The following is a 57,385-nucleotide window of genomic DNA, read 5'->3' as shown; positions in this document are numbered from 1 at the left end:
CCCCTCCCCAACCCTCCCCCACAAGGGGGGAGGGAGCGCTCTGCCGATGTTGCTGCAGCCTCATCCAAGTTCATCACTTTGCAGGAGCCATTGATGCTCGCAATCTCCGATCTCCATGTCGCCTACGGCCAGAGCGAGGTGCTGCATGGCCTGAACGTCAAGGTCGCGCCCAACGAGATCGTGGCGATCATGGGCCGCAACGGCATGGGCAAGACCACGCTGATGAAGTCGCTGATGGGCATCCTGCCGTCCAAGAGCGGCTCCATCGATATGAACGGCACCGAGCTGTCCGGCCTCAAGAGCTATGAGCGTGTCGCCAAGGGCCTCGCTTACGTGCCGCAGGGCCGCATGATCTTCTCCACCATGACGGTGAAGGAGAACATCGAGACCGGCCTCGTCGTCTCCGGCGAGTCCGAGGTGCCCGGCGACATCTACGAGCTGTTTCCGGTGCTGCTGGAGATGAAGGGCCGCCGCGGCGGCAACCTCTCCGGCGGTCAGCAGCAGCAGCTCGCGATTGCACGCGCGCTCGCCACCAAGCCCAAGGTGCTGCTGCTCGACGAGCCGACCGAGGGCATCCAGCCGTCGATCATCAAGGACATGGCGCGCACCCTCAAGCGCATCCGCGACGAGAAGGGGCTGTCGATCGTCGTCTCCGAGCAGGTGCTGAGCTTCGCCCTCGACATCGCCGACCGCGTGCTGGTGATCGAGAACGGCGAGATCGTCCGCGACGATCCGCGCGACTCCGTCGATGCCGCCCAGGTCTCCAAATATCTGTCCGTCTAACCACTCCGTCCAAGCAAGGAACAAGGGGAGCTTCTGATGCCAGACACACTGATCAAGGTCGATCTGACCAAATCGGCCTACGAGAACGACAAGGTGCACAACCGCTGGCACCCGGATATCCCGATGGTGGAGTGGGTCAATCCCGGCGACGACTTCATCATCGAGACCTATGACTGGACCGGCGGCTTCATCAAGAACAACGACTCCGCTGACGACGTGCGCGACATCGACCTGTCGATCGTTCACTTCCTGTCCGGTCCCATCGGCGTCAAGGGCGCCGAGCCCGGCGATCTGCTCGTCGTCGACCTGCTCGACGTCGGACCGTTGAAGGAGAGCCTGTGGGGCTTCAACGGTTTCTTCTCCAAGCAGAATGGCGGCGGCTTCCTCACGGATCACTTCCCGCTGGCGCAGAAGTCGATCTGGGACATCAAGGGCCTCTACACCTCGTCGCGCCACGTCCCCGGCGTGAACTTCGCCGGTCTGATCCATCCCGGCCTGATCGGCTGTCTGCCCGATCCGAAGCTGCTCGCGACCTGGAACGAGCGCGAGACCGCGCTGATCGCGACCAACCCGACCCGCGTGCCCGGCCTCGCCAACCCGCCGTTCGCGCCGACCGCCCACGCCGGCCAGGCCAAGGGCGACGCCAAGGCCAAGATCGGTGCCGAAGGCGCCCGCACCGTGCCGCCGCGCGAGCATGGCGGCAATTGCGACATCAAGGACCTGTCGCGCGGCTCGAAGATCTATTTCCCGGTCTACGTGCCCGGCGGCGGCCTCTCGATGGGCGATTTGCACTTCAGCCAGGGCGACGGCGAGATCACGTTCTGCGGCGCCATCGAGATGGCGGGCTGGCTGCACATCAAGGTCGACGTTATCAAGGACGGCGTCGCGAAATACGGCATCAAGAACCCGATCTTCAAGCCGTCGCCGATCACGCCGAACTATCGCGACTACCTGATCTTCGAAGGCATCTCGGTCGACGAGGCCGGCAAGCAGCATTATCTCGACGTCCATATCGCCTACCGCCAGGCTTGCCTCAACGCCATCGAGTACCTGAAGAAGTTCGGCTATTCCGGCGCCCAGGCCTATTCGATCCTCGGCACCGCGCCGGTGCAGGGCCACATCTCCGGTGTCGTCGACGTGCCCAACGCCTGCGCCACCTTGTGGCTGCCGACCGAGATCTTCGACTTCGACGTGATGCCGTCGTCGGCGGGGCCGATCAAGCACATCACGGGCGATATCCAGATGCCGATCTCGCCGGACAAATAGCGGTCTCCCTGCGCGATGGGTGCGGGACGGCAGCGTATCGGCCGCCCCGCATCCGCCGCGTGAGATGGAGATGATTGTTGCGCAGGAGACGAAACGATGCCGGTCTATGAATATCTCTGTGATACATGCGGACCATTCACCGACATGCGCCCGATGGCTGAATGTGATGAGCCGCAGACCTGTCCGCAATGCCGGGACATGGCGCCGCGCGTGATCCTCACCGCGCCCGCCTTCGCCTGCATGCCGGCGGAGCGGCGCACGGCGCATGCCACCAATGAGCGCAGCCGCCACGCGCCGCAGACGGTCGCGGAATACAAGGCGAAGCACGGGCCGGGCTGCGGCTGCTGCTCGCCGAAGAAGTCGCCGCGGTTGATGACCAAGACCAGGAGCGGCGCCAAGGGCTTTCCGACGGCGCGGCCGTGGATGATCAGCCATTGAGCGCGAGGGGCGGCGCTCCCGCCCCTCAGCGTGACGCCGGCACGCGGCGCGGACCCGGACCCGCCGGCTGGCCGCCGAACTTGACGGTCATCGCATTGGCGCCGTCGCTGATGTCGAGCAGCGTCTTGCGGCTCTCGTCGATGACCTTGGCCGATTTGCGCTTGAAGCTGTCGACGAGCTCGCGCATCGACTTGATCTGATCGAACAGCTGTCCGGGATTGCCGTCCGCGAAGCCGGGAATGGCGCCGTCGATCCTGGTCACGAGCGTGTCGAAGCCCTTGAACACGTCCTCGGCCTTGTCGATCGCGGCGTCGATCGCTGCCGTCTTCTCCTGCAGCGAGGCGGTCTCGGATTCGAAGGTCTGCAGCGCCTCCTTGATGGCCGGTGCATTGCTGACGATGAATTTGTCGACGTTGTGCACCGTCTCGACCATCGTCTCCTGGTCCTTGAGGTCGGCCGTCAGTACCGGCACCCCGTCGCGATCGAACGGCACCGGCGGCGCCGTCGGCGCGCCGCCGACCAGCGAGATCGCGGCGATGCCGGTCAGGCCCTGAAATTCGATGCCGGCCGTTGTGTCCTTGCGGATCGGTGCGGAATTGTCGAGCGTGATCATGGCAACGATCTTGCGCGGGCTTTCGAGGTTGATCGAGAGGATCTGCCCCGCCTGCACGCCGTCGAAATTCACCGGGCCGCCCTTGCGTAGGCCCGCCGCCGAGCCGCCGTCGAACACGACGCGCATGATGCTGCGCTGTTGGGCGATCCGCGCCTTCTGCTTGATCAGGACGCCGCTGATCCCGGCCGCAACGGCCGCGATCGTCAGGGTTCCGACGATGAGATTGATCGCGCGCATTCCGTGTCCGTCGCTGCCTCTGCTCGATTTTAGCCGTTAAGTCTCCCGGTTGGAAGCTCAGCGCGCGAGCCCAGGCCGGGACGGGGCGGCGAGGCCCGCGAGCAGCACCGCGAGAATCCCGGTCAGGAAGATACCGTCGAAGGTTCCGGCGCCGCCGATCGAGGCGACGGGCGCGCCGAGGCTGCCGATCTTGTCGAGGTTCATCAGGTCGGCGCCGACCAGCGTGCCCATCGAGCCGCCGATATAGGCCAGCGGCGCGGCATATTCGCGCGACAGCAGGAACGCCAGGATCGCGGTCACGACGACCGGCGCAAACACAGGCACGGCGATGCCGACACCCTGCACCGGCGTCGCCATCGCGTGGATGATCACCGCGATCACCAGCACCGCGATCGCAGCGCGCAGCCAGAGCTGGTAGCGCAACATGAGATAGGTCGACATGATCGTCGGGATCACGGCGCCGCCGACATTTACGGCGAGGAGGGTGCCGGGCCATTGATGCACCAGCGGCACGACATACTGCATGCCGAAGAAGTCGATGATCTCGCCGGATCGCGCGACCTGCCCGGGCAGCATGGTGATCGGAATGTTGAAATAGCTGCCGATCAGCGATCCGAACAGCAGCAGCATCGCGGTGCCCGAGCTGACGCCGAGCTTCATGTAGGCGTAGCGCAGGATGCCGAACTGGATCAGGACGATCAGGACGCCGAACGCCAGCACCAGGATGGCGAAGAAGGCCGGCGTGATCGGCAGATATTGGACCTGGGAATGCATGTCGAAAGCGCTTGAGATGTGGGCCTTGCGTCCCCGCCGGATCATCCCATGCGGGCGGCACGGTGACAAATGGTCATTCGGTGCCTGGTTCCCAAGACCAGCCATCATTCACCCGCCGCGACCAGCGTCGCATGCAGCACGTAGCGCTCCGGGCCCTGTGTCAGGGCGTCGAATGGCCAGCAGGTCGACAGCACCAGTTCGGCGCTGTCGGTCCCTGGATCGATGCCCGAGGCATCGAAGCGGACGACATGGGCGGCGTCGGCGCGGTAGCGGAAGGTGTTGCCGTCGCGGCTGACGATGTCGATCTCGTCGCCGATCCTGATGTCGCGCAGGAAGCGGAAATGCGTGTCGCGGTGCGCGGAGTACACCGCGATGCCCGGCTGGCCCGGCTCGGCGCTGCCTTCGACATGGCCGGCGCCGAAGGCGAGCGCCTGGCCGCTGGAGCCGGCCAGCGCGATGGTGGAGACGCCGAGGCGCTTCACCTCGATCCGCGCCACCGGGACCGTGTCGGCCCAGGACCACGGCTTGACCGGATGTCCCGTCGCGATGGTCCTAGTGAAGGCGCGGTCGAGCAGTACTTGTGCGACGATCGCCTTGGCGTGGATGAGGGCGCCGTGGCCGAACAGGGCGAGGCCAGCCAGGGCGATCGCGAGTGGGATGAGGAAGCGGGGCATCATCTCTCCATCTGTCATTGCGAGCGAAGCGAAGCAATCCAGAGCCGTCGTGTCGCCCCTGGATTGCGTCGTCGCTTTGCTCCTCGCAATGACGCCGTTAGTTGGTTGGCAGCCCGCCGCCGAAGGGCGGCGAGCCAGATCAGTTCGAGCATCAGGATCCCCAGCCCGAGCAGCATGCTGAGCTCGGCATCGGTTGCCGTCTTCGGCAGCGTGATCGTGGCGGGCGCCGCCGGCACCACCGGCCGCTTCAGCGCGGCGAGCTGGATGTCGCCGTCGGCTTCGGCGCGGCGGTCCTTCCGCATCGCCGGCATCCCACCGCGCTCGCCGAACACCTTCTCATAGTCCCAGCCCGCCGGCAGGTTGATCGGCAGCTCGGCGAGCCTCAGCGGCTCGCCATCGGTCCGCCGCGGCGTCTTGTCGACGGCGACGAGGCTGGTCAGGCGCGTCACCAGCTGATGCTCCAGCGCGAGCTTCAGAATCGCGCCGTCGGCTTCCTCTGATGTCATCTGCCGCATCGTCTGTGCCACCTCGGCATCGCCGATCTTGCGCCGGGCCCACAGCTTGGAGAGACCCTTGCCTTCGGCGGCGCCGGACAGCGGCAGCGTGATGGTCCAGGGCTGGTCGCCGATGCGGCCCTTGAGCTGCAGCGATCCAGCGAGACGGTCGATCTTCGCGGCGAGCACCAGCGGCTCGTCGCGATAGACGTCCGGCAGCACCGCGGGCGTGAGATCCGCTGAGGCTTCCGAAAACGTCGCGGTCAGAGCGGTCACGGCCGGGTTCTCGAGTTTGGCGAACAGGCCGCGCATGCGCTCCTCGACCTGCTCGACCGAGCCGATATGCGTGAAGGCGCCGCGGCCGAGCTCGGCGGCGCGCGTCATCAGATAGGTGTTCGGTGCCGAGCCGATACCGACCATGAAGATGCGCGAGCGGCCGCGCATTGCGGTGATGGTCTCGAATAGCTGCTGCTCGTTGCCGATGGCGCCGTCGGTGAGGAATACCACCTGCCGCACGCGCGCGCTGTCGCTGCCGTCGTCGGTCAGCGCCGCGCGCATCGCAGGGACCATCTCGGTGCCGCCGCGCGCATCCAGCGAACTCACGTAGCTGGTGGCGCTGCCGACATGCTCGGCATCGGCCGGCACCGAGGACGGAAACAGCACGGTCATCGTGTCGTCGAAGCGGATCACGTTGAAGCGGTCGCCCGGCTGTAGCCGGCCCAGCGCGTAGAGCAGGCTGGCCTTGGCCTGGCGGATCGAGGTGCCGCCCATCGAGCCGGAATTGTCGATCACGAAGATGACGTCGCGCGGCTGCGGCCGCTGCGCCGGCGCTGCCACGGCAGGCGGCGTGACGAAGGCGAGCAGATAATCGGCGTCGCCGACCTGCTCGTGAAACAGCCCGACCGACGGCATCGCCGCAGCGGCCGGCTTCCAGGTCAGCTCGAAGTCGCGGTCGGCCGGCACCACGCCCTCGGCCAGGGTGACGACTCGCGTCTTCGCATCGGGGCTGTCGATCGTCACTTGGTGATGGTGGCTCTTGACCTCGCCGAGCGCGAAGCCGGCCTGCAGCCGCACCGCGATCCTGGTTGGATTGACCGGGTCATTCTTGGCGGGGTCGAGCACCTCCGGCGAGATGCGGTCGCGATCAGGGACGGGATCGCTGCTCGCCGCGCCCCAGCCGTTGCTATCAGGGCGCAAATCGACGCTCTGCACGATCGGCGCCGGATTGTAGCGCGGCGCGACGACCAGCGGCACCCGCAGCGAGAACTCGCCGGCCGCCTGCGCCACCGGCTGCTGATACTCGATCTGCACCAGCACGGTCTCGCCGGGGCCGATATTGGCGAGCGAGTTGGTGAAGATGTTCGGCCGCTCCTGCTCGGTCAGCGCCGCGCTTTTGCCGTCGCGCTTGGCCTGCTCGTAGATCACCTTGGCCTGTTGGCGCGGCTTGATGTCGCCGACCACGACGCGGTCGCCGACGATCATCTTCAGCGTGTCCACCGCGCTGTCGGGCGGCAGCGGATAGACATAGACCGCCTCCATCCATTGCGAGCTCGTGTTCTTGAACAGCTGCGTCACGCGCGCCCGCGCCGTCGGGCCTGAAACGACGATGTCGACGTCGATGCCGAGCCGCGGCGCCTCGGCATAGCTGCCGTCGGATTTGAACAGCAGCGCGCCGGAGCGGGCATCGCCCGGCCTGGTCAGCGGCGCCAGCGGCCCTTCGGCGGACCAGCCAGGGGTGACGCTGAGAAACAGCGCCGTGAAGCCGACCAGCAGCACGGCGGCGGCCTGCAGCAGCAGGAATAGCAGCATGGTCACGATCCACGACCGGACCGGATGGGTGCTGCTTCTGATATCGTGGTCGATCGTCTCGCTCATCATTGGCTCCGCAACGAACAATTTCGGCATGCCGACACTGAGCGCAGCGCGCCGGCGCCGCGAGCGGAATGGTCGGTCTTGTTCGGCCGCCGCCCGCCCGCGCATGTCCGGTGGAGGTCGAGAGCGCGACTGATCTGTCCGGGTTTGTGCTGATTTGTCCGTCTGCTAAAAGGACGCGCGCCACATGGCAGGGGACAGGATGTCGATACCGGACAACGAGCTTTCCGACGAGCAGAGCCGGCAGGTTGCGGAGACGATCCGCGAGGAGATCGCGCGGCGCCGGATGTCGCGGCAGGCCCTCGCCGAGCAGGCCAAGCTGAGCCTGTCGACCCTCGAGAAGGCGCTCGGCGGCCGCCGCCCATTCACGCTCGCGACCATCGTCCGGCTGGAGCAGGCGCTCGGGATGTCCCTGCGCAAGGCGCCGAACGCGCCTCTCGCCGCGCCTGCCACCAGCGGCGGCATCGCGCCGGACAGTCTCGGCTCCTATTCGCGGCGGGCGGTGGAATGGATCGAGGGCACCTACGTCACCTTGCGGCCGTCATTCGGCGACAAGGACGCGATCTACGCCTACCGCACCGACATCGCCTGGGACGATGCGGCGTCGTCGCTGGTGTTTCGCGAGGGCGCGCGGCTCGATGCGGCGTTCACGCAATTCGGCGAGGTCGCCGTGCCCAACCAGTCCGGCTTCGTCTACCTCGTCACCAACCGCCACGGTCAGCACCGCCTGATCACCGTGTCGCGGCCGACCATCACCGGCGAGATGTACGGCATCATCACGACGCTCTTGGCGGGCCGCGGCTCGCTGCTGACGCCGATCGCCGCGCCGATCGCGCTGCTGCCGTTGCGCAATGTGGAGGAACCGAGCTTCGGCCGGCTCGGCACGGATGATCGACACTATGGGGCGTACCGCGAGCATCTGCGCAAGACGGTCGAGGAGCCGTTCGCACTGTTCGTGCAAGGCGTGCCGTGAGTTGTTAGGTGTAGGGTGGGCAAAGGCGCGCCCCGGTGCGTGTTGCATGCTGCGCTCCACCGCGCGCCGTGCCCACCATTCGCTCCGAATGCGCCGACGGACGGTGGGCACGCAACCGCCCTGCGGGCGCCCGCTTTGCCCACCCTACGGCAGCTGACTCCGTCGCCGCGTTCGCTAGGACGGTGCGTGTGGGAGACGCGGTGCTCCCACAAATACGCTGTCGTCCCGGCGAACGCCGGGACCCATCCCCCAGGGAGGGGTTTGAGGCTGGCTGGTCATTGGCATTTTGCCCAACACAACCGCCGCGGAGTATGGGTCCCGGCGTTCGCCGGAACGACAGCGGTGGGTGGGCGGATTCACGGCTCAAACAGCAGAAGGCCTAAACAGCAGAACGGATCGAACAGCAGACGACGGACATGTCGACGCATTCCCGCGGCACATCATGCCCGAGGTCTGCGATCAGTTCGTCCCTCCTCAAATGCAGAGGGCGCAGGGAATGCCGGGTGAAGGCCTCACCCATGGCCCGCCTGCGAAAAAAATGCAGGCGGCAGGTACCACAGGCAAAGCCGAGCACGCCGGCATTCCCTGCGCGATGGGTTTAACGCTTATACGCAGTCTCCCTGGTGCGCCGGGCTTGTTGGCCACCATTCGCGACAATGCTTACGCATTGCGCGGGACACCAGCATCGGGGTGTCAGGACGCTGCGACTTCACGTCCGCAAGCGATCGTTCGTCCGCATCCTCGTTGAGGAGAATGCTGCGATCTCTCGCGGCCATCGCATCCCCACCTCGCGTGTCGTGACGATCGCGCGCAACGCCCCTCTGCGGTGAGGCGGGATGCAGGGATACAATCATGAATTCCGAAAAATCGCAAGTAAATTATTTTTATCAGAATCCGGGGGCAGGCCGAACATCGGTTTTCTTCGTGAACAGCAGGCTCTTGCCGCGATGTCGGTCAGCTCCCCTCCCCCTTGCGGGGAGGGGGTGGGGGTCCAACGAGTCGTGCTCGATGTGATGAGCGGGGATCTCTGAGAGACGCGAGCACAGCTTCGCGGCAGGGCAAGGGAGGCTGAGGTCCAGAGCAGCTGATATCGAGCGACGACGTCGATAGGCGCGGGGGCCTTCATGCGGGTCGGTGCGCGGGGACCCCCACCCCCAACCCCCCCGCAAGGGGGAGGGGAGCACACTGCCGTCGTTGCGAGAGCGAGGCCAATGCCAAGCCCGTGTGCTCAGACCAGCGAAACGGGTTGGCTGAAGCACACGGGACGATCTTGTCCGCCTATCCCCCCACGTCCGCGCTGATGATGTCGCCGAACAGGTCCCATTTGCCGCCCTTGAACTGCATCATCTTGAGCTGCTCGATCGGGGCGAAATCATTGGGGCCGGTATTGACCTTGATGCCGGGGATCAGGGTGTCGGGCGCAAAATCCTTCAGGCTGGCGGCCTGCTTCATGACGTTGTCGCGGGTGAGAGTGTCGCCGCACTGCTTCAGGGTCTGCACCATGGTCTGGGCCGCGGCATAGCCATAGGCGAGGTTGGCGTCGGAGATGTTGGCGCCCGGCATGTACTTGTCGATGAAGGCCATGAACTTCTTCATGCCCTCGTCGTCCTTCCACTGGGGGTCCGACGGATCCTTGAGATAGCCGGCGGACAGCACGCCTTCGGACGCCTCGAGGCCGGCCGGCTTCATCACCGCGCCGATCGAGATCGAGACGTCGGTCATCAGATGCATCGGCTTCCATTCCAGCTCGGCGATCTTCTTGATCGCCTGCGCGGCGAATTTCGGCGTGGAGATGTTGACGAACACGTCGGCGCCGGTGCCCTTTAGCTTGACGATGTGGGAGTCGATCGACGGCTCGGTCGTCTCGTAGCTCTCCTCGGCGACGATCATGGTCTTGGCCTTGTCGCCGAGCATCTCCTTGATGCCGAGGACGTAGTCCTTGCCGAAATCGTCATTGGCATAGAAGATCGCGATCTTCGCGTTCGGCTTCTCCTTGAGGATGTACTTGGCGAAGATCCGCGCCTCGACGCGGTAGCTCGGCTGGAAGCCCATGGTCCAGGGGAATTCCTTCGGGTCGTTCCATTTGCTGGCGCCGGTGGCCAGGAACAGCTGCGGCACCTTCTTGGCGTTGTGATATTTCTGCACGGCGGTCTGGGTCGGCGTGCCCAGCGCATTGAACACCAGGAACACCTCGTCGCTCTCGATCAGCTTGCGCACCTGCTCGACCGTCTTCGGCGGGCTGTAGCCGTCGTCATAGGAAATGAAGTTGATCCGGCGGCCGTTGACGCCGCCCTGATCGTTGATCATCTTGAAGTAGGCTTCCTCGGTCTTGCCGATGATGCCGTAGGCCGAGGCCGGGCCGCTATAGGCCTCGACGTTGCCGATCCTGATTTCGGTGTCGGTGGCGCCGGTGTCGTATTTCTTCTGCGCAAGCGCGCTTTGGCTCGCCAGTACGGAAAAGGCGGCCGCGGCCGCGAATGTGAGCAGAGTCCTGGTCGTCATCGGCAACATCCCTGGGCTTCCTCGATTGAATTTTCGTGATTGTCGTTTTTGCTCTTGGCCTGCGGCGATGGTGGCCATGGGAGGCCGCTCACCGCAATCGAGTGGGCAGATGTGTGCAATGCACTGTCTTGCGTCCAGGCGCTGGCCTTGGGAACCTGGCGGGGGCCGATCGGGCGCGCCGCAGGTGATTTTGCCGGCCAGCCACTCCACGCAAGTTGATACGGGCGTTTCCGGCGCATCTTCTCCCGCGCACGAAGCAGGATCCTCCCGGCGCCGCCATGACGAAAAGCCCGTTCTACACGGCCGAGCACGAGGCCTTCCGCGACGTCATCAGGCGCTTCGTCGACAAGGAGATCGCGCCGTTCGCGAGCGTGTGGGACGAGGCCGGCGAATTTCCGCGCGCGCTGTATCTGAAGGCGGCGGAGATCGGCCTGCTTGGGCTCGGCTTCCCGGAGGAATTCGGCGGCGTGCCGGCCGACCAGTTCATGAAGATCGTGACGTCGCAGGAATTGGCGCGTGCGGGTGCCGGCGGCATCAGCGCCAGCCTGATGAGCCATACGATCGGCGCGCCGCCGATCGCGCGCGCCGCGCAGCCGCAGGTGAGGGCGCGCGTGCTGCCGGAGATTCTTGCCGGGCGCAAGATCTCGGCGCTGGCGATCACCGAGCCGAGCGGCGGCTCCGACGTTGCCAATCTCAGGACCAGGGCCGTCCGCGACGGCGATCACTATGTCGTCAGCGGCGAGAAGACATTCATCACCTCCGGGATGCGGGCTGACTACATCACGGTCGCGGTGCGCACCGGCGGACCGGGACCGGCGGGCGTCAGTCTGCTGCTCGTGCCCGGCGACACGCCGGGGCTGACGCGCACCAGGCTCGACAAGATGGGCTGGTGGGCGTCGGACACCGCGTCCTTGCATTTCGATGGCTGCCGCGTGCCCGTCGAGAACCTGATCGGCGAGGAGGGGCAGGGCTTCAAGCTGATCATGCACAATTTCAACAGCGAGCGGATGGGCATGGCGGCGAGCTGCACGGCCTTCGCCCGTGTCTGCCTCGACGATGCGATCGCCTACGCCAAGGAGCGCCAGACCTTCGGCAAGCCGCTCGCGCAGCACCAGGTGATCAGGCACAAGCTGGTCGACATGGCGCAGCGCGTCGCGGCGTCGCAGGCGATGCTGGAAATGCTGGCGTGGCGGCTCGAACAGGGCGACAATCCGGTCGCCGAGATCTGCATGATGAAGAACCAGGCGACGCAGACGATGGCTTACTGCGCCTCCGAAGCGGTGCAGATCTTCGGCGGCGCCGGCTTCATGCGCGGCATCCGCGTCGAGCGGATCTATCGCGAGGTGAAGGTCAACGCCATCGGCGGCGGCACCGAGGAGATCATGAAGGATCTGGCCAGCCGGCAGATGGGATTGTGACGCGCACTCTGTCCGCTCGTCATGCCCGGGCTTGACCCGGGCATCCATGCTGTACGCCATACAAGAACAACGACGTGGATGGCCGGGACAAGCCCGGCCATGACGTCAAGACAAGAGACGACAGGAGCTCGATCAAGAATGCTCTTCACCGCCGACCACGACGAACCGCGCCGCATCCTGCAGAAGTTCATCGCTGCCGAGATCAATCCCCATGTCGACGAATGGGAGGAGGCCGGCATCTTTCCGGCGCATGAGCTGTTCAAGAAGCTCGGTGACCTCGGCTTTCTCGGCCTCAACAAGCCGGTCGAGTTCGGCGGCCAGGGGCTGGATTATTCCTACGCGCTGATGATGGCGGAAGAGCTCGGCGCCATCAATTGTGGCGCCATCCCGATGGCGATCGGCGTGCAGACCGACATGGCGACGCCAGCGCTGGCGCGGTTCGGCTCCGACGAGGTGCGCAAGGAGTTCCTGGCGCCCGCGATCTCAGGCGACTACGTCGCCTGCATCGGCGTCTCCGAGCCCGGCGCGGGCTCCGACGTCGCCTCGATCAAGACCCAGGCGCGCGGCGATGGCGACGACTACGTCATCAATGGCGGCAAGATGTGGATCACCAACGGCACCCAGGCCGACTTCATCTGCCTGCTCGCCAACACCAGCGACGGCCCGGTCCATCGCAACAAGTCGCTGATCTGCGTGCCGATGAAGAGCAAGGGCGTGCAGGTCGCGCGCAAGCTCGACAAGATGGGCATGCGCTCGTCGGATACGGCGCAGATCTTCTTCGACAACGTTCGCGTCCCCAAGCGCAACCGCATCGGCGAGGAGGGGCAGGGTTTTACCTATCAGATGATGCAGTTCCAGGAGGAGCGGCTGTGGGCCGGCGCCGCCTGCCTGAAGGCGCATGAAGCGATCATCAATGCGACCATCGAGTACACGCGCAACCGCAAGGCGTTCGGCCGCTCGATCCTCGACAACCAGGTCGTCCACTTCAAGCTCGCGGAAATGCAGACCGAGGTCGAGCTGCTGCGCGCGCTGACCTATCAGGCCGCAGAGGCGCTGATCGCCGGCGAGGACGTGACGCGGCTCGCGACCATGGTGAAGCTCAAGACCGGCCGGTTGGGGCGCGAACTCACCGACGCCTGCCTGCAATATTGGGGCGGCATGGGCTTCATGAACGAGACACCGGTCAGCCGCGCCTACCGCGATTCGCGCCTGAGCTCGATCGGCGGCGGCGCCGACGAGGTGATGCTGACCATCCTGTGCAAGATGATGGGGACCTTGCCAGGCAGCGGCAAAGCGGGGAACGCCTGATGATCACGCTGTATCATTGCGACGGCGCCCGCTCGTTTCGCCCGTTGTGGATGCTGGAAGAGCTTCGATTTAACTACGAGTTGAAGATGCTGCCGTTCCCGCCGCGGGTGCTGGCGAAGGAGTATCTGGCGATCAATCCGCTCGGCACGATCCCGTTTCTGATCGACGGCGAGACGAAGATGACGGAGTCCTCGGGCATCTGCCATTACCTCGGCGTCAAGCACGGACCCACGCCGCTGATGGTCGGGCCTGAGGAAAAGGACTACGGCGCGTTCCTGAACTGGATGTATTTCTCCGACGCCACGCTGACGTTCCCGCAGACGCTGGTATTGCGATACACTCAGCTCGAGCCGGAGGAGCGGCGCTCGCCGCAGGTCGCCACCGATTATGCCAAGTGGTTCCTGGGACGGCTGCGCGCCGTGGAGGCAGCGACGGCGAATGCCGAGTTCTTGTGCGCGGGTCGTTTCACCGCGGCCGACATCGTGATCGGCTATGCATTGCGTCTCGCAGACACGCTTGGGCTCGCCAAGGATTTTGGGCCGAATGTGGCTGCTTACTGGGCGCGCCTGCAGCAGCGTGAAGGCTACAGCCGCGCGCGTGCGGCCGAGCAGCGCGCCGGGATCGAGCAGGGCATCAAGCCGCGGGTCAGGCCGTAGCTTTGGGCACGTCATTCCGGGTTCGCGCTCGCGCGCGCCCCGGAACGACGATCATCTCGAATCGGTGAGTTAACCGCGACAAAAATCGGCAGTCGTCGCCGATGACAGCGACGCGAATTGCGCTATGGTTCTCCTCCAAAGAAGCGGCCGCCAGAGCCGCGCCTCAGGAGGAAGACCATGGATGTGACCCGCCGGGACTCCGGCCATCTCATGCTGATCACGCCCGAGCGCGTCTTCTACGCCGGGCTGCTCGGTCGTCCGCGCCAGCGCTGCTCGGGCGCGTGCCATATCTACGTCGCGCTCACCGGCAGCCTGCGGCTGCTGGCCGAAGGAGCCGAAGAGCGCAGCGGCGAGCTGCTGGTCGTGCCGCCGAACCGGCCGCACACCATCGAGAGCGATTATCGCACCGTCATCGTCGTCACCATCGAGCCGGAGAGCGTGCCGATCGGCACGCTGGACCGCTTCACCAGCCGCGTCGCCCGCGAGGCCGAGGCGTTCGCCTGCCGCATTCGCGCCGCCTATGAGGAGCTGGTGCAGCGGCCGCTGAGCGGCGACGTCACCAGCGCCGTGTTCGACCGGCTGTGCTTCGGCGAGGTGCTGCCGCAGCGGACGCTCGATCCGCGCGTGGTCAAGGCGATCGGTCTGATCGGCCGCTTCTCCGGCGAGCCGGCCACGGCCGAGAGCTGCGCCGCCGCCGTGGGGCTGTCGACGTCGCGCTTCCTGCATCTGTTCAAGGAGGAGACCGACATCTCCTTCCGTTCGTTCCGGGCCTGGAAGCGCGCGCGGCATCTGCTCAACTACGCCAACCAGGACCTCAACCTCGCGCATCTCGCGCAGGACATCGGCTATCCCGACTCGACGCATTTCAGCCATTCGATCCGCCGCTTCTACGGGCTGAAGCCGCGCGCGATCTTCTCCGGCTCGCGCGATCTCGCGATCTACCGCGCGGGCGAGGTCGCCTTGACCTGATCTTTCCTGGCTGCGTGCCGCGCGAGCGCGGCGCGCAGCGGAAACTTCGACAGTTCGAGCATGATCAGCGTGGTCAGCGCGGCTGCCGCGGTCAGCGCGAGATCGTCGGCGTGCAGCGGTCCGAACCGGAACAGCGCCGCGGCGGCGGGCAGCGTCAGGCTGGTGGCGAGCACGGCGACGACGAAGCCGATCACCAGCAGCAGCATGCGGTTCGGCCGCAGCAGCGCCTCGCGCAGCGAGCTCGAGAACGAGCGGTTGACGAAGATCAGGCTGACGATCACCGACACCAGGGTGAAGAACACCAGCGCGCGGAGCTCGTCGTCCGGCATGCCGTTGCGGTGTGCCAGCAGCAGGACGCCGCCCGTGGTGAGCATCGCCAGGATGCCCTGCAGCGCCCCCCACAGCACCAGCGGCCGCGGCAGCAATGGCTCCTGCGGATCGCGCGGCGGCCGCCGCATGATGTCGCTCTCCTCGGTCTCGGCCTCGAACACCAGCGAACAGACGGGATCGATGATCATCTCGAGAAAGGCGATGTGCACGGGCCCGAGCAGCAGCGGCAGACCGGTGACGAGCGGCAGCAGCGCCAGCCCGGCGATCGGAAAGTGCACGGCAAGGATGAAGCTCATCGCCTTGCGCAGATTGTCGTAGATGCGCCGGCCGAGCCGGATCGCCTTGACGATCGAGCCGAAATCATCGTCGAGCAGCACGATCGCCGAGGCCTCGCGCGCGACGTCGGTGCCGCGGCCGCCCATCGCGATGCCGATATGCGCCGCCTTGAGCGACGGCGCATCGTTGACGCCGTCGCCGGTCATCGCGACGATCTCGCCGTCGGCCTTGAGCGCGGTGACGATGCGCAGCTTCTGCTCCGGCATGATGCGCGCGAACGCCGTCGGCGCGCGCGCCGCAAGCGCCAGGGCGTCGTCGTCGAGATCGGCAAGCTCGGGGCCCGCGATGACGCGCTCGGGATCGATCCCGGCCTGCCGCGCAATGGCGGTGGCCGTCGCGGGATAGTCGCCGGTGATCATGATGACGCGGACGCCGGCGGAGCGGCACTCGGCGACGGCATCCTTCACCTCCGGACGCAGCGGGTCGGCGAAGCCGACGAGACCGCGGAATGAGAACGCGAAGTCCTGCTGTATGTCGGGGAGCGCCTCGCCGCTCCAGCTCGCGTGGGCGACGCCGAGCACGCGCAGGCCCTCGGCGGCGAGCGTCTCGACGCGCGCCTGCAGCGCCGCCAGCTCGCCGCCGTCGACGCCGCAGAGCGATGCGATCGCTTCCGGCGCGCCCTTGGCCGCCACGACGCCGGCGCCGTCGCGCGACCAGACGTTGGTCATCGCCAGCAGGTCGGGGCGCAAGCCGTAGCGTCGCTGCAACGTGGCGCCTGCGGTGGCGTCGGCGCCGAGCACGTGCAGCGCCTTCTCCATCGGATCATGCGACTGCGGGTCGCAGGCCAGCACGGCGGTGGCGACGAGATCGCGGAAGGGCGGCGCGACGGCATCCGGCGTCGCCGTCGCCGTCGCAGGCTGCAGCACGCTGCCGTCCGGCAGCACCAGCCGGGCCACCATCATGCGGTTCTGCGTCAGGGTGCCGGTCTTGTCGGTGCACAGCACGGTGGCGGCGCCGAGCGATTCGATCGCCGAAGCGCGCCGCGTCAGCACGCGCGCCTGCGAGATGCGCCAGGCGCCCATCGCCAGGAACACGGTCAGCACCACCGGGAATTCCTCGGGGAGCATCGACATGCCCAGCGCGATGCCGGCGAGGATTCCCTCCAGCCATCCGCCGCGGTACACCGCATAGAGCACGACCGTGATCGCAACCACGATGCCGCCGCCGATGGCGAACGCCAGCACCAGGCGCCGGGTCTGCTGCCGCAACCGCGGCGTCTCGGTCTCCAGGGCGGTCACCGACTGGCCGATCCTGCCGATCGCTGTGTGCGGCCCGGTCGCCGTCACCTCGGCAATGCCGCCGCCGCGGACGACGAGACTGCTGGAGAACACGAATGGCTGGTCGTCGCCGCCGGCCGCCGCAGCGGGCGTGTCGATCGGCTCGGCCGGGGCGGGGCGCTTGCGCACCGGCACGGATTCGCCTGTCAGCAGCGATTCATCCGTCAGCAGATCGTCGCACTCCCGCAGCACCGCATCGGCCGCGACGCGATCGCCCTCGGCGAGCACGATGAGGTCGCCGCGCACCACCTCGCGGCCGGCGATGCGGATGCGCTCGCTGTCGCGGATCACCAGGGCGCGCGGGCTGGAGAGATCGCGCAGCGATTCCAGCACGCGCTCGGTCCGTGCCTCCTGCACGATGGTGATGAAGACGGAGGCCGAGGCGAACACGCCGAGCAGCATCGCTTCCGCCGCGTCGCCCAGCGCGAGATAGATGCCCGCGCCGGCGAGCAGCAGAAGCAGCATCGGCTCCTTCAGCACGTCGGCGACGAGGCGCAGGATCGAGCGTTTGCCGGTCTGCGGCAGCTCGTTGAATCCCTCCGCCGTCAGACGCCGTGCCGCCTCGGCCGCGCTCAGGCCGTTCGGAAATGTCGGCGCCGGTTGTGTGTCGATCGGCATTGCACGCCCCGTGACGAGAAACATGGGAACCAGTTAGCGCCGATCCCGTCCGGGCGCTTGATGCAGAGCAATAGCGGGTTGCGCGGCCTCCAACCAGCGAGTCAACGCAAGCAGATCAGGCGGAGACGCCGTCATATACGGGCCGGATCAGCACAGCGCCGCTTGCGCGAAGCCATCGAACGAGTGCCATGAGCGACAAAGCCGTCATCACCTGCGCGCTGAACGGCGTGCTCACCGATCCCAGGCAGCATCATGTGCCGGTCACGCCCGAGGAGATGGCGCGCGAGGCGCGGCGCGCCTATGACGCTGGTGCTGCGATCATGCACATCCATCTGCGCCAGCAGGCGCCGGGCAAGGGGCATCTGCCGTCCTGGGACGTCGACGTCTCCCGCGAGATCCAGCAGGCGATCCGCGAGGCCTGTCCCGGCGTGATCATCAATCACACCTCGGGCGTGTCGGGACCGAACTATCAAGGTGCGCTCGACTGCATCCGGCAGACCCGGCCGGAGATCGCGGCCTGCAATGCCGGCTCGCTGAACTATCTCAAGGTCAAGGCCGACAACAACTGGGCCTGGCCGCCGATGATGTTCGACAACTCGGTCGAGAAGATCCAGGACTATCTCGCCGCGATGAAGGACGCGCACACGATCCCGGAATTCGAATGCTTCGACGTCGGCATCGTGCGCTGTGTCGCGATGTATCGCCAGACCGGCATGTATGGCGGTCCGCTGGAGTACAATTTCGTGATGGGCGTTGCCTCCGGCATGCCGGCTGATCCCGAGCTGCTGCCGATCCTGCTCAAGCTGAAGCTGCCGGAAGCGCACTGGCAGGTCACGGCAATCGGCCGCGCCGAGATCTGGCCGCTGCACCAGCGCTGCGCCGAACTCGGCGGCCATCTCCGCACCGGGCTGGAGGACACGTTCTACCTCGGCGACGGCACCAAGGTGACCTCGAACGGCCAACTGATCGAGGCGATCGCGGCGTGCGCGCGGCGCGCGGGCCGCGAGATCGCAAGTCCCGCCGAGGCCCGGCAGATGTTTGGCACGGTGAATTGACGCGGCATACGCCGTCATTGCGAGCGCAGCGACGCAATCCAGAGTTCTGCACGACGCCCTGGATCGCTTCGTCGCCTTCGGCTCGTCGCAATGACGTGGATGGGGAGGGAACAGACCAATGACCAATCTCGATGCCACCGGCGGCGTGTCCGGTCCCGGCCGCATCGGCCGGGTCGCGATCGGCGATCTCCTGAAGCGCGCGGCGCGGCGCTTTCCCGAGCGGGTGGCGATCACCGATGGCGCCCGTCAGGTGACGTTCACCGAGCTGGAGCGCGATGCCAACCGGTTTGCGAACTATCTCGTCGCCAAGGGGCTGAAGCCGGGCGAAAAGATCTCGACCGTCTGCAACAACTCGATCGAGTTCGTCAAAGCGCTGTTCGGCATCCATCGCGCGGGTCTCGTCTGGGTGCCGATCAATACGATGCTCGGGCCCGCCGACATGGATTACATCCTCGGCCATGCCGAGGTTCGCTTCGCGCTCATCGATGACAATCTGTTTGCTCAGGCGGACCGCCGCGCCGCGCTGGAAAAGCGGGGCGTCGAGCTGATCGCCGTCGATCTCACCGGGACGGCGAAGGCCGCGGGGCTCGCCGGCTTCAACGACCTCATCAAGGGGCATTCGGACGTCGAGCCCGAGATCGAGATCAACGATCGCGATCTCGCGATGATCATCTACACCTCGGGCACGACGTCGCGGCCGAAGGGCGCGATGCATTGTCACCTCGCCGTGGTGATGGCCGTGATGAGCAACTGCATCGAGATGCAGCTCTCGCGCGACGACGGCATCACCGGGCAATTTCCGCTGTTCCACTGCGCCGGCCATGTGCTGCTGCTCAGCTATCTCTCGGTCGGCGGCCGCATGGCGCTGATGCGCGGCTTCGACCCGGTCGCCTGCATGGAGGCGATCGTGCGCGACCGCCTCACCGTGTTCGTCGGCCTGCCGCTGATGTACCAGGCGATCCTGGATCATCCGCGCCGCAAGGAGTTCGACCTCTCCCACTTGCGGACTTGCCTCTACACGATGGCGCCGATGGGCCGGCCGCTGCTGGAGCGCGCCATCAGGGAGCTGTGCCCGAACTTCGTGCTGACCAGCGGCCAGACCGAGATGTATCCGGCGACGACGATGTCGCGTCCCGAGGTGCAGCTCAATCGGTTCGGCAATTACTGGGGCGAGTCGCTGTTCGTCAACGAGACCGCGATCATGGATGATGCCGGCAACCTGCTGCCGCCCGGCGAGATCGGCGAGCTCGTGCATCGCGGGCCCAACGTGATGCTGGGCTACTACAAGGATCCCAAATCGACCGAGGACGCCCGCAAGTTCGGCTGGCACCATACCGGCGATCTCGCGGTCATCGACAAGGGCGAGGTGCTGTTCCTCGATCGCAAGAAGGACATGATCAAATCCGGCGGCGAGAACGTCGCCTCGGTCAAGATCGAGGAGACCCTGCTGGCGCATCCGGCGGTGCAGAATGCCGCCGTCGTCGGCCTGCCGCATCCGCAATGGGGCGAGGCCGTCTCGGCCTTCGTCAAGCTCAAGCCCGGCGCACAGGCCAGTGAGACCGAGCTGCTCGAGCACTGCCGCAAGTCGCTTGGCGGCTTCCAGGTGCCGAAGCTGGTGCGGGTGCTCGAGGAGATGCCGATGACCGCCACCGGCAAGCTGCGCAAGGTCGAGCTGCGCCAGGCCTATGGCGATCATTTCGTGGCGAAGAGCGCGTGAGGGGTGATCCTCGAGATTCCGGGTTCGCTCCCGCGCAGCAAGATGGCCCGTCCATCTCGCTGCGCACTCGCGCCCCGGAATGACGAAAGCATGAACTGATGGCCACCATCGACAACACCATCTCTCCCTCCGGCGCCGCCTTCCAGGCCAATCGTGATGGCATGCTCGGCCTGATCGCGCGGATGCGCGATCTCGAGGCGCGCACGCGCAATGCCTCTGCGGCGGCAAAGGAGCGCTTCCATCAGCGCGGCCAGTTGTTGCCGCGCGAGCGCGTCGCCTTGGTGCTCGATCCCGGTGCGCCGTTCCTGGAGCTGTCGACGCTTGCCGGCTACATGTTCGATACGCCGGACCCGGCCAAGAGCGTGCCGGGCGGCGGCGTCGTCGCCGGCATCGGCTTCGTGTCCGGCGTGCGCTGCATGGTCTCGGCGAATGACGCGGGCATCGATGCCGGAGCGCTGCAGCCTTACGGCCTCGACAAGACCCTGCGCGTGCAGGAGCTGGCGCTGGAGAACAAGCTGCCCTACGTGCAACTGGTCGAGAGTGCCGGCGCCAATTTGCTGCGCTACCGCGTCGAGGACTTCGTGCGGGGCGGCAACATCTTTCGCAACCTGGCGCGGCTGTCGGCGGCGGGCCTTCCGGTCGTCACCGTGACGCATGGGTCGTCGACCGCGGGCGGCGCCTATCAGACCGGATTGTCCGACTACATCGTGATGGTGCGCGGCCGCACCCGCGCCTTCCTCGCCGGGCCGCCGCTCTTGAAGGCCGCGACCGGCGAGATCGCCACCGAGGAAGAGCTCGGCGGCGCCGAGATGCACACCGCGATCTCGGGTCTCGGCGACTATCTCGCCGAGGACGACCGCGATGCCCTGCGTATCGCGCGCGAGATCATGGGCAAGCTGAACTGGGATCGGCCATCGCACGAGTCGTCACCGGTGAAGCCGCCGCGCTACGACCAGGAGGAGCTGCTCGGCATCATGCCGCTCGACCACAAGCGCCCCGTCGACATGCGGCAGGTCATCGCGCGGATCGTCGACGACAGCGACTTCGTCGAAATGGCACCAAACTACGGGCCTGCGACGGTGTGCGGCCATGCCCGCATCGAGGGCCAGGCGATCGGCATCGTCACCAACAACGGCCCGCTCGATCCGGCCGGCGCCAACAAGGCGACGCACTTCATCCAGTCCTGCTGCCAGACCCGAACGCCGATTCTCTATCTCAACAACACCACCGGCTACATGGTCGGCCGCGCCTATGAGGAGGCCGGCATGATCAAGCACGGCTCCAAGATGATCCAGGCGGTGACCTCGGCCAGCGTGCCGCAGATCACGATCTATTGCGGGGCCTCGTTCGGGGCGGGCAATTACGGCATGTGCGGCCGTGGATTCCACCCGCGCTTCTGCTTCTCCTGGCCCAACGCCAAGACCGCCGTGATGGGTGGCGAGCAGGCGGCGGAGACGATGGCGATCGTGACTGAAGCGGCGGCGGCGCGCCGCGGCAAGCCGGTGGAGCGCGAGAAGCTCGATGCCATGAAGGCGCAGATCATCGGCGTGTTCGACAGCCAGATGGACGTGTTTGCGACTTCGGCGCGCGTGCTCGACGACGGCGTGATCGATCCGCGCGACACCCGCGCGGTGCTGTCGGAGGTGCTGGCGATCTGCCGCGAGGCGGAGGCGCGGCAGCCGCAGCGCATGCAGTTCTCGGTGTCCAGGCCATGAGCGGAGAGATGCCGGGAATGCAACGCAGGCCGTTCCACAAGGTGCTGATCGCCAACCGCGGTGAGATCGGCTTGCGGATCATGCGCACCGCGCGCCGGCTGGGCCACGGCGTGGTCGCGGTCTATTCGGACGCCGATTCCGATGCGCCGCATGTGCGGCTCGCCGATCTGGCCGTCCGCATCGGCGCGCCGCCGCCCGCACAGTCCTATCTCAACATCGCAGCGATCATCGCCGCCGCAAAGGCGACTGGCGCGGATGCCGTGCATCCCGGTTATGGCTTTCTCGCCGAGAACGAGGATTTTGCGCAAGCGTGCAAGGAGGCCGGTCTGGTGTTCATCGGGCCATCGCCCGAGGCGATCAAGGCGATGGGCAACAAGGCCGGCGCCAAGGTGATCATGAGTTGCGCCGGCGTGCCCTGCGTTCCCGGCTATCAGGGCGAGGACCAGGGCGACGACGCGATGCTGCGCGAGGCGCGCCGCATCGGTTTCCCGGTAATGATCAAGGCCGTCGCCGGTGGTGGCGGCCGCGGCATGCGGCTTGTGACGGATGCGGACGCCTTTCCCGACCTGCTGCGCAGCGCCCGCTCGGAAGCGGCGACGGCGTTCGGCGACGGCACCGTCATCCTCGAGAAGGCGATCGCCAATCCGCGCCACATCGAGATCCAGGTATTCGGCGATAGCCACGGCAATGCCGTCCATCTCGGCGAGCGCGACTGCTCGGTGCAGCGGCGGCATCAGAAGCTGATCGAGGAGGCGCCGTCGCCGGCGGTCGGGCCGGAGCTGCGCGCGCGCATGGGCGCCGTGGCGGTGCAGGCGGTGAAGGCGCTCGGCTATGAGGGCGCCGGCACGCTGGAGTTCCTGCTCGATGCCGACGGCCAGTTCTACTTCATGGAGATGAACACGCGGCTGCAGGTCGAGCATCCCGTGACGGAGGCGCTGACCGGTCTCGATCTCGTCGAATGGCAATTGCGCGTCGCCGCCGGCGAGCCTCTGCCGTTGCGCCAGGACCAGATCAGCTTCTCGGGTCATGCGATCGAGGTGCGGCTGTGCTCCGAGGATGCCGCGCACGACTTCATGCCGCAATCGGGGCGGATGGCGCTGTGGCAGATGCCGGGGATGATCCGGGTCGAGCATGCGCTGGAGTCCGGCGCGGAGATCCCGCCCCACTACGATTCGATGATCGCCAAGCTGATCAGCCATGCTGCGACTCGTGAGGAGGCGCGCGCAAGGCTGATCGCCGGATTGGAGCAGGCCGTTGCTTTGGGCGTCCCGACCAACCGGGCCTTCCTGATTTCATGCCTGCGGCATCCGGCCTTCGCCGCGGGCAAGGCAACCACCGCATTCATCGCGGCGCATCGTGACGAGTTGCGTGCGCCGGCCGTCGAAGCGGCAGACCTCGCGCTGGTCGCGCTGCTGCTCCCCGTCAGCCATCCGCTCGCACATCCCGTCCGCCGCGGTCGCTCGCTCGCGGCCGCCTTCGCGACGCCGCTCCGGTTCGAGATCGCCGGCGAGGTGGCCGAGTGCGAGCTACTGCGCGAGCGTGACGGAAGCTATCGCGTGAGGCGTGGCGATGCAGAGCATCGCTTCGAGATCGTGTCGCTCACGGATGATGCGATCCGCGTTCATCACGCCGAGATCGTCGAGAGCGCGCGCTTCGTCCGTGACGACGATCGGCTGTTCGTCCAGCATCGCGGTCAGACGCTGGCAGTGCGCGATCTGACGTTGGCGAGGCCGCAATCCTCGGCCGCCACCGGAGGTGATGGCAAGGTCCGTGCGGCCCTGAACGGTCGCGTGGTCGCGGTGCTGGTGAAGCCGGGCGACAGCGTGGCTGTGGGACAGCCGGTGGTGACGCTCGAGGCGATGAAGATGGAGCACGTTCATACTGCTGGCATCGCAGGAACGGTGACCGCGATCGAGGTCGCCGAGGGCGACCAGGTGACGACGGGTCGGATCGTGGTGGAGATTGCGGGCTGATCGTCGCGCAAGTGGGCGTGAGTTAGCTCGAGGCATGCTGCACCTCCCTCCCGCTTGCGGGGCGGGGGGGCCGCGCGCGCTGAACGCTGTTGTATGCGACTTCGATATTCTCACGGAGTCGTCGCTTCGCGACATGCAGCGTCCCGCCGCTGCATTCTGCAACACTCAAAGTAGGCGGTTCGCCGGTTGCGCAGGTCATCGTCGACATCGTCCACGGTGGGAGCGCAGATCACGTGGAGCGCGACACGTGGACCCCCACCCGCGACCCCTCCTCGCAAGGGGGAGGGGAGTGCATTGCTGTCGAGGCGAGGGGGCAATTCTGCCATCAAAGACGTGAAATCAACTGCGCTGTTTCAAGGGCGCGGTGCCGACCCCTAATCCTTCAAACGGCAACAATGCCGATCGTGGCTCTGTTGCGCGGCCGACGCGCGCCTCACGGATGCAATTGCCGCCTCAGCGCCGCGACCAGCCGTGACGTCTGGAACGGCTTCGACAGCAGCGGTGCCGTGGCGAATTCTTCCGGGCATTGATCGACGGAATAGCCGGTGACGGCGACGAAGGGCACGCCGGCCGCGGCCAAAGCGCGCGCGATCGGCGCCGATGTTTCCCGCCCGAGATTGACGTCGAGCACGGCAAGATCGCAATGATTCCGCTCGAGCAGATGGAGGGCTTTGTGCACGGTCGGCGCCACGCCGACCACCGTGAATCCTGCGGCTTCGAGCTCGACCGCGAGGTCGAAGCCGATCAGGGGATCGTCCTCGACGATCAGGAGGTGAGTCTTCTCACTGGCGCGCATGATGATGGTCGCGGCTGAGGCGTTGCAGGGGGCACCTCAGGTGCCAGCGCAGTCCGGCCGGCAGGAACTGGACCTCGACCGATCCATCCAGGCCAGCGCGCACCAGGTCGGAAATCACCCGGCTGCCGAAGCCGGTGTGCTCGGGCGGCGCCACCTCAGGTCCGCCGCTTTCGACCCAGGTCATGTCGAAGCTGTCGTCGATGCGTGTCCAGCGGACCGCGATCCGTCCGTCGTGGTTCGACAGCGCACCATATTTGGCGGCGTTGGTGGCGAGCTCGTGGACCGCCATGCCGATCGACTGCGCTGCCTCTGGCGTCAGCTCGATCGGCGGTCCGTCGATCGCGATGCGGTCGCCGATCAAGTCGCTGAACGCCCCGAGCTGCGAGCGGACCAGGCCGCCGAGTGGAATGAAACGCCAATCGTTCTGAATCAGGAGATCCTGATTGCTCGCGATCGCCTGCAGGCGCTCCAGAAAGCGGTTGAGGTCGAGCTGGCGGCCGTGACGGGTCATCTGCCGGGCGATCGCCTGCACCAGCGACAGCAGGTTCTTGCTGCGGTGGTTCACCTCGGCCAGCAAGGTGCGCAACTGCTCCCTTGTCTGGCGCTTGTCGGTGATGTCACGCACGATCTTGGAGGCGCCGATGATCCGGCCGCTCGAATCCCGGACCGGCGAGACCGTGACCGACACGTCGATGAGCGCACCATCCTTGCGCAGGCGGATGGTCTCGAAATTGTCGATGATCGCGCCGGATAGGACGGTGGCGAGGATCCGGTCCTCCTCGGCCTGGCGCTCCTGCGGGATGATCGTGCGGATCGAGCGGTTGATCATCTCGCCTTCCGAGAAGCCGAAGATCCGTTCGGCGCTCTTGTTCCAGCTGGTGATCGTGCCGTCCAGCGTCTTGCTGACGACGCCGTCCGAGGACGAGGCGACGATGGCCGCGAGCATCGCCGCCGCACGCTCGGCCTTCTTCGACAGCGTGACGTCGCGGATGATTCCGGAGATGCCGACGATCACGCCGGTGCTGCTGCGGATCGGTGACAACGTGATGGAGACCTCGATCGGGCGTCCCTGCTTGGTCAGCCGGACGGTCTCGAAGCTCTCGACCGCTTCGCCCGCGTTGACCCTGGCGCGCAAGGCGTTCGCCTCTTCCGCCAGCTCGGGGGGAACGATCTCGGAGACGGATCTGCCGATCATTTCAGCCGCGGTGAACCCCAGCATCCGCTCGCTGGCCGCGTTCCAACTGCGGATGACGCCGTCGGCGGTGGTGCTGACAATGGCGTCGGCCGAGGACTCTACGATCGCCGCCAGATAGGCCGTGTCGTCGTCGGTCGCGCGTGGGGCGGGGGAGGCGCCGGGCATTCCGTGCACGTCGCAGGCTCCTTGCTAACAGGTCGGTAGAGAAGACGCCGTGCACCAGATTACCAACTTGTTTGTGTGCAAATGCAAGGGCTATCTCGATCGCTGCTTGTTGTTGGTCTTCCCGGCAACGAGGACAGGGCGATTTGCCGTCAGCAGACCCGTTTGGGGCCATGCGACGTGCTCCAGCTCACGACGGCGAACACACAGAACGCAGGCTTGAGCGTTTCGTTCCGGAGGATCTTGCTAAATTGCCGGCGAGGTGCCGTATCATCGGGCGCCAGGGCCCACTCTTGCGTCCGGACGCCGCCGATCACGGGGCGGCGGCGCAATCCAAAGGCGAATTTGGCCGCAACTACTTCCTAAGGCTGAGGATATAGCCCGCCAGATCGGTCGCATCGTTCGCACTGAGCGGATTGTTGGCCATCGTCGCGTGGGGAAGCAGGAGGAACTTGACCAGCATGTCCTTCGTCACTCCGTCCCTGGCCGCGATGGCGACGAACGGCCGGGCGCGGCGGAACTTGGTCGGCTCGGTGGCCACCGCATGGCAGGCGGCGCACCAGCGCTCGGCGAGCTGGCGGCCGTGGTCGAGATCCTCGGCGGCCGCCGAGGCGGAGAGCAGGACCAGCAGCAGCAGTGATGGTACGGAGGCACGTCGCACGCCCGGCTCTCCTCACAGCGGTTGGTCGTCGTCGGTCGACGGCTGGTCCTGCAGCGAGACGATGTCACCGCCGCCGAACTCGTCCTCCGGCGGCGGATAGACCCACATGTGGTCGCGCACGTTCCTGACGCCCTGGACGCTCTTGGCCGCCACGATCGCCGTGGCCCGCTCCTTCTCGTTGCGAACCGCGCCCGTGAGATGCGCGATGCCGTTGCGGACGACGACGTTGAAGCGGCAATGCTTGCAGGCGGCCTGGTCGAGCGAATCGAGAATGGCGCTGCGGATCCCGTCATCGTCGGAGGTAGGGCCCGGAACGGCAGTGGCGAGGTCGGCCACGGTTTGCAGGAAATCCGTGTGTGTCACCACGCCGGCCAGCCGGTCGCCACTCATCACAGGGAGACGCTTGATGTTGCGCTTCTCCATGATCTCGGCGATCTCCGCCAGGCTGGCATCGGCGCTGACCGTGACCGGAGGCTGGCTCATGATGTCGCCGACCGTACGGCCGTGGGAATGGACGAAGTCGGCGCCGATGCGGCCGCGGCCGACCAGGAGGTCGAGCCAGCGGCCTTGCCTGCGTTCGGTGCCGAGCTCGGCGCGGCGCAGGAAATCACCGTCCGTGACCATGCCGACGAGCGTGCCGGACGCGTCGACCACCGGCAGCCCGCCGATGTGGTTGCGCAGCATGATCCGCGCCGCCTCGGCCACCGGGGTTCCGGGCGTCACCGCGATCACGGATCTGGTCATGATTTGATGAGCGCGCATGTCGTCGTCTCGTGCTGCGATCGCAATCGGCGGAGAATAGCTGCGCGGCATCGCGCGCGCTTGACCAGGATCAATCCGAGGTCGTGCCGCCCTACACGATCCTAGAAGTCTTGTTGCCCCAATAGCGGTCGCGCAGCAGGCGCTTGTAGAGCTTGCCTGTCGGCAGCCGCGGCAGCTCCTTCTCGAAATCGATCGAGCGCGGCACCTTCTGTCGCGACAGCGATTGCCGGCAGAACGCGATCAGCTCCTCTTCCAGCTCAGGCCCCGGCATGATGCCCGACATCGGCTGGACCACCGCCTTCACCTCCTCGCCGAGATCGGGATTGGGCACGCCGAACACGGCGGCATCGGCGACCTTCGGATGCGTGATCAGCAGGTTCTCGCATTCCTGCGGATAGATGTTCACGCCGCCGGAGATGATCATGAAGGTGGCGCGATCGGTGAGATAGAGATAGCCGTCGGCATCGACATAGCCGACGTCGCCGACCGTGCTCATCGTGCCGTCGGCCGAGCGTGCCTCCTTGGTGCGCTCGGGGTCGTTGAAATACTCGAACGGCGATCCGGTCTTGAACCACACCGTGCCGGCCGTTCCGGTCGGGCACGGCTGCATGGTCTCATCGAGGATGTGCAGGTCGCCGAATAGCACCTTGCCGACGGTGCCGCGATGCGCGAGCCATTCCGCGCTGTCGCAGGCGGTGAAGCCGAGGCCTTCGGTGGCGCCGTAATATTCGTGGATGATCGGCCCCCACCATTTGATCATGTCCTCCTTGACCTGTGCCGGGCACGGCGCGGCGGCATGGATCGCGACTTCGAGCGAGGAGAGGTCATAGCGCGTGCGGATCTGTTCCGGCAGTTTCAGCATGCGCGAGAACATCGTCGGTACCAATTGCGTATGCGTGATGCCCCATTGCTCGATCAGTTGCAGGTAGCGTTCGGGATCGAACGTCTCCATGATGATGGCGGTGCCGCCGACGCGGATGGTGAGGTTGACCGCGGCCTGCGGCGCGGAGTGATAGAGCGGCGCCGGCGACAGATAGATCATGCCCTCGCGGTAGCGCCACAGCTTCTCCAGGAAATCGAAGATCGGCAGCTGCTGCACTGGCGGCTGCTCGGGCAGCGGCCGCAGGATGCCCTTCGGCCGGCCCGTGGTGCCGGAGGAATACAGCATCGCGGTGCCGACGCATTCGTCGGCAATCGGCGTCGCCGGCAGGCCGGCGGTGGCCTCCGCGAGGCCGACGATCCGCTCGCTCTCGCCGGGGCCGTCGGCGACGATGCAGAGCTCGATGTCGGGCGCCTCCTTCAGCGCCTCGCGCGCGACCTCGAGCTTGGCGAGGGAGGTGATCAGAAGCCGCGACCGGCTGTTGTTGAGGATGTAGGCCAGCTCGCCGGGCGTGAGGTAGGAGTTCACGCAGGTGAAATACAGCCCGGAGCGCTCGCCTGCGCCGCACGCTTCCAGATAGCGGCTGTTGTTCTCCATGAAGATCGAATAGTGGTCGAGCCGCTTCAGGCCGCGCTGGCGGAACAGATGCGCCAGCCGGTTGCTGCGCGCCTCCAGCTCGCGGTAGGTCACGGCCTCGCCGGTCGAGGCCATGATGAAGGCGGGCTGCAATGGGCGCAGCCGGGCGTGCTTGCCGGTGTACATGTGTCCTCCCTTCCGACGCCGGCCGGAGGTACGGTGGTGGAGGGCCATAGGGCAAACGTCACGCCGACGATGTTCTCGTCGCGCCCTCGGGCCGTTTCCTTCCGCGCGTACCATCCTTACGGGACGGCATGTCGTTGTTTGCGGCCAATCTAGCGGACAGGTTCCGGGCTCTCAACAGGCCTCTCAGCCCTTTGGCTGAGGAGGGAAGGGATGGGCGCGGCCGGGGTTCTGGCATAACATGGTCAGGCATTCCAACGAATGACATGTCAAAGCCAAGAAACTCCGGGAGAGATCATATGAAATCGGGCTTGCTGGCTGTTGCTGCCGTCGGTGCGCTGCTCGTGGCGGCGCCGGCGTCGGCACAGGTCAAGATCGGCATCCTCAACGACCAGTCCGGCGTCTACGCGGACTACGGCGGCAAGTACTCCGTCGAGGCCGCCAGGATGGCGATCGAGGATTTCGGCGGCGAGGTGCTGGGGCAGAAGGTCGAGCTGGTCACCGCCGACCACCAGAACAAGCCGGACCTCGCTTCGTCGATCGCGCGGCGCTGGTACGATACCGAGGGGGTCGACATGATCACGGAGCTGACGACCTCGTCGGTCGCGCTCGCCATCCAGGATCTGTCGAAGGAAAAGAAGAAGATCGACATTGTCGTCGGCGCCGCGACCTCGCGCATATCAGGCGATGCCTGCACGCCCTACGGCTTCCACTGGGCCTATGATACCCGCGCGCTCGCGGTCGGCACCGGCGGGGCGCTGGTCGAGTCCGGCGGCGATACCTGGTTCTTCATGACCGCGGACTACGCCTTCGGCTATGCGCTGGAGAAGGACACCAGCGACATCGTGACGTCGAAGGGCGGCAAGGTGCTGGGCTCGGTGCGCATCCCGCTCAACTCGTCGGACTTCTCGTCCTTCCTGCTGCAGGCGCAGAGCTCGAAGGCGAAGATCATCGGGCTCGCCAATGCCGGCCTCGACACCACCAACTCGATCAAGCAGGCGGCCGAGTTCGGCATCGTCAAGGGCGGCCAGAAGCTCGCCGGCCTGCTGATGACCTTGTCGGAGGTGCATGGCCTCGGGCTGGAGGCGGCGCAGGGCCTGATCCTCACCGAAGGCTTCTACTGGGATCGCGACGACAAGTCCCGCGCCTTCAGCGAGCGCTTCATGAAGCGGACCGGCCGGATGCCGAGCATGATCCACGCCGGCACCTATTCCGCGACAATGTCCTATCTGAAGGCGGTGAAGGCCGCCGGAACCAAGGACTCCGATGCGGTCGCGGCCAAGCTGAAGGAGCTGCCGGTCGACGACGCCTTCGCGCAAGGCAAGGTGCTCGCCAACGGCCGCATGGTCCACGACATGTACCTGTTCGAGGTCAAGAAGCCGTCGGAGTCGAAGAAGCCGTGGGACTACTACAAGCAGCTCGCCACGGTGCCCGGCGACAAGGCGTTCTTCACCGCCAAGGAGAGCGGCTGTCCGCTGACGAAGTGATCGCGCGCCAGAACATTGGTGTCGCCCCGGCGAAAGCCGGGGCCCATACCGCGTGATCTCTGAACAGGGTAGGCTGCACGTCGACCCGCCGCGCAACAAACATCCGTCGGTGGCTATGGGTCCCTGCGTTCGCAGGGACGACAGCGGGGGACTGGGCGGTCAGCCGTGCAGCATGCGCCAGAGGACGGCGATGAGCGAACCGACCAGCAGGATCGAGCCTGCCAGGGCCTGCACGCCAAAACCGGGGCCGCGCTTCTCGGCGGCCCTTGCGTAGGACACCATGTACATCCCGCGCCCGGCGATCCAGACCAGGCCGATCAGTGCGGCGATGACATCGCTGACATAGATGGCGAACAGCCACAGTGCCGGCAGGAAGATCGGCAGCCATTCCAGCGTATTCATCTGCACGCGGAAGGTGCGCTCGAAATCGGCATTGCCGGTGGTCGCGGGCGCCTTCACGCCGAACGTGGCGCGCGCCTGCGCGACGCGGACGGCCATGTAGAAATACAGCATGAGCGCGAGCACGGTGACGAGTGCGGTGAAGTGATACATGCGCGGTTCCCCCTGATGACGGCTTCTTAATATCCGGTCAGTTCGAGATAGCCCACCCCGGTGTGGCTGCCCTTGAAGCTGATCGGCCCTTCCCAATAGGGCACGCGCGTGCCCATCCAGGCGTTTGGATTGCGCGCTGCGGTGTCGATGGCGATGCCGAGCGCTGATATCTCGACACGCCAGCCGACCGGAAGCCTGCGCTCGCCGATCGCAACCGTCTCTGTCGGCGTCATGACGATGCCCCCGGGGCCGAGCGCATGCGAGGCGCCGTCAGCCGTGATCCAGGTTCCCGACGTGTAGTCGCCATTGCCCTGCCGCATCCGGTACAGCATCAGCTTCTCGCCGCCGGCAAAATGCAGCGCGAACCAGTCCCAGCCGCTCTGGTCGGAGGCCAGCGGCTGGCTGCTCCATTCGCGATCGAGCCAGGCCAGCCCTGAGACCTCGACTGGTTGATCGTCGAAGCTGATGCGGCCTCGGGCGCGGTAGAACGGCTGGCTGTAGTAGTACGACGCCTGGCCGCGCTCGGATTTGCGGCTGTAGCCGCCGATGCCCTGCAGCACCACCGGCCGGTCCGCCTCCAGATGCAGCGCATACGAGAAGTCCGGTCCGACGGCGCTCATGTCCAGAGGCGCCAGCGCTCGATCGTCGGTCGCGGCGGTGCCGCGCAATTGCCAGTCGTCGATCCACGCCTGGAACGGCTTGGCCTCGACGCCGGCCTGGCCGACGCCGCCGCGCGCGAATTTTTCGGACGAGCGGTGACTGTCGGCACGCGTCACCGCGGCATGCGCCATCCAGAGCTGCTGATTGTCGAAGCCTTCGCCCTGCGGCCCCGGCCGGGCCGCCGAGCGGAACAGGGTCCATTGCAGGCCATAGGCCTTGCCGCTGGAATCGGCGAGGTTGGCGGTGACGTACCACCATTCGATGCGGAAATCGTCGTGCGGCCCGTGATCCGCAGGGAAGCTGAACTCTCGTCCGGGCGTCACCGGCACAAAGCCGTCGGCGCTATCGCTCAGTCCCGCAAAGCCCTGCGCGCGCGCGAGGCGGGGCAGCGCCAGCAGGCCGAGCCCGCCGATCAGCATGCGTCGCGAAATGGTCGCTCTAGCGCTCAATGGTGAAGGTCCTGACGAGATCGGCCGGCTGCATCCGCGCCAGCCGCAGCACCGGCAGCAGCGAGGCGATCAGCGCCGCGATGAGCGTGACGAGCAAGAGCCGGATGAGCTGCAGCGGAAACACGTCGAACGGCAGCCGCCAGCCGAATGCCTTGACGTTGACTATCGCGATCAGGCACCACGCCACCACAAGCCCGAGCGGCAGCGCCAGCAGCGCGGTGAGGCCGGCAAGCGACAGCGTCTTCAACAGCTCGACCTCGGCGAGCCGCCGCCGCGTCAGCCCGATTGCCCATAAGGGTGCGAGCTGCGGCAGCCGCGAGTTCGCCAAGGTCAGCAGGCTGGTCAGCAGCGCGATCGCGGCGACGCCGAGCGTGAAGGTGTTGAGCGCGCCGGTGACCGCAAAGGTGCGGTTGAAGATCTGTTTCGATTCCTGCTTCACGGTGGCCTGGTCGACGACGTTGCGACCATCGAGGCCGAACTTGTTGGTGAGCCCCGTGATCAGCCCCGGCACGTCGGCGGCCGCCGCGCGCACGGCCATGCGCGTCATGGGCGTCGCCGGGAAGCGGCGTGTCAGCGCGGCGACGTTGACCGTGATCTGGCCCTTGGGATTGCCGTAGTCGGCATAGATGCCGGCGACGGTGATGCGCCAATCGCCGCCGGGCGCGGGAAGGTCCAGGCTGTCGCCAACGGATAGATTGAGCCGCCGCGCCAGCTGCTCACTGACGAAGCCGGCGTCGCCACGCACCAACTGCTTCCACGCGTTGTCGACGGCCTGCAGCAGTGGCCAGTGGTCGCGATAGGTGTCGTGATCGGGCAGGCCGAGAATGTCGACCGGCGCGCCTGAAAGCTGCGTTTCGGCGCGTCCGCCCGGCAGCACGGCCTGGACATCGGGCCGCGCGCGCAGCCAGGTCTGGATGTCGCGCGCCTGCGCTTCATCCGCGGCGCTGATGTAGACATCGGCGGCGAGCCGGCCGTCGAGCCAGACCAGGAAGGTGCGGCTGAAGGTTTCCACCATCGTCGCCACGCCGACATTGACGGCGAGCGCCATCAGCAGCGCCATCAGCGCGAGCGACAGGCCCGAGATCTGCTGGCGGCTGTCGGCCCAGAACCATTGTGCCAGCGCCCCCCGCGCGCCGCGCTCGCCGAGCCGCAGCACCAGCTCGAGGATCGCCGGCAGCACTAGCGCGGCGCCGAGCATCATGGCTGCGAGCACGCCGAAGCCGGCGAGCAGCGACTGCCCGAGCCACAGCAGCAGGCCGGCGGTAACGAAGAAGGCGAGCGCGACCGCGCTCTGCAATCGCAGCCAGCGCCGCTGCGCCTCCTGCCACGCATAGGGTTGTGCGGTGGAGAGGATCGGCAGCCGCATCGATTTGATCAGGCTCGTCGTCGCGGCTGCGAGCGCGCCGGCGATGCTGATGACGAGGCCCGCAAACCACCATTCGGGTTGCAGGCTCAGCTCGCCCGGCACCTGCGCGCCATACAGCCCGCGCAGCGACGCTGCCACGTTCGGCAACAGCGCCGCAGCTATGAAATAGCCACACACCAGCCCGATCAGGCCGGCCGCCAATGCGAATGCGATGAGCTCGCCGATCAGCACGCCATTGAGCTGGCGCGCCGACACGCCGCAGGCGCGCAGGGTGCGCAGCACCGGCAGGCGCTGCTCGAAGGCAAGCCCGATGGCGGAGTTGACGATGAACAGGCCGACGACGAAGGACAGCAGGCCGAACGCGGTGAGGTTGAGGTGGAAGCTGTCGGTCAGCCGCTCCAGGTCGGTCTCGGCCTCCGGCTGCACGAGCTGCAGCCGGCCGTCCGCCAACGACTGCAACGGCTGTCGCTGGCCTTGCGTCTTGCCGACCAGCAGCCGCGAAATCTGGCCGGGCTTGCCGAGCAGCCGCTGCGCGTCGCTGATATCGACCACGAGCACGCCGGGTGCGAGCTGCTGCTGCGCCATCAAAGGCGGCAGCATGGCGTCGTTGCTGAGTCGCGGCATCGCGCCATCTTTGAGTCCGAGATCGGCCAGTGTCTCCGGCGAGATCAGCGTGCGATGCGGCGGTGTCAGAAACGCCTCGAGCTCGCTGCGGCCGACCATCGGCGCTTCGCCGACCTCCCTGGGAATGCTGAACGGCTCGATGCCGAGCAGTCTGATCGAGCGGCCGTCGATCTGCACGCGGCCTTCGAGCACCGGCGACACCGGCCAGGCGGCGCGGCGCAATTCCGCGAACACGCTCTGCGGCAGCATCTTGCCGTCGGTCGCGACCAGCATCGGCGTGCGCGCGCCGCCGAAGATCGCGGCGGCGCGGTCATAGGAGCTGCGCGCCTGCTGGTTCAGCGCCTGCACGCCGCTCCACAGCGCTGTCGCCGAGATCAGCCCGATCAGCAGGGTCGCGAGCTGCATCGGATGCCGCCGCCAGTGGCTGAGCAGCACCGCCAGAATCCAGAGCGCGCGTCTCATGCGACGCGTCCGGCATGCAGATGCACATGGCGGTCGAGCATCGCGGCGAGCCTGGTGCTGTGCGTCACCATCAGGAAGCCGCAGCCGGTGCGCGCGACGAGGTCGCGCGTCAGCGCCATCACCTCGTCGGCGGTGTCCTCGTCGAGATTGCCGGTCGGCTCGTCCGCGAGCAGCAGGACCGGCTTGACGGCTAGCGCGCGGCCGATCGCGACGCGCTGCTGCTGTCCGCCCGACAATTGCTCCGGATAGCGCTTGAGCAGCGACTTCAGCCCGAGCCGCTCGACAAGCTCGGTGTGCCACGCCGGATCATGCCGACCGGCCAGCCGCGCCTGGAAACTGAGATTGTCCTGAACCGACAGGCTCGGCACCAGATTGAACTGCTGGAACACGAGGCCGAGCCGCTCGCGCCGGACCGCCGCGCGTCCAGCATCGTCGAGCGTGCCGACCGAAGCGCCGTCGAGCAGGATGTCGCCGCCGTCGGCGGCATCGAGCCCGGCGATGAGATGCAGCAGCGTGCTCTTGCCGGAGCCGGATTCACCGGTCAGCGCGACGCGCTCGCCGGAGGAGACGTCGAGGTCGACGCCACGCAGGACGTGGATCGGCTCGCCGCCGGATCGATAGGACTTGGTGAGATGACGGACGCTGAGCACGAGCATGATCGGGGTTGTTGCGTCACAACATAACAAGGGCCAACGCGAACATCACGCGCTCGTTCTTCATGACGCCCCCGATGTGATGCCGGCCGCGTGCATCAGGTTGCGAGGGTATCGCGATGCAGCCCAAGGGGGGCGGATTCCCGCGTTGCAGCAATAACTTAGCTCGCCAGCCGGTTGCCTGCAAAGCCGCTTCGTGGGTAGCATCGTCAAAACGCCCGGACGACAGGGGCGGATCATGACAGAATGGGGAAGGACCATGGCCGCGCCAACGACGCTGAAGGGCACATCCCGCGCAAGCGCGACGCCGAAAGGCGCCTGGAAGATCACCTTCCTGCTGTTCCTGTTCATGCTGGTGAACTTCGCCGACAAGATCGTGGTCGGGCTCGCCGGCGTGCCGATCATGACCGAGCTTAATCTGAACGCCGAGCAGTTCGGCCTGCTGGGCTCGTCCTTCTTCTTCCTGTTCTCGATCTCGGCCATCGTCGTCGGCTTCGTCGTCAACCGGGTTCCGACGCGCTGGGTGCTGCTGGTGCTGGCGCTGATCTGGGCGCTGGCGCAATTCCCGATGGTCGGCACCGTCGGCTTCACCACGCTGCTGATCTGCCGCATCATTCTCGGCGCCGGCGAAGGTCCCGCGGCGTCGGTCGCCGTGCACGCCGTCTACAAATGGTTCCCCGACGAGAAACGTGCGATGCCCACGGCGATCCTGTCGCAAGGCTCGGCCTTCGGCGTCATTCTCGCGGTGCCGGCGCTGAACTGGATCATCGTGAATCACGGCTGGCACTATGCCTTCGGCGCACTCGGCGTGGTCGGGCTGATGTGGAGCGTGGCGTGGCTGTGGCTGGGCAAGGAAGGACCGCTGGCGGAGGTCGAGCTCGCCGGATTGCGCGAGCGGCGCGTTCCCTATCTGCAACTGCTGACGTCGCGGACCTTCGTCGGCTGCGTCGCCGCGACCTTCGGCGCCTATTGGGCGCTGTCGCTCGGGCTGACCTGGTTCACGCCGTTCCTGGTGAAAGGCCTCGGCTTCTCGCAGCAGCAGGCCGGCTTCATCTCGATCCTGCCCTGGATCTTCGGCGCGTGCGTGGTGCTGACCACCGGCTTTGTGTCGCAGACGCTGATGGCGCGTGGCGTCTCCACGCGCATGGCCCGTGGCGTGCTCGGCGCGACGCCGCTCGTGATCGGCGGCGGGCTGATGGCGATGATGCCGCATGTCGACGCCGCTTCGGCAAAGATCGCACTGCTCGTGGTCGGATCGGGATTGTGCGGCTCGATCTACGTCGTCTGCCCGCCGATGATCGGCGAATTCACCCCGGTCACGCAGCGCGGCGCCGCCATGGCGATCTACGGCGCGCTCTATACGCTCGCCGGCATCGTTGCGCCCCTCGTGATGGGCAAGATGATCCAGGCCTCCGGCAGCCTGCTCGAAGGCTACATGTCCGGCTTCACCATCAACGCGGTGATCATGGTGATCTCCGGCCTCCTCGGCCTGGCCCTGCTCTGGCCGAACAGCGAACGCGCCCGCCTGCAGGCGCATCAGGCTGTCGCGCCGGAATTTGCGTGAGCGCTGGTTTAGAACTCGGCCTTGGGCAACGCAGGTTGCCATGATCACGACCGTCGTCCCCCGGCTTGACCCGGGGGACCCAGTATTCCAGAGGCGGTTGTGCATGGGCCGACAAGCCGCCGTATAGCGGATACCCGCGCCTGCGCGGGGCATGACGACGACGAGCGTAGCGCCGCCATGCCGCAATGTGGGCCTCACACTCGGTGTCGTCCCGGGCAAGTCCGGCAACGCACAGCGTTGGCGGACGCCGACCCGGGATCCATACGCCGCGGCGGATGTGGCTGGGCGAGATGGGGCGGCCATCGTGCCCCGAACTTTTCCCGGGGGTTATGGGTCCCAGATCGGCGCGCGCGTACCGCGCGCTTGTCCGGGACGACACTGAGGATTTCGCGGGCGGCCAGGAGCGTGACAGCCGAGAGCCTTATTGCACCCCGCTTCGCGCACCCCTGACCAGTCGACCCGGCCGCGCGCCCGTCGCCTCGCCGTGGCGGCGCGTCACCACGCCCGACACGATCGTCGCCTCATAGCCGTCGACATCCTGCATCAGGCGGCGACCGCCGACCGGCAGGTCGTAATGCACCTTGGGCGGATGCAGGTGCAGCCGGTCGTAGTCGATGACGTTGATATCCGCCTTGTAGCCTGGCGCGAGCAGGCCGCGATCGTCGAGGCCGACCGAGAGCGCGGTCTTGCGCGACTGCGCGGCGACGACGAAGGGAATCGACAGTCTGTCGCCGCGCTTGCGGTCGCGGGTCCAGTGCGTCAGCAGATAGGTCGGGAAGCTGGCATCGCAGATGATGCCGCAATGCGCGCCGCCATCGCTCAGGCCCGGCACGCTGCGCGGATCGCGCAGCATCTCATAGGTGGCATCGAGATTGCCGTCGGAATAGTTCAGGAACGGCACGTAGAGCATGCCCCGTCCGTTGTCCGTCAGCATCGCGTCATAGGCCAGCTCCTCGGGACGACAGCCGCGCGTGCGGGCCTGGGCGCCAAGCGACCGTTCCGGCGGCTGCTCATAGTCCGGCGGATCGCCGAGCAGGTACATTTTGTCGTAGTTCGGCTTGAAGAACAGCGGGTCGTCAGTCGCGCTGGCCTGCTCGCTCAGGATGGCCGCGCGCAGCGCCGGATCGCGCATCCGCGCGACGCGCTCCGCCAGCGGCAGATGCGCGATCGCCTGGTAGCTCGGATGCGTCTGCAGCGGGTTGCGCGACAGCTCCAGCCCGAGCAGCAGCCCGACCGGGCGCGCCGCGATCTGCGCCGTCACCGACAGGCCGCGCGCGGCGGCGGCGTTGATTTCGGCCAGCGTCTGCCGCCAGCGTTGCGGCGCGCGGTCGTTCTGCGTCACCGAGAACGAGATCGGGCATTTCGTCGTGTCGGCGATGCGCAGCATCATCGGCAGGTCTTCGTGGATGGTGGAGATGTCGAGCACGAATTGCAGCACGCTGCGGCCGGCGCCGTGCATGGCCTGCGCGATCGTCGTCAACTCGTCCTCGCCGGCCTTGAGCGTCGGCGTGTAGTCACCGGTCGATGTCCGATGGTTGAGCGTGCGCGAGGTCGAGAAGCCGAGCGCGCCGGCGTTGACCGCATCGCGTGCCAGCGCCGCCATGGCGCGGTTGTCGTCGGCGGTGGCCGGATCGCGGCGCGCGCCGCGCTCGCCCATGACATAGACGCGCAGCGCCGCATGCGGCAGCTGCGCGCCGATGTCGAGATCGAAGGTGCGCTTGCCGAGCCACTCCATGTAGTCCGGAAAGCTCTCCCATTCCCAGGGAATGCCGGCTTCGAGCACCGGCTCGGGAATGTCCTCGACGCCCTCCATCAGCTGGATCAACCGCTGATGATCGGCTGGCCGGCACGGCGCGAAGCCGACACCGCAATTGCCCATGATCGCGGTGGTGACGCCGTTCTGCGACGACGGCGAGATGTCGTGGCTCCAGGTCACTTGGCCGTCGTAATGGGTGTGAACGTCGACGAAGCCTGGGGTCACAAGTTTGCCGCGTGCGTCGATCTCCTCGCGTCCGGCGCCGCCGACCTTGCCGACCTCGATGATGCGACCGTTCGAAATCGCGACATCGGCGTCGTAGAGATCGCCGCCGGAGCCATCGGCAACGGTTCCGCCGCGGATCACGAGATCTGGCTGCGTCATGGCGTGTCTTCCCCGGTCGTTGTTGTTATGGGCACATCATCGGCGGGAAGGCGATGATGTCAACATACGGGGAAGAGGCAGCAGCCTTGCGTCAGCGACCTGATTGTAGGGTGGGCAAAGCGGCGCCATAGGCGGCGCGTGCCCACCACCGCGAGCGGGATGGTGGGCACGGCGCGCGATGCTGTCGTCAATCACGACGAGCGTGCCAGGCGCCTTTGCCCACCCTACAAGAAACCTACGCCTTCGCCTTCCTCGGCTCGGTGAAGAACGCGAGCACGATCGTCAGCAGCATGAACACGACGGAGGCGCCGAACACCCAGCGCGGCGCGTTCATGTCCATGATCCAGCCGAACAGCAGCGGACTGACCACGCCGGCGAAGTTGAAGCCGGTGGAGACGATGCCGAAGGCGCGGCCGGCGGCACCCGGAGGGGCGGCGTTGCGCACCAGCATGTCGCGCGACGGCGCGATCACGCCGCTCATGAAGCCCGCGACCAGCATGATCGTCGTGAGCAGCACGGTCGGCAGGTTGATGAAAGTGATCATCAGCACCAGCACGGCGTTGATCGCATAGGCGACGGCCGCGACCAGATTGTGATGGCGGATGCGGTCGGCGAGCTGGCCGCCGGCGAGCACGCCGACGGCGCTGGCGCCGAGGAACGCGGTCAGTGCGATGTTGGCGGTCGAGAACGAGATGCCGTAGCCGTTCATGAGCGCGACAACGCCGAAGCTGGCGATGCCGGCGTTGGACAGGCTGAGCAGCATGAAGAACACGGTCAGCAGCATCAGCATCGGCGTCAGCAGGCTAGGCTGTTTCACCTTGCTGCCGTCGGCGCCGGTGTGATGCGGATGCGGCGGCACCTCGGGCACGTTGCCGACGAGCAGCAGCAGCGCGGCGAGCGGTCCGACCAGGCCGGCCGCGATCAGCGCGCCGGAGCCGCCGACGGTGGTGACCAGCGCCGCCATCACGGCGGGCGCGACGGCGCCGCCGAGATAGCCGGCGAAGGTATGCACACCGAACGCGCGGCCCATGCGCTTCTCTTCCATGTGCGCGGCCAGCAGCGCGTAGTCGGAGGGATGGTAGACCGCGTTGGCGAGGCCGAGCAGCACCGCCGAGACGACAAGACTGGCATAGCTCAGATAAACGCCGAGCATCGCCAGCGACAGGCCACCGAGCGTCAGGCCGATCAGCAGGATGCGGCGGGCACCGGCGCGGTCGACCAGATAGCCGACGGGCGCCTGGGTCAGGGCCGAGACGACCGCGAACACGGTGAGCGGAAAGCCGAGCTCGATGTAGCCGACGCCGAGCTTCTCCTTCAGGTAGGGAAACAGCATCGGCAGCACCAGCATGTGCAGATGGCTGACCCAGTGCGCCAGCGAGATCAGCGCCAATGTGCGCAGCGGCGAGGCGGTTCGGACCGGAGCACCGGCATGTTGCGATGCGGCAAGAACGTCAGCCATGGTCGATCCGTTTGGCTCCCGGCGTCAGTGATGGTCCTGAAGGGCGCGTTGCCGGCAAATCACCAAGGGCTGCCGAATAATGGGCGCGCGACACAACGCCACACTATCGGATTACGGTTCATTGTCCACGAACGCGCGCGCATGGCACCTGCGCGCGCCGGCCGGCATTTTCGGTGCACGGCGACGATTCGGCCAGCCATTCTGGCGCAATGCATGCGCCACGCCGCTCAGGACAGCGATGCAAAGCCAGGATTGCCGTCGACGCCCGAGAGCGTGACCTTGTTAGTTCCGACCAGCACCAGCTGACCGTTGCGCAGGTGGCTCGCGACCACATCCCAAACCGGCTTGCCGTCCTGTGCGTTCATCGAGGCCCAGCCGGCGACCTTGTAGCTCTTGCGGGCGTCCAGCGGACGGCCATCGTCGAGCGTGAGATCGGAGATGCGGCGGCCGATCGGCTCGGCGGGCGCGCAACGGTAGGACAGGCCGCCCGTGCGCACCATGTCGCCGCCCTGCTGCAGATAGGGATCGGCGTTGAACAGGTTGTCGCAGACGTCCTCGAGCACGTCCTTGATCTCTGCACCGGTCATTCGCTGCACATAAGTCTCGGGATAGGTGATCGCGGTCTGCGCCAGCACGTCCTCCAGCAGGATGGATTGGTTCGCGAGCAGCGTCGGACCCCAGCGGAATCCGGGCGACAGCGCGATCTCGGCATCGAGCTCGCGGCGCAGCGCCGCGCAGATCAGGTCGTCGGTCGCGCCTTCAAAATTGCCGCGCCGGTACAGCAGCCGGTCCGACGTCGCGAGCTTCTCGCTCCAGGCCGCGACCTGCGGCTGCTGGGTCTGGTCGATCAGCGCCTGCATCGCAGGATCGGGCTTCAATAGCTCCGAGTAGATGGGCAGCAGCCGGTAGCGCGCGTCGGCGACGCGTCCTTTGCCGACGTCGAGATCGAGCACGGCGAGGAATTTGCCGTTGGAGCCGGCACTGGTGACGAGCGTCGCGCCCTTGGCATTGCTGACCGCGACCGGTTGCGGAACCGCGTCATGGGTATGGCCGCCGAGGATGACGTCGATGCCGGTGACGCGGCCCGCGAGCTTGAGGTCGACATCCATGCCGTTATGCGACAGCAGGATCACGGCATCGACCTTGTCGGCGCCGCGCAGGCCATCGACCAGCTTCTGCAGCTCCTCCTCGCGGATGCCGAACGTCCAGTCCGGCGTGAAGCGGCGCGGATGCGCGATCGGCACGTAGGGAAAGGCCTGGCCGATCACGGCAATGCGGGCGCCGCCGATCTCCTTGATGGTGGCCGGCTTGAATACGCGGCCGGAGCCGTGATCGAACGCCTTGGCGTCGTTGAACGCGGCCTCCTCGGTCAGGAACACGTTCTGCGCCAGGAACTCGCCCTTGAAGCGGGCGAGGTTGGCGCGCAGCGCCTCCTCGCCATAGGTGAACTCCCAGTGCCCGGTCATGGCGTCGATGCCGAGCAGGTTGGCGGCGCTCACCATGTCGGCGCCCCGCATCGCATTGGCAAGTCCGGTGCCCTGCCAGAGATCGCCGCCATCGAGCAGCACCGAGCGATGGTCTCCGGCATCGGCGCGCAGCTTGTCGACCAGGGTTTTCAGATGCGCGAAGCCGCCCATCCGGCCGAAGCGCCCGGCGTACTTCTCGAACTCGAACGAGGTGAACGCGTAAGCCTCGGCGCTGTCGGGCCGGATGCCGTAGCGGTCGAGGAAGGCGCGCTCGACCAGATGCGGCGGCCGTCCCCACATCTCGCCAATGCCGAGATTGACGCTGGGCTCGCGGAACAACAGCGGTCGAAGCTGCGCATGCGTGTCCGTGATGTGCAGGATGCGGGCGTTGCCGAATTTCTCGATGTCGTAGAGGCTGACGGTGTCGGCGGCGCGGGCGTTGCGCAGCAGCGCCGGCGCGGCGAGCGCGGCGGCAACTGATGCTTGCAGAAAGTCCCGGCGCCGAATCATGGCTCGCGTCCTAGATCACGATGCGATTCCATGGAATCGCGTCGTGAGCTATCCCTTTGCTTGAGCATGATCTCCGCATAAACGCCTTCGGCGCTTGTGCGAGGGAAAGCCGGTTTCCACTTTTCCGGATCATGCTCTACCTGATCTCCATGTCCTTCCAGCGCTGCTTCTCGCTGGTGGCCTGGACGATCGATGCCTTGGCGAGCGCCTCGGCCTCCTGCGCCGATTTCAGCGCAGAATCGAAATTGCCGGAATCGGCTGCCTTCTTCGCGGCATTGAGTGCGGCCTGGGTCACGGTCCATTGGTTGCGCAGACGTCCGGCTTCCTTGTTGGCGCTCTCGGCCGCCGCGACAGCCGCGAGATAGTCGGCCTCCGACGCGGCCCGCGCGGAGCCGGCGCCGACCGCTGATACCATCATGGCGAACACGATCTTTTTCATGACGCTTGCTGTCTTGACATTTGTCATGGCCGCGCTCCCGGTCCTGAAACCGGCAGGCCGTTCGACACGTAGGACAGATAGTATTCGAGGTTGCGGTATTCGTCCGATTGCGGCTCCAGCGGCACGGCGCGCGTCTGGCTGTTGCAGGTGACGAAGCGCCGGCTGATCGTGCCCATGCCGCTCCATTCCGAGCGGTAGATCGGCATCGCGTTGAGGATGCCGAGCGCCGGCGCCAGGATCTCTGCGCGGATCCGCTCGCCAGGGCTCTGCACATGGCAGCTCGCGCAGGAGAAGTTCAACTGGCCGCGGCGGGTGTAGAAATATTCCTTGCCCTTCTCGAACGCCTCGAGCGCACGCGGATCGTCGGGGATATTGATGTCGAAACGCTTGCCGCGCGACGTGTACGCCATGTAGGCGGTCAGCGATGCCATCTCGTCCTTGACGTAGGAGTAGGGCTGCTCGCCATTGGCCTCGCGGCAGCGATTCAGCGCCAGCTCGAGGGTGATGACCTTGCCTTCCTTGTCGTCGAAATAGGGATAATTCTGGCGGATGCCGATGCCGCCGTTCGGGAAGCAGTCGGCATAGGTCTTGCCGTTCTTGAACGGCTTGGCGAACATCTCCTTGCCGGTATCGAGCGCGAACTCGTAAGGCGGAAACTGCTCCTTCTCCTCCCACTGCTTGCGCATGTCGGCGTTCATTGAATACGGCCCGTTGACGAAATCGTCGAACGCTACCTTCGGAAACTTCTTGATGAAGTAATCCTGGAACGCCTTGGCGTCGGCAGCCGGGTTCGGCTTGTCCGCGGCCGCAGCGCCGGAGGCGCCGAGAGCGAGCGCGGCCGCGACAGTCAGCGCGAGGCGCAGCGCCCTCATTGGATCGTCGCCGTCAGGCTGTCGGTCGCGCCCTTGCTGTCGACCCAGCTCACCTTGAGCTCGTCGCCCTTGGCCGCGCCCTTGAAGGCGAACTTGACATAGGGGTCCTTCGACACCGCGGTGCCCCAATCGGCCAGGAACACCGTCTTGTCCTTGTGCACGAAGGTGAGCTGCTGGATGTAGTGCGCCGGGATCAACTCGCCCTTGGCGTCCTTGACCAGGCCCGTATCCATCGGGTGCTGGATCAGGGTCTGGACCTCGGCGATGTCGCCGTTCAAGACGGCGCGGACGCGGATGCTCGATGCCATGATGATCTCCTGACCTTAGCCGCCGCAGCCGCCGACGGTGACCTTGACCTCCTTGGTCGCGCTGTAGAGCTTGCCGCCGGATTCGACGAGCGCGATCACGTTGGAGGTCTTGGCCATCTTGAGCCGGTTCGCCACCGCGGGCACGGTGCCCTCGGGGATGTGGTACGACGCCGCCAGCGCGAATGGATTTTCGCTGACGATGAAGGCGATCGAGGTCACGTTCGGCAGCGACGTCGTCACCGCGATCGGTACCACGCCGCCGTTCTCGGCGATCTCCGGCGCGTCGAGCTTGATCTTGTCGGACGCTTCGTGGTCGCGGCCGTACAGCGCCTTGACCGCGTCAGACGCATTCTTCTGCTTGAAGGCATCTTCCGGATATTTGTTGTCGTTGGTCGCGGCGAAGGCGGGCGCGGCGTGCAGCACGGCGTTGCCGAGGCCGATCAGCGCGACGAGGCCGGCGCCCTTCAGGAACAGGCGGCGGTGGGCCAACGGGCCGAACGAGGCAGTCATGGCGGTCTCCAAACGGAATCAGAGGGTCTGCAGGAAGTCGACGATGGCGCTGATTTCCTGCTCGGTCAGGATGCGGTTGCGGCCGAACGGCGGCATCACCGTCAGCGGATTGCGCCTGGTCTCGTCGTTGAGAATCGCGATCAGCTCGGCGCGGTCGTATCTTGCCTTGAGGTTCTCGAGCTTCGGGCCGATCGAGCCCGGCAGGTCGCCGCCCTTGATCTCGTGGCAGGTCAGGCAGTTGCCCTTGCCGCGGTCGAAGGCGAGCTTCTGGCCGTCGACGGCACCGGACTGGGCGTGAGCGGCCATGGACATGGCGAGCGAGAGCCCCATCGCCAGGGCGGTACGCAGGACAGGTGTGATCAAGGTGGAGTTCCGACGTCTCGGTGATCTCGGCAATATAGGCGCTGCAAAGCATAAAGACCATCGGCTGACAATGCAGCTATGGTGGCCGCCGCAACGCGGTTAACGAGGGCCGTTCATGGGGCGGCCGGGAGAATGGGCATGGCGGAGTATGTCGTGGAGTTCGGCCGGGACGGCCGGCCGGTGGAACCGGACGGACGGCTGGACGCGGCCGCCTTCCACCGCAACCACCAGCCGATCTGGGCGGTGTTGGGACGGCTGCTCGCGGGCAAGACCGGCGACGTGCTGGAGGCCGGCAGCGGCACCGGCCAGCATGTCGTGCATTTCGCCTCGCAGCGGCCGGATCTGACGTGGTGGCCGAGCGACCTCAACGCCAACCACCTCGCCAGCATCGCGGCGTGGCGAAGGCATGCCGGGCTGTCGAACATCCGTGATGCCCAGCGCATCGACTTGTCAGATCCCGGCTGGCCTGCGGCGTTCCGCGCCGCGGGCGGGCCTTCGCAGCTCACCGCGATCTTTTGTGCCAATGTGATTCACATCGCGCCGTGGTCGGTGGCGGAGGGATTGTTCGCCGGCGCCGGGCAGGCGCTGTCGGCGGACGGCGTGCTCGTGCTCTACGGCCCGTTCAAGCGCGCCGGCAAGCACACCGCGGTCAGCAATGCCGTGTTCGATACCTCCCTGCGCGAGCACAATCCGGACTGGGGGGTGCGCGACATCACCGACCTCGAAGCGCTTGCCGCGCGCCACGGGCTCGCCTTGCGCGAGACGATAGAGATGCCGGCCAACAATATGATCCTGGTGTTCGCGCGGGCTGCTTGAAGGCTGCGTCGTCGCCCTCGGCGCCGCGCGATGACCGTGAAGAGAGCCGTTTACTCCATCTCCAGCCCGACATGTCGCGCCAGAAACCGCGTGCCCAACGTGATGAAGCCGGCGCGCTCGCGGTTGTCGGTGCCGTAGCCATGGCCGCCGGCGGCGGGTTCGTAGAACCAGGCATCGTAGCCCATGGCCTGCAGCTTGGCGGTCATCTTGCGCGCGTGGCCCGGATGGACGCGGTCGTCGCGCCGCGTGGTCGCGATCAGGATCGGCGGATAGGCCTGGCCGGACGTTGCGGTGTGATAGGCCGAGTAGGTCGACAACCAGCTCCAATCCTCGTCGCTGTCGGGATCGCCATATTCGGCGATCCAGCTCGCGCCGGCGAGCAGCTTGCTGTAGCGGCGCATGTCGATCAGCGGGATGGTGCAGAACAATGCGCCAAAGCGCTCGGGGTAGCGCACCAGCATGTTGGTGATCAGGATGCCGCCATTGGAGCCGCCTTGCGCCGCGATGCGCTTCGGCACCGTGACGCCGCGGCGGACGAGATCGGCCGCAACGGCGGCGAAATCATCATGCGCGAGCCGCTTGCCGGCATAACGGCCGGCGTCGTGCCAGGCGGTGCCGAACTCGCCGCCGCCGCGGATGTTGGCCTCGACCAGGGTACCGCCACGCTCGAGCCACAGCTTGCCCAGCGCCGCATTGTAGGCCGGACGGAGCGTGTGACCGAAGCCGCCATAGGCGCTCATGTGCACCGGCGCGTCGCCTGTCAGCTCGGCCGGCCCGGTCTGGGTGTAGGGAATACGCTCGCCATCCACCGAGATCGCCTCGTGTCGCGTGACGACGTGCCCCTCGGCGCTGAAGGTGCGAGGCGCCTGCTTCAGCACGATCGGCGCGGCCAAGCCCTCGATCAGTAGCAGCGACGGCGGCGTCAGCGGATCCTGGATGTTGGCGAGCAGGTCGCCATTGCTTTCCGCCTCGTCGGTGTCGAGCCGCCAGACGTCGACCGTCGCGATCTCCGGCAGGCCGGGGAGCCGCTCGCAGCTCCACGCTTCCGGTGACGGCGTCCACACCTCGAACCTTGCCCTGAGCTCGTCGAGGATCGACAGCACCAGCCGGTCGCCGGCCCAGGACAGGCCCTGCAGCGCACGTCGCTGCGCCGGCTCGAACACCCGGGTGAAATCGCGGCGCCCGGCAAGGAATGCCGACAGCCGGAGGCCGAGCACCACATCTGCAGGATGGGTGACCTCGCCGACGGTCCAGGGCTGGCGCAGCTTGACCGCCATCCAATCGCCATGCGCTGACATCCAGCAGTCGGTCGGCAGGTCGAGCTTGGTCCGCGCGCCGCTGCCGTCGCCGAGCCATAGATGCTGGTTGAAGAAGTCGATGCCCTCGGCGAACCACACCCGCGCCGGCGCGACGCTGCGATCGACACCGACATGCACCCATGTCGACTGGCTGCCTTCGGCGGCGAAGATCACCTCCGCCTGCTCGACCGGCTGGCCGCGCCGCCAGCGCCGCACCGTCCGCGCGTAGCCCGACGGCGTCGCCATGCCCGCGCCGAACGCGCTCGCCAGCAGCAGGGTGTCGGCATCGAGCCAGGCGGCGCCGCCCTTGGCCTCCGGGAGCGTGAAGCCGCCCGTGACGAAGTGCTTCGTCGCGAGGTCGAACTCGCGCAGCACCACGGCGTCGCTGCCGCCGCGCGACAGGCTCAGCATGGCGCGCTCATGCGCCGGCGGCAGGCTCGAGACCCCGTTCAGCGCCCAGTCCTCGCCTTCGTCGGCAGCGAGTCGGTCGATGTCGAGCAGGTCATCCCATTGCGGTTGCGCCTCGCGGAACTCCGCCATCGTCGTGCGCCGCCACACGCCGCGCGGATGCGCCGCGTCCTTCCATTGATTGTACAGCAGCCCGCCGCGGCGGCTCACGAATGGGATGTTGTCCGGCCGGTCCAGGATGGCGGCCAGCGCGTCGCGGTCGTGTTCGAAGGCCGCGTCGCCGAACGCGGCGAGCGTGCGCTGGTTCTGCGCTGTGACGAAGGCGAGCGCACGCTCGCCGTCGATCTCCTCGAGCCACAGATACGGATCGTCATCGGGCGCCGCGATGGTCGGACGATCGTCGATTGACATGGCTCAAGCTCCGCGGGCGCCGTTGACGCGAGAATACCATTTGATTAGCCGGGCCGGCCGGGAGTGTCGAATCACGCTCCGTGGCGCGTTCGCCGCCCGCATGGCTTGTCTCCGTTCGCGCCCGTTGCCTCGGGCGCGCGCTTCCCGCAATAGTGCGGCCAAACCAGCAAAGCGGGAGCGTGCGCCCCACGCCTCCGGATACCCGAGATGATCGATCTGACCGTGAGCGAAGACACCTCCGATGATGCCCGCGCCCGCCGCAACGTGGCGCGGCTCGCGGCCGCCCAGGCGCTGACCGGCGCCAACTCGGCCGTGATCTTCGCCACCGGTGCGATCGTCGGCGTCACGATCGCGCCGAGCATCGGGCTCGCGACCGTGCCGATCTCGATGTACGTCGTCGGCCTCGCCGCCGGCACCCTGCCGACCGGCGCGATCTCGCGCCGCTATGGCCGCCGGGCGGCCTTCCTGATCGGCACCGGCTGCGGCGCCGTCACCGGCGTGCTCGGCTGCCTCGCCATTCTCCGCAGCTCGTTCGCGCTGTTCTGCCTGGCGACCTTCCTCGGCGGTTTTTACGGCGCGGTCGCGCAATCCTATCGCTTCGCGGCGGCCGATGGCGCCAGCGCGACGTTCCGGCCCAAGGCGGTGTCGTGGGTGATGGCGGGCGGCATCTTCGCCGGTCTGCTCGGTCCGCAGCTCGTGCAGTGGACCATGGACGTCTGGCAGCCCTATCTGTTCGCGTTCAGCTATCTGGTCCAGGCGGCGGTCGCGCTGGTCGCGATGGGGATCGTCGCCGGCGTCGATCTGCCGAAGCCTGAAGCTGCCGATCTCCATGGCGGCCGGCCGCTGTCCGAGATCGTGCGCCAGCCGCGCTTCATCGCAGCCGCCCTGTGCGGCACCATCGCCTATCCGGTGATGAACCTGGTGATGACCTCGGCACCTTTGGCGATGCAGATGTGCGGGCTCACGGTGTCGGATTCCAATTTCGGCCTGCAATGGCACATCGTCGCGATGTACGGCCCGAGCTTCTTCACGGGATCGCTGATCGCGCGCTTCGGCGCGCCCGTCATCGTCGCGGTCGGCCTCGCGCTGGAAGCGGTCGCAGCGGTGATCGGTCTGTCCGGCCTCACCGCGATGCATTTCTGGGCCACGCTGGTGGCGCTCGGGGTGGGGTGGAATTTCGGCTTCGTCGGCGCCTCCGCGCTGGTGCTGGAGACGCATACATCCGCCGAGCGCAACAAGGTGCAGGCGTTCAACGATTTCCTGATCTTCGGCCTGATGGCGCTGGGCTCGTTCTCGTCGGGCCAACTGCTCGCGAATTTCGGCTGGTCGGCGGTGAACCTCGTGGTCTTCCCACCGGTGCTGCTGGGCTTGTGCGTGCTGGCACTGGTGTGGTCGTCGAAGCGCCGTGATGCGCGGCTCGCGGCAGTGGATGTGGCGGAGCGGGGGTAGAGGCGGTGCGAGCTCGCACGGCGTACACAGTATGCTCCCCTCCCCCTTGCGGGGAGAGGTCGGGGGTGGGGGTCCACGAGTCGTGCTCTCTCCGTGAGAGATCGACCCCATCGAGCGCCTCTGTTGTCCCTGTGCGCGTAGGATCATGGTGGCTGGAAGGCCTTCTACGCTTCTGAAGCACTGAGGCCCTGGACATGTCAAAAGGCGTGCTCAACGACGTTCAGCGCGCGTGGACCCCCACCCCCCAACCCCTCCCCGCAAGGGGGAGGGGAGTTCACCGCGGTCGCGGCAAAATGGCGACTCCAATGAGCGAAAATGTGTACGCAATAGTCGCTCTCCTACAAGGAGAGGCGTACTTATCAGCACCGCTCTTCAGCACATTCACGCCTCACTTCAACTCCGACACCTCGCCCTCCGGCAGGTTGAAGTCGAACGCGTTCAGCGTCATCGAGACCATCGTGTAGTAGCCGCACAGGCCGATGATCTCGACCAGGCCGCGCTCGCCGAGCAGCGCGATCGCCTCCTTGTACAGCGCATCGGTCAGCCCGTGGCCCTCATGCAATGACTTGGCAACGTCGTAGATCATCTTCGCCTTGGGATCGGAAAACGCCGGCGTGCGGCGGTCGCGAATGGCGTCGATGATCTTGATGTCGAGGCCACCCGCCAGCGCCAGGCGCTTGTGCGCGTACCATTCGTAATGCGCGGTCCAGTGCCGCGCCGTCACCAGGATCGCGATCTCCGACAATGCTGCGGGAAACACCGTGTCGTAGCGCAGGAAGGCGCCGAGCCGTGTCGCATGCCGCGCCATCTCCGGACTATTGAGCCAGGCCATCATCGGCGGCGGTGGCGCGCCGCGCTTGCTGGCGATCGACTCGTCATAGGTCTGGCGCTGGTCGGCGCTCATTTCGCCGGGCGAAAGAAGTTTCAGGCGCATGTCGGTGTCCTCATATTTCGGGCGGCGGCATCATGACCATAGAACGCCATGCAAGGCGAGGGCGTACCGCCCTTGCGGCGACATCGATGTTGAAATCCAGGAAGCGCTGAGGTTAGGTCGTTGCCAACGACAGCAATCATGGAAACGCGCGAGGACCAGACATGGCCGATCTCGACACATTCCGCCGCGAAACGCGCTCCTGGCTGGAGGCCAATTGTCCGCCAGAGATGCGCCGCCCGATGACCTCCGAGGAGGACACGTTCTGGGGCGGCCGCAATGCAAAATTCTCCTCCGAGCCGCAGCGCGTCTGGTTCGAGCGCATGCGCGATAAGGGCTGGACGGTACCGCACTGGCCGAAGGAATATGGCGGCGGCGGTCTCGACGGCGAGGAGGCCAAGATCGTGCGCCAGGAGATGGCGGCGATCGGCGCTCGCGCCCCGATCACGTCGTTCGGCATCTCGATGCTCGGGCCGGCGCTACTGAAATACGGCACCGACGAACAGAAGCGCGAGCACCTGCCCAAGATCACCGCCGGCCTCATTCGCTGGTGCCAGGGCTATTCTGAGCCGAATGCCGGCTCCGATCTCGCCTCCTTGCAGACGCGCGCTGAAAGCGACGGCGACGACTACATCATCAACGGCCAGAAAATCTGGACGTCCTACGCCAACTACGCCGACTGGATCTTCTGCCTGGTGCGCACCGATCCCGCGGCGAAGAAGCATGACGGCATCAGCTTCATCCTGTTCGACATGACGTCGAAGGGCGTCTCGACCAAGCCGATCCTCCTGATCTCCGGTCGCTCGCCCTTCTGCGAGACCTTCTTCGACAATATCCGGGTGCCCAAGGCCAATGTCGTGGGTCAGGTCAATCGCGGCTGGGACGTCGCCAAATATCTGCTGCAGCATGAGCGCGCGATGATCTCCGGCATGGGCGAGCGCGGCGGCAGCCGGCCGCTCGGCCAGGTCGCGGCGGACTCCGTCGGCAGCGACGGGCAGGGCCGGCTCGACGATGCGCTGCTGCGCGCCGAGATCGCGACCTTCGACGTCGACGAGGCTGCGCTCGCGGCCGCCGCCGAGCGCATGGTCGATCTCGCCAAGGCGGGGCAGGGCCATCCGGCGTTCTCGTCGGCGATGAAGTATTACGGCACCGAGCTCAACAAACGCCGGCACGAGCTGCTGATGGCGGCCGGCGGCATCGACGCGCTGGAATGGGAAAGCGAGCGCTCCAGCGAGGGCGCCCGCCCGCGTGCCTGGCTGCGCACCAAGGCCAACTCGATCGAAGGCGGCACGTCCGAAGTCATGCTCGGCATCATCGCCAAGCGCATCCTCGATCTGCCGGGGGCGTGAACTATTTCCCCTCATCCTGAGGAGCGCGCCTCTCGGCGCGCGTCTCGAAGGATGAGGCCCGGACGTTGGCCTCATGGTTCGAGACGGCGCTTGCGCGCCTCCTCACCATGAGGGTTGAGAGCGAACCGGTCAGACGCAGTTTTCAAGGGATTCGTGCCATGCCTCTCCTCCTCACCGAAGAACAATCCATGCTGCGCGACAGCGCGCGCGGCCTGATCTCAGATCACGCGCCGGTGTCGCACCTGCGCAAGCTGCGCGACAGCCGCGACGAGACCGGCTTCTCCAAAGAGCTCTGGGCCACCTTCGCCGAGATGGGCTTCGCCGGCCTGCTGGTGCCGGAGGAGCATGGCGGCTCCGCCCTCGGTGCGGTCGAGGCCGGTGTCGTGATGGAGGAGATCGGCCGCACCTTGATGCCGTCGCCGTTCCTGGCGACCGCGGTGCTGTCAGCCTCGGCGCTCACGCGCGCCGGCTCGGCGGCGCAGAAGTCGGAGTATCTGCCGAAGATCGCCAGCGGTGCGCTGCTGGCTGCGCTCGCGCTCGACGAAGGCGCCAAGCATCGTCCTCTGCACACCGCCCTGCAGGCCGTGCGCTCAGGCAATGGCTTCAAACTGAACGGCGCCAAGGCGATGGTGGTCGACGGCCACGTCGCTGATCTCCTGCTTGTCGTCGCCCGCAGCGCGGGCGCGCCGGGCGAGCGCGCGGGCCTGACCTTGTTCCTGGTCGATCCCAAGGCCAAGGGCGTTGCCATCGAGCGCACCATCATGGTCGACGCGCACAACGCGGCGCGCATCGGCTTCGATGATGTCGAGGTCACCGCGGATCATGTGCTCGGCGAGGTCGATGGTGGCGCGGCCGTGCTGAGCGGCGTGCTCGATCTCGGCCGCGGCGCGGTCGCCTCCGAGATGGTGGGTCTCAGCGAGGAGGTGTTCGGACGCACCGTCGCGTATCTCAAGGAGCGCAAGCAGTTCGGCAAGGCCATCGGCGAATTCCAGGCGCTGCAGCACCGTGCCGCGCAGCTCTATATCGAGATCGAGATCACCCGCGCCGCGGTGCTGAAGGCGCTGCAGACGCTCGACGCCGATTCCGCCGGCGCGACGGCCCCTGTGGCCGTCGCCAAGGCCCGCGCGGGCGCGACCGCGACCCGCGCGGTGCAGGAGGGCGTGCAGATGCATGGCGGCATGGGCATGACCGACCAGTTCGACATCGGCTTCTTCATGAAGCGCGCCCGGGTCTGCGAGGAGATGCTGGGCGATGCGAACTATCACGCAGCGCAGCTGGCTCAGCTCAGGGGGTACTAAGCAAGGCCGCTTGTCGGCACCCCGCCGACTCCACACGCTCAGCTGTCATCGTCCGCGAAGGTGGACGATCCAGTACGCCGAGAGAGGTGTGATTGACCGACAAGCCACAGCGTACTGGGTACCCCGCCTTCGCGGGGTACGACAGTGACTATCGACGGCAACAGCAGAGTTCGCAAAAAAAGAGCGCGCCATCACCGATGGCGCGCTCTCATTCGATCAATGATGCATCGCGGTCTTGGCCGGTGGCAGCAGCACCTTGTCGATGACGTGGATGACGCCGTTCGAGGCCATGACGTCGGCCTGCACCACATGCGCGTCGTTGACCTGCACGCCGAAGAAGGTGCCGTCGACGGCCACCGGCTGGCCTTGCGCGGTCTTTACGCTCAGCTTCTTGCCGGCGACGTCGCCCGCCTTCACCGCGCCGGGGATCACGTGATACTTCAGGATCGCGGCGAGCTTGCCCTTGTTCTTCGGCTTCAGGAGATCCTCGACCGTGCCGGGCGGCAGCGCGGCGAACGCCGCGTCAGTCGGCGCGAACACGGTGAAGGGGCCCTTGCTCTTCAGCACCGGCACGACGCCGGCGGCTTTGGCGGCGGCGACGAGCGTCGTGAACTGGCCGGCGCCGACGGCGGTATCGACGATGTCGGCAGCACGTGCCGCCGTTGCTGACATGGCGAGCGCGCCCAGCATCAACGCGCCAGCCACGAGCGAACGAAATCCCAGCGTCATTCGATTTTTTCCCTGTGAACTGAACTGATGAGTTGGCTGATGCGCAAACAGGATTTGCGGCCCTTGTTCGCCCTGTGATCCAGGGTCGCATCACCCCGACCGGATTGGTCATCCTCGTTACGATCGGTGGGCCCGGATGGATTTTCAGGGGTGGTCACGAACTCGTGAGCCTGCGCATCTGCGCGGTATATGGAGGCCGCGAGGCGGATGAATCCGCTGAACTAATTGGCCGATCCGCGCGAGCGAACTGCCCGTCGTGCCAATTTGTCGCAACCCGACGGGCGTTGTGTCGTCGGGCAAATCACCGGCACATTCCCCGCTGTCTTGGCCCACAAGAGGGACGCTTCGCGGTCGTCACGAGTGTCGGGCTGATGATGCGATGGCCGCATCGGATCGCAGCGTGAGCTTATCGCGCCGACGAACGATTGCGATGCGGACGGGAAGACGTGTGGTCCTGGCGCCTCGATGCTGGCGTCAAGTCGGCGGGTGATGATGATCCTGCCGGCGACGGTGGCTAACTGTGGTCTTCCAGGAGGTTGTCCATCCGGTCTGAACCGAGGAAGCTGAGGTTGCGAAGCTTCAGTGTTCCAAGGAGAGACCAGATGGACGTCCACAAGAATGCGCCTATGACACCGAAAGGTCGAGAGGCGATGGTGCGGAGTGTCGTTGAGGGTGGGCTGAGCTATGCTGAAGCTGCTTACCAGTACAATACGACGCCGAAGACCGTAGCCAAATGGGTGAAGCGGTTCCGCGAGGAAGGTGTCGAGGGATTGCTCGATCGCTCCTCCAGACCGCACTCATCGCCAGGCCAAACCACTGCTGCCACATGTACCGCTATCGAGGCTTTGCGCCGTCAGCGCCACACGGGCAAGCAGATTGCGGCTGAGGTTAAGGTGTCGCCGGCCACGGTCAGCCGCGTTCTGCGACGACTGGGGTTGAACCGAATCCGTGATCTGGAACCGATCGAACCCGTGCGTCGCTATGAGCACGCTGCGCCGGGCGAGATGATCCATATCGATATCAAAAAGCTCGGCCGTTTCGCGCAAAGCGGCCATCGCGTCACCGGCAATCGGAACGGCTATAGTCATTGTCGCGGACTTGGCTGGGAGTACATGCATGTCTGCATCGATGACCACTCCCGTGTCGCCTTTTCACAGCTCAAGCCTGATCAGACCGCCGAGAGTGCTGTTGCGTTTCTCAAAGCCGCTGTCGCTCACTACAAGAGCTTGGGCGTTACCGTCACCCGCGTCATGACCGACAACGGTGGCTGCTATATCGGCTTCGATTTCGATAAGGCCTGCCGCGATATTGGTCTCAAGCATATCCGCACCAAGCCCTACACGCCCAGAACCAATGGCAAGGCTGAGCGCTTTATCCAGACAGCGCTCCGGGAGTGGGCCTATGCACACACCTATCCCACTTCCGATCAGCGCGCCGCGCAACTGCCCATCTGGCTGCACCAGTATAATTGGCACCGGCCTCACGGCGGCATAAACTCCCAGCCGCCTATCAGCAGACTCGGTTTAACCGAGGACAACCTCCTGAGGCTCCACAACTAACAAGCCGGACACCGGGGAGAGCGCGCCATAACCGTTAAAGCCATCGCGCAGGGAGGGCCGGGTCGTTCCGGCTGTACCTGTGGTTCCTGCCGCCTGCATTTTTTTCGCAGGCGGGCCACGGGCCTCAGCCGAGGCCCGGCCTTCCCTGCGCCCTCGATTTCCAGAGGGCGGACGAATTTGCAAAGTTCGGACGCGTGAGGCGTCGCGAGAAGGTCAGGCCATGCTCCGTCATTGCGAGCGAAGCGAAGCAATCCAGAGTCTTTACAACAGCCCTGGATCGCTTCGTCGCGTTGCTCCTCGCGATGACGGTGGAAGTGTGCAGAAATCCTTACCTGATCGGCGGTGCATACTGGACGCCGCCGGCGTTCCAGAGCTGGTTCATGCCGCGCGGAATCTTCAGCTTCGACTCGCTGCCGACGTTGCGCTCATAGACCTCGCCGTAATTGCCGACGTGACGGATCACGCGCGCGGCCCAGTCCTTGGTCAGGCCGAGGTCCTGGCCATAGCTGCCCTCGTTGCCGACCAGACGCATCACGTCCGGCTTCTTCGACTTCAGCGCCTCGTCGATGTTCTTGGAGGTGATGCCGAGCTCCTCGGCATTGATCATCGCGTACAGCGTCCACTTCACGATCATCATCCAGTCGTCGTCGCGCTGGCGCACCACGGGCGCGAGCGGCTCCTTGGAGATCAGGTCGGGCAGGATGTCGTGATCGCCGGGCTTCGACAGCGTCAGGCGCAGCGCGTAGAGCTGCGAGACGTCGGCGGTGAAGGTGTCGCACTTGCCGCCGTCATACGCCTTGATGACGTCGTCGAGCTTGGGAAACTTCACCTCCTCGTACTTCATGTTGTTGGTGCGGAAATAGTCGCCGACGTTGAGCGCGTTGGTGGTGGAATCCTGCACGCAGACCTTGCTGCCGTTGAGGTCCAGCGCGGTCTCCAGCTTGCGCGCGCGCGGCACCATGAAGCCCTGGCCGTCGTAATAGGCGACCGCCGGGAAATACAGATCGTAATTCTGCTCGCGTGCCATCGACCAGGTGGTGTTGCGCGAGAGGATGTCGACCTTGCGGCTCTGCAGCTCCTTGAAGCGCTCACTGGCGTCGAGCGGCACGAACTTCGCCTTCTTCGGATCGTCGAAGATCGCAGCCGCCACGGCGCGGCAGAAGTCGACATCGAAGCCGCTCCAATTGCCCTTGTCGTCGGGAATCGAGAAGCCGGGCAGCCCGGCGTTGACGCCGCACAGCACCTCGCCGCGGCGGATGGTCCGCTTCAAGGTGCGGGTGTCGTACATCTCATAGGTGACGGCGAGCGCCGCGACGAGGACGGCGACGGCGAGCCCGATCAGCAGGCCGCCTCGGAAAGTGCGCATGGTCAATCTCTTTCGAAAAAATGTCAGGATGAAGCGAAGGCTGAACGTCCGGCGGCGGGCGCCGCCGTCACAGTTCCGGCTTCTGCCGCACCACGATCTTGGTGCCGACCGGCACGCGGTCATAGAGATCGGCGACATCGGCATTCACCAGCCGGAAGCAGCCGGAGGAAATCTTGCTGCCGATGGTCCAGGGCTGATTGGTGCCGTGGATGCGGTACACGGTGGTGCCCAGATACATCGCACGCGCGCCCAAGGGATTGCCGGGGCCGCCGGCCATGAAGCGCGGCAGATAGGGCTGGCGCTGGATCATCTCCGGCGGCGGCGTCCAATCCGGCCACTCGGCCTTCTTGGTGATCGACAGCAGCCCCTGCCACTGGAAGCCGTCACGGCCGACGCCGATGCCGTAGCGGATGGCGCGGCCGCCCGGCTGCACCAGATAGAGGTGGCGTTCGGCGGTGGACACGATGATCGTGCCTGGCGGCTCGGTGGTGCGGAAATACACCACCTGCTTGCGCCATTCGGGATCGAGCTCGTAGCCGTCATCGGCGACGAGGCCGGGCTGATCACCGGGATCCTCGGATTGGGCGAAACTGTGCGACGTAGACAGCGCCAGCGCGATGATGGCGCTGGTGGTACACAGCAGGCGACGGAAACTCGGCATTCAAAGCTCTCCT

General features: G+C 66.3%; 47 protein-coding genes. 19 read left to right on the top strand and 28 right to left on the bottom strand.

Going from position 1 to position 57,385, the window contains the following annotated elements; all coding sequences use genetic code 11:
* Positions 1-93: 93 nt before the first annotated feature.
* The 3 genes from urtE (at position 94) to QX070_RS29155 (ending at position 2,487) form a co-directional block, all read left to right on the top strand.
* Positions 94-783, top strand: coding sequence for an urea ABC transporter ATP-binding subunit UrtE (urtE, locus tag QX070_RS29165; RefSeq protein WP_315740600.1), 690 nt, complete (start codon positions 94-96; stop codon positions 781-783).
* 36 nt (positions 784-819) lie between these two features.
* On the top strand, positions 820-2,049 hold the full coding sequence (fmdA, locus tag QX070_RS29160) for a formamidase (protein ID WP_315740599.1): 1,230 nt from the start codon (positions 820-822) through the stop codon (positions 2,047-2,049).
* A gap of 96 nt (positions 2,050-2,145) precedes the next feature.
* A complete protein-coding gene (locus tag QX070_RS29155; RefSeq protein WP_315740598.1) occupies positions 2,146-2,487 on the top strand; it encodes a zinc ribbon domain-containing protein in 342 nt (113 codons plus the stop codon).
* A 25-nt stretch (positions 2,488-2,512) separates the two neighbouring features.
* Here QX070_RS29155 and QX070_RS29150 read toward each other — a convergent pair whose 3' ends face one another.
* The 4 genes from QX070_RS29150 to QX070_RS29135 all read right to left on the bottom strand — a co-directional run bounded on the left by QX070_RS29150 (position 2,513) and on the right by QX070_RS29135 (position 7,154).
* The gene (locus QX070_RS29150; RefSeq protein WP_315740597.1) at positions 2,513-3,337 is read right to left on the bottom strand and encodes an MlaD family protein; all 825 of its coding nucleotides are present in this window, start codon (positions 3,335-3,337) and stop codon (positions 2,513-2,515) included.
* Between the two features lie 57 nt (positions 3,338-3,394).
* Positions 3,395-4,111, bottom strand: coding sequence for a DUF1614 domain-containing protein (locus QX070_RS29145; protein ID WP_315740596.1), 717 nt, complete (start codon positions 4,109-4,111; stop codon positions 3,395-3,397).
* A gap of 104 nt (positions 4,112-4,215) precedes the next feature.
* Positions 4,216-4,785: a class GN sortase gene (locus QX070_RS29140; protein ID WP_315740595.1), complete on the bottom strand. Its 570-nt coding sequence runs from the start codon at positions 4,783-4,785 to the stop codon at positions 4,216-4,218.
* Between the two features lie 14 nt (positions 4,786-4,799).
* On the bottom strand, positions 4,800-7,154 hold the full coding sequence (locus QX070_RS29135) for a marine proteobacterial sortase target protein (RefSeq protein ID WP_315740594.1): 2,355 nt from the start codon (positions 7,152-7,154) through the stop codon (positions 4,800-4,802).
* A gap of 199 nt (positions 7,155-7,353) precedes the next feature.
* On the opposite strand from QX070_RS29135, the gene QX070_RS29130 reads away from it, so the two are divergent.
* Positions 7,354-8,124 (top strand): helix-turn-helix transcriptional regulator, encoded by a 771-nt coding sequence (locus QX070_RS29130; RefSeq protein ID WP_315740593.1) that lies wholly within the window; start codon positions 7,354-7,356, stop codon positions 8,122-8,124.
* A gap of 1,278 nt (positions 8,125-9,402) precedes the next feature.
* On the opposite strand, the gene QX070_RS29125 is transcribed toward QX070_RS29130, so the two are convergent.
* Positions 9,403-10,635: an ABC transporter substrate-binding protein gene (locus QX070_RS29125; protein ID WP_315740592.1), complete on the bottom strand. Its 1,233-nt coding sequence runs from the start codon at positions 10,633-10,635 to the stop codon at positions 9,403-9,405.
* Positions 10,636-10,904: 269 nt separating this feature from the next.
* On the opposite strand from QX070_RS29125, the gene QX070_RS29120 reads away from it, so the two are divergent.
* The 4 genes from QX070_RS29120 (at position 10,905) to QX070_RS29105 (ending at position 14,977) form a co-directional block, all read left to right on the top strand.
* Entirely contained in the window at positions 10,905-12,044 is a 1,140-nt protein-coding gene (locus tag QX070_RS29120) for an acyl-CoA dehydrogenase family protein (protein ID WP_315740591.1), read from the top strand.
* 138 nt (positions 12,045-12,182) lie between these two features.
* Entirely contained in the window at positions 12,183-13,352 is a 1,170-nt protein-coding gene (locus tag QX070_RS29115; protein WP_315740590.1) for an acyl-CoA dehydrogenase family protein, read from the top strand.
* Positions 13,352-14,008 (top strand): glutathione S-transferase family protein, encoded by a 657-nt coding sequence (locus tag QX070_RS29110; RefSeq protein ID WP_315740589.1) that lies wholly within the window; start codon positions 13,352-13,354, stop codon positions 14,006-14,008. Before QX070_RS29115 ends, QX070_RS29110 begins: the two co-directional genes overlap by 1 nt.
* A 177-nt stretch (positions 14,009-14,185) precedes the next feature.
* Positions 14,186-14,977 (top strand): helix-turn-helix domain-containing protein, encoded by a 792-nt coding sequence (locus QX070_RS29105; RefSeq protein WP_315740588.1) that lies wholly within the window; start codon positions 14,186-14,188, stop codon positions 14,975-14,977.
* Here QX070_RS29105 and QX070_RS29100 read toward each other — a convergent pair.
* Positions 14,947-17,538, bottom strand: coding sequence for a cation-translocating P-type ATPase (locus QX070_RS29100; RefSeq protein WP_315740587.1), 2,592 nt, complete (start codon positions 17,536-17,538; stop codon positions 14,947-14,949). The genes QX070_RS29105 and QX070_RS29100 overlap by 31 nt on opposite strands.
* A 188-nt stretch (positions 17,539-17,726) precedes the next feature.
* Between QX070_RS29100 and QX070_RS29095 the strand changes: the two genes are divergently transcribed.
* The 4 genes from QX070_RS29095 (at position 17,727) to QX070_RS29080 (ending at position 23,998) form a co-directional block, all read left to right on the top strand.
* On the top strand, positions 17,727-18,593 hold the full coding sequence (locus QX070_RS29095; RefSeq protein WP_315740586.1) for a 3-keto-5-aminohexanoate cleavage protein: 867 nt from the start codon (positions 17,727-17,729) through the stop codon (positions 18,591-18,593).
* A gap of 118 nt (positions 18,594-18,711) precedes the next feature.
* Positions 18,712-20,310, top strand: a complete 1,599-nt coding sequence (locus QX070_RS29090) for an AMP-binding protein (RefSeq protein WP_315740585.1) — start codon at positions 18,712-18,714, stop codon at positions 20,308-20,310.
* A gap of 98 nt (positions 20,311-20,408) precedes the next feature.
* On the top strand, positions 20,409-22,025 hold the full coding sequence (locus QX070_RS29085) for an acyl-CoA carboxylase subunit beta (RefSeq protein ID WP_315740584.1): 1,617 nt from the start codon (positions 20,409-20,411) through the stop codon (positions 22,023-22,025).
* Between the two features lie 17 nt (positions 22,026-22,042).
* Positions 22,043-23,998: an acetyl-CoA carboxylase biotin carboxylase subunit gene (locus QX070_RS29080; protein WP_315740583.1), complete on the top strand. Its 1,956-nt coding sequence runs from the start codon at positions 22,043-22,045 to the stop codon at positions 23,996-23,998.
* A gap of 433 nt (positions 23,999-24,431) precedes the next feature.
* Here the strand turns inward: QX070_RS29080 and QX070_RS29075 are convergent, their stop codons facing one another.
* The 5 genes from QX070_RS29075 to QX070_RS29055 all read right to left on the bottom strand — a co-directional run bounded on the left by QX070_RS29075 (position 24,432) and on the right by QX070_RS29055 (position 29,216).
* Positions 24,432-24,794 (bottom strand): response regulator, encoded by a 363-nt coding sequence (locus tag QX070_RS29075; RefSeq protein WP_315740582.1) that lies wholly within the window; start codon positions 24,792-24,794, stop codon positions 24,432-24,434.
* Positions 24,781-26,163: a PAS domain S-box protein gene (locus tag QX070_RS29070; RefSeq protein WP_315740581.1), complete on the bottom strand. Its 1,383-nt coding sequence runs from the start codon at positions 26,161-26,163 to the stop codon at positions 24,781-24,783. Before QX070_RS29070 ends, QX070_RS29075 begins: the two co-directional genes overlap by 14 nt.
* A 343-nt stretch (positions 26,164-26,506) precedes the next feature.
* On the bottom strand, positions 26,507-26,812 hold the full coding sequence (locus QX070_RS29065) for a cytochrome c (protein WP_315740580.1): 306 nt from the start codon (positions 26,810-26,812) through the stop codon (positions 26,507-26,509).
* 12 nt (positions 26,813-26,824) lie between these two features.
* On the bottom strand, positions 26,825-27,574 hold the full coding sequence (locus tag QX070_RS29060) for a CBS domain-containing protein (protein ID WP_315740579.1): 750 nt from the start codon (positions 27,572-27,574) through the stop codon (positions 26,825-26,827).
* Between the two features lie 91 nt (positions 27,575-27,665).
* Positions 27,666-29,216 (bottom strand): AMP-binding protein, encoded by a 1,551-nt coding sequence (locus QX070_RS29055; RefSeq protein WP_315740578.1) that lies wholly within the window; start codon positions 29,214-29,216, stop codon positions 27,666-27,668.
* A gap of 296 nt (positions 29,217-29,512) precedes the next feature.
* On the opposite strand from QX070_RS29055, the gene QX070_RS29050 reads away from it, so the two are divergent.
* A complete protein-coding gene (locus QX070_RS29050) occupies positions 29,513-30,700 on the top strand; it encodes an ABC transporter substrate-binding protein (RefSeq protein WP_315740577.1) in 1,188 nt (395 codons plus the stop codon).
* 159 nt (positions 30,701-30,859) lie between these two features.
* Here the strand turns inward: QX070_RS29050 and QX070_RS29045 are convergent, their stop codons facing one another.
* The 4 genes from QX070_RS29045 to QX070_RS29030 are packed head-to-tail and all read right to left on the bottom strand — an operon-like array spanning position 30,860 to position 35,469.
* Positions 30,860-31,252 (bottom strand): MAPEG family protein, encoded by a 393-nt coding sequence (locus QX070_RS29045; RefSeq protein WP_315740576.1) that lies wholly within the window; start codon positions 31,250-31,252, stop codon positions 30,860-30,862.
* Between the two features lie 26 nt (positions 31,253-31,278).
* The gene (locus tag QX070_RS29040) at positions 31,279-32,361 is read right to left on the bottom strand and encodes a lipocalin-like domain-containing protein (protein WP_315740575.1); all 1,083 of its coding nucleotides are present in this window, start codon (positions 32,359-32,361) and stop codon (positions 31,279-31,281) included.
* On the bottom strand, positions 32,351-34,813 hold the full coding sequence (locus tag QX070_RS29035) for an FtsX-like permease family protein (protein WP_315740574.1): 2,463 nt from the start codon (positions 34,811-34,813) through the stop codon (positions 32,351-32,353). Before QX070_RS29035 ends, QX070_RS29040 begins: the two co-directional genes overlap by 11 nt.
* On the bottom strand, positions 34,810-35,469 hold the full coding sequence (locus QX070_RS29030; RefSeq protein WP_315740573.1) for an ABC transporter ATP-binding protein: 660 nt from the start codon (positions 35,467-35,469) through the stop codon (positions 34,810-34,812). Before QX070_RS29030 ends, QX070_RS29035 begins: the two co-directional genes overlap by 4 nt.
* 256 nt (positions 35,470-35,725) lie before the next feature.
* Here QX070_RS29030 and QX070_RS29025 point away from each other — a divergent pair, with 256 nt between their 5' ends.
* Positions 35,726-37,030, top strand: coding sequence for an MFS transporter (locus QX070_RS29025; protein ID WP_315740572.1), 1,305 nt, complete (start codon positions 35,726-35,728; stop codon positions 37,028-37,030).
* Positions 37,031-37,451: 421 nt separating this feature from the next.
* On the opposite strand, the gene QX070_RS29020 is transcribed toward QX070_RS29025, so the two are convergent.
* From QX070_RS29020 to soxX, 8 genes are all read right to left on the bottom strand, one after another.
* Positions 37,452-39,170, bottom strand: a complete 1,719-nt coding sequence (locus QX070_RS29020) for an N-acyl-D-amino-acid deacylase family protein (protein ID WP_315740571.1) — start codon at positions 39,168-39,170, stop codon at positions 37,452-37,454.
* A gap of 235 nt (positions 39,171-39,405) precedes the next feature.
* On the bottom strand, positions 39,406-40,629 hold the full coding sequence (locus tag QX070_RS29015) for an MFS transporter (protein WP_315740570.1): 1,224 nt from the start codon (positions 40,627-40,629) through the stop codon (positions 39,406-39,408).
* Between the two features lie 227 nt (positions 40,630-40,856).
* Positions 40,857-42,605, bottom strand: a complete 1,749-nt coding sequence (soxB, locus tag QX070_RS29010; RefSeq protein ID WP_315740569.1) for a thiosulfohydrolase SoxB — start codon at positions 42,603-42,605, stop codon at positions 40,857-40,859.
* 136 nt (positions 42,606-42,741) lie between these two features.
* Positions 42,742-43,044: a hypothetical protein gene (locus tag QX070_RS29005; protein WP_315740631.1), complete on the bottom strand. Its 303-nt coding sequence runs from the start codon at positions 43,042-43,044 to the stop codon at positions 42,742-42,744.
* Between the two features lie 23 nt (positions 43,045-43,067).
* On the bottom strand, positions 43,068-43,916 hold the full coding sequence (gene soxA / locus QX070_RS29000) for a sulfur oxidation c-type cytochrome SoxA (RefSeq protein ID WP_315740568.1): 849 nt from the start codon (positions 43,914-43,916) through the stop codon (positions 43,068-43,070).
* The gene (gene soxZ, locus QX070_RS28995; protein ID WP_315740567.1) at positions 43,913-44,224 is read right to left on the bottom strand and encodes a thiosulfate oxidation carrier complex protein SoxZ; all 312 of its coding nucleotides are present in this window, start codon (positions 44,222-44,224) and stop codon (positions 43,913-43,915) included. Before soxZ ends, soxA begins: the two co-directional genes overlap by 4 nt.
* Positions 44,225-44,239: 15 nt before the next feature.
* Positions 44,240-44,734: a thiosulfate oxidation carrier protein SoxY gene (soxY, locus tag QX070_RS28990; protein WP_315740566.1), complete on the bottom strand. Its 495-nt coding sequence runs from the start codon at positions 44,732-44,734 to the stop codon at positions 44,240-44,242.
* A gap of 18 nt (positions 44,735-44,752) precedes the next feature.
* The gene (gene soxX, locus QX070_RS28985; RefSeq protein WP_315717170.1) at positions 44,753-45,046 is read right to left on the bottom strand and encodes a sulfur oxidation c-type cytochrome SoxX; all 294 of its coding nucleotides are present in this window, start codon (positions 45,044-45,046) and stop codon (positions 44,753-44,755) included.
* Positions 45,047-45,235: 189 nt separating this feature from the next.
* Between soxX and QX070_RS28980 the strand changes: the two genes are divergently transcribed.
* On the top strand, positions 45,236-45,913 hold the full coding sequence (locus QX070_RS28980) for a DUF938 domain-containing protein (RefSeq protein WP_315740565.1): 678 nt from the start codon (positions 45,236-45,238) through the stop codon (positions 45,911-45,913).
* Positions 45,914-45,963: 50 nt separating this feature from the next.
* On the opposite strand, the gene QX070_RS28975 is transcribed toward QX070_RS28980, so the two are convergent.
* Entirely contained in the window at positions 45,964-48,030 is a 2,067-nt protein-coding gene (locus QX070_RS28975; RefSeq protein ID WP_315740564.1) for a prolyl oligopeptidase family serine peptidase, read from the bottom strand.
* A 207-nt stretch (positions 48,031-48,237) separates the two neighbouring features.
* Between QX070_RS28975 and QX070_RS28970 the strand changes: the two genes are divergently transcribed.
* Positions 48,238-49,479, top strand: coding sequence for an MFS transporter (locus QX070_RS28970; RefSeq protein WP_315740563.1), 1,242 nt, complete (start codon positions 48,238-48,240; stop codon positions 49,477-49,479).
* 388 nt (positions 49,480-49,867) lie between these two features.
* Here the strand turns inward: QX070_RS28970 and QX070_RS28965 are convergent, their stop codons facing one another.
* Positions 49,868-50,413, bottom strand: a complete 546-nt coding sequence (locus QX070_RS28965; RefSeq protein WP_315740562.1) for a carboxymuconolactone decarboxylase family protein — start codon at positions 50,411-50,413, stop codon at positions 49,868-49,870.
* A gap of 161 nt (positions 50,414-50,574) precedes the next feature.
* Here QX070_RS28965 and QX070_RS28960 point away from each other — a divergent pair, with 161 nt between their 5' ends.
* The gene (locus QX070_RS28960; RefSeq protein ID WP_315740561.1) at positions 50,575-51,759 is read left to right on the top strand and encodes an acyl-CoA dehydrogenase family protein; all 1,185 of its coding nucleotides are present in this window, start codon (positions 50,575-50,577) and stop codon (positions 51,757-51,759) included.
* A gap of 158 nt (positions 51,760-51,917) precedes the next feature.
* Positions 51,918-53,057, top strand: a complete 1,140-nt coding sequence (locus tag QX070_RS28955; protein WP_315740560.1) for an acyl-CoA dehydrogenase family protein — start codon at positions 51,918-51,920, stop codon at positions 53,055-53,057.
* A gap of 216 nt (positions 53,058-53,273) precedes the next feature.
* Here QX070_RS28955 and QX070_RS28950 read toward each other — a convergent pair whose 3' ends face one another.
* Entirely contained in the window at positions 53,274-53,729 is a 456-nt protein-coding gene (locus QX070_RS28950) for a fasciclin domain-containing protein (protein ID WP_315740630.1), read from the bottom strand.
* 659 nt (positions 53,730-54,388) lie between these two features.
* Here QX070_RS28950 and QX070_RS28945 point away from each other — a divergent pair.
* Complete coding sequence (locus tag QX070_RS28945) at positions 54,389-55,345, top strand: IS481 family transposase (protein WP_315740559.1); 957 nt, start codon at positions 54,389-54,391, stop codon at positions 55,343-55,345.
* A 328-nt stretch (positions 55,346-55,673) separates the two neighbouring features.
* Here QX070_RS28945 and QX070_RS28940 read toward each other — a convergent pair whose 3' ends face one another.
* Together QX070_RS28940 and QX070_RS28935 are read right to left on the bottom strand one after the other, a co-directional pair.
* Positions 55,674-56,711, bottom strand: a complete 1,038-nt coding sequence (locus tag QX070_RS28940; RefSeq protein WP_315740558.1) for an amino acid ABC transporter substrate-binding protein — start codon at positions 56,709-56,711, stop codon at positions 55,674-55,676.
* Positions 56,712-56,778: 67 nt separating this feature from the next.
* Positions 56,779-57,372 (bottom strand): L,D-transpeptidase, encoded by a 594-nt coding sequence (locus QX070_RS28935; protein WP_315740557.1) that lies wholly within the window; start codon positions 57,370-57,372, stop codon positions 56,779-56,781.
* Between the last annotated feature and the right edge of the window lie 13 nt (positions 57,373-57,385).

Source organism: Bradyrhizobium sp. SZCCHNR1093 (assembly GCF_032381175.1).
In the GTDB taxonomy this organism is placed as follows: Bacteria; Pseudomonadota; Alphaproteobacteria; order Rhizobiales; family Xanthobacteraceae; genus Bradyrhizobium.
This window is presented reverse-complemented; position numbering and strand designations above follow the sequence as displayed.

What these genes read in the sequence shown, in the direction of transcription:
- urtE (WP_315740600.1), top strand. Translation starts at nt 94, where the DNA reads ATGCTCGCAATCTCCGATCTCCATGTCGCCTACGGCCAGAGCGAGGTG.
- QX070_RS29135 (WP_315740594.1), bottom strand. Translation starts at nt 7,154, where the DNA reads ATGAGCGAGACGATCGACCACGATATCAGAAGCAGCACCCATCCGGTC.
- QX070_RS29130 (WP_315740593.1), top strand. Translation starts at nt 7,354, where the DNA reads ATGTCGATACCGGACAACGAGCTTTCCGACGAGCAGAGCCGGCAGGTT.
- QX070_RS29125 (WP_315740592.1), bottom strand. Translation starts at nt 10,635, where the DNA reads ATGTTGCCGATGACGACCAGGACTCTGCTCACATTCGCGGCCGCGGCC.
- QX070_RS29055 (WP_315740578.1), bottom strand. Translation starts at nt 29,216, where the DNA reads ATGTACACCGGCAAGCACGCCCGGCTGCGCCCATTGCAGCCCGCCTTC.
- QX070_RS28965 (WP_315740562.1), bottom strand. Translation starts at nt 50,413, where the DNA reads ATGCGCCTGAAACTTCTTTCGCCCGGCGAAATGAGCGCCGACCAGCGC.
- soxB (WP_315740569.1), bottom strand. Translation starts at nt 42,605, where the DNA reads ATGATTCGGCGCCGGGACTTTCTGCAAGCATCAGTTGCCGCCGCGCTC.
- QX070_RS29005 (WP_315740631.1), bottom strand. Translation starts at nt 43,044, where the DNA reads ATGAAAAAGATCGTGTTCGCCATGATGGTATCAGCGGTCGGCGCCGGC.
- QX070_RS28970 (WP_315740563.1), top strand. Translation starts at nt 48,238, where the DNA reads ATGATCGATCTGACCGTGAGCGAAGACACCTCCGATGATGCCCGCGCC.
- soxY (WP_315740566.1), bottom strand. Translation starts at nt 44,734, where the DNA reads ATGACTGCCTCGTTCGGCCCGTTGGCCCACCGCCGCCTGTTCCTGAAG.
- QX070_RS29020 (WP_315740571.1), bottom strand. Translation starts at nt 39,170, where the DNA reads ATGACGCAGCCAGATCTCGTGATCCGCGGCGGAACCGTTGCCGATGGC.
- QX070_RS29145 (WP_315740596.1), bottom strand. Translation starts at nt 4,111, where the DNA reads ATGCATTCCCAGGTCCAATATCTGCCGATCACGCCGGCCTTCTTCGCC.
- soxA (WP_315740568.1), bottom strand. Translation starts at nt 43,916, where the DNA reads ATGAGGGCGCTGCGCCTCGCGCTGACTGTCGCGGCCGCGCTCGCTCTC.
- QX070_RS29015 (WP_315740570.1), bottom strand. Translation starts at nt 40,629, where the DNA reads ATGGCTGACGTTCTTGCCGCATCGCAACATGCCGGTGCTCCGGTCCGA.
- QX070_RS29105 (WP_315740588.1), top strand. Translation starts at nt 14,186, where the DNA reads ATGGATGTGACCCGCCGGGACTCCGGCCATCTCATGCTGATCACGCCC.
- QX070_RS28975 (WP_315740564.1), bottom strand. Translation starts at nt 48,030, where the DNA reads ATGTCAATCGACGATCGTCCGACCATCGCGGCGCCCGATGACGATCCG.
- soxZ (WP_315740567.1), bottom strand. Translation starts at nt 44,224, where the DNA reads ATGGCATCGAGCATCCGCGTCCGCGCCGTCTTGAACGGCGACATCGCC.
- QX070_RS28940 (WP_315740558.1), bottom strand. Translation starts at nt 56,711, where the DNA reads ATGCGCACTTTCCGAGGCGGCCTGCTGATCGGGCTCGCCGTCGCCGTC.
- QX070_RS29085 (WP_315740584.1), top strand. Translation starts at nt 20,409, where the DNA reads ATGGCCACCATCGACAACACCATCTCTCCCTCCGGCGCCGCCTTCCAG.
- QX070_RS29030 (WP_315740573.1), bottom strand. Translation starts at nt 35,469, where the DNA reads ATGCTCGTGCTCAGCGTCCGTCATCTCACCAAGTCCTATCGATCCGGC.
- fmdA (WP_315740599.1), top strand. Translation starts at nt 820, where the DNA reads ATGCCAGACACACTGATCAAGGTCGATCTGACCAAATCGGCCTACGAG.
- QX070_RS29150 (WP_315740597.1), bottom strand. Translation starts at nt 3,337, where the DNA reads ATGCGCGCGATCAATCTCATCGTCGGAACCCTGACGATCGCGGCCGTT.
- QX070_RS29090 (WP_315740585.1), top strand. Translation starts at nt 18,712, where the DNA reads ATGACCAATCTCGATGCCACCGGCGGCGTGTCCGGTCCCGGCCGCATC.
- QX070_RS29075 (WP_315740582.1), bottom strand. Translation starts at nt 24,794, where the DNA reads ATGCGCGCCAGTGAGAAGACTCACCTCCTGATCGTCGAGGACGATCCC.
- QX070_RS29110 (WP_315740589.1), top strand. Translation starts at nt 13,352, where the DNA reads ATGATCACGCTGTATCATTGCGACGGCGCCCGCTCGTTTCGCCCGTTG.
- QX070_RS28945 (WP_315740559.1), top strand. Translation starts at nt 54,389, where the DNA reads ATGGACGTCCACAAGAATGCGCCTATGACACCGAAAGGTCGAGAGGCG.
- QX070_RS28980 (WP_315740565.1), top strand. Translation starts at nt 45,236, where the DNA reads ATGGCGGAGTATGTCGTGGAGTTCGGCCGGGACGGCCGGCCGGTGGAA.
- QX070_RS29095 (WP_315740586.1), top strand. Translation starts at nt 17,727, where the DNA reads ATGAGCGACAAAGCCGTCATCACCTGCGCGCTGAACGGCGTGCTCACC.
- QX070_RS28935 (WP_315740557.1), bottom strand. Translation starts at nt 57,372, where the DNA reads ATGCCGAGTTTCCGTCGCCTGCTGTGTACCACCAGCGCCATCATCGCG.
- QX070_RS29035 (WP_315740574.1), bottom strand. Translation starts at nt 34,813, where the DNA reads ATGAGACGCGCGCTCTGGATTCTGGCGGTGCTGCTCAGCCACTGGCGG.
- soxX (WP_315717170.1), bottom strand. Translation starts at nt 45,046, where the DNA reads ATGTCCATGGCCGCTCACGCCCAGTCCGGTGCCGTCGACGGCCAGAAG.
- QX070_RS29050 (WP_315740577.1), top strand. Translation starts at nt 29,513, where the DNA reads ATGAAATCGGGCTTGCTGGCTGTTGCTGCCGTCGGTGCGCTGCTCGTG.
- QX070_RS28950 (WP_315740630.1), bottom strand. Translation starts at nt 53,729, where the DNA reads ATGTCAGCAACGGCGGCACGTGCTGCCGACATCGTCGATACCGCCGTC.
- QX070_RS29045 (WP_315740576.1), bottom strand. Translation starts at nt 31,252, where the DNA reads ATGTATCACTTCACCGCACTCGTCACCGTGCTCGCGCTCATGCTGTAT.
- QX070_RS29025 (WP_315740572.1), top strand. Translation starts at nt 35,726, where the DNA reads ATGGCCGCGCCAACGACGCTGAAGGGCACATCCCGCGCAAGCGCGACG.
- QX070_RS29080 (WP_315740583.1), top strand. Translation starts at nt 22,043, where the DNA reads ATGCAACGCAGGCCGTTCCACAAGGTGCTGATCGCCAACCGCGGTGAG.
- QX070_RS28960 (WP_315740561.1), top strand. Translation starts at nt 50,575, where the DNA reads ATGGCCGATCTCGACACATTCCGCCGCGAAACGCGCTCCTGGCTGGAG.
- QX070_RS28955 (WP_315740560.1), top strand. Translation starts at nt 51,918, where the DNA reads ATGCCTCTCCTCCTCACCGAAGAACAATCCATGCTGCGCGACAGCGCG.
- QX070_RS29140 (WP_315740595.1), bottom strand. Translation starts at nt 4,785, where the DNA reads ATGCCCCGCTTCCTCATCCCACTCGCGATCGCCCTGGCTGGCCTCGCC.
- QX070_RS29155 (WP_315740598.1), top strand. Translation starts at nt 2,146, where the DNA reads ATGCCGGTCTATGAATATCTCTGTGATACATGCGGACCATTCACCGAC.
- QX070_RS29120 (WP_315740591.1), top strand. Translation starts at nt 10,905, where the DNA reads ATGACGAAAAGCCCGTTCTACACGGCCGAGCACGAGGCCTTCCGCGAC.
- QX070_RS29100 (WP_315740587.1), bottom strand. Translation starts at nt 17,538, where the DNA reads ATGCCGATCGACACACAACCGGCGCCGACATTTCCGAACGGCCTGAGC.
- QX070_RS29115 (WP_315740590.1), top strand. Translation starts at nt 12,183, where the DNA reads ATGCTCTTCACCGCCGACCACGACGAACCGCGCCGCATCCTGCAGAAG.
- QX070_RS29060 (WP_315740579.1), bottom strand. Translation starts at nt 27,574, where the DNA reads ATGCGCGCTCATCAAATCATGACCAGATCCGTGATCGCGGTGACGCCC.